This is a genomic window from Chelativorans xinjiangensis (assembly GCF_009812055.1).
Lineage (GTDB): Bacteria > Pseudomonadota > Alphaproteobacteria > Rhizobiales > Rhizobiaceae > Chelativorans > Chelativorans xinjiangense.
On sequence record NZ_WQNH01000031.1, the window covers coordinates 1 to 55,186 of the forward strand.

The 55,186-nt window shown below is 65.4% G+C and carries 57 protein-coding genes (1 of these 57 cut by a window edge); 26 read left to right on the forward strand and 31 right to left on the reverse strand.

Annotated features, from left to right (window positions below; translation table 11 throughout):
* Nucleotides 1-74 precede the first annotated feature (74 nt).
* Nucleotides 75-3,950, forward strand: coding sequence for a hypothetical protein (locus GM910_RS17545; protein ID WP_159589557.1), 3,876 nt, complete (start codon nt 75-77; stop codon nt 3,948-3,950).
* Between the two features lie 173 nt (nt 3,951-4,123).
* Here GM910_RS17545 and GM910_RS17550 read toward each other — a convergent pair whose 3' ends face one another.
* The 4 genes from GM910_RS17550 to GM910_RS17565 form a co-directional block, all read right to left on the reverse strand.
* Nucleotides 4,124-4,849 carry a hypothetical protein gene (locus GM910_RS17550; protein ID WP_246226208.1) on the reverse strand — a complete coding sequence of 242 codons (726 nt, stop codon included), beginning with the start codon at nt 4,847-4,849 and terminating at the stop codon, nt 4,124-4,126.
* 149 nt (nt 4,850-4,998) lie between these two features.
* Entirely contained in the window at nt 4,999-8,100 is a 3,102-nt protein-coding gene (gene ileS, locus GM910_RS17555) for an isoleucine--tRNA ligase (RefSeq protein ID WP_159589559.1), read from the reverse strand.
* Nucleotides 8,101-8,578: 478 nt separating this feature from the next.
* The gene (locus GM910_RS17560) at nt 8,579-9,568 is read right to left on the reverse strand and encodes a bifunctional riboflavin kinase/FAD synthetase (RefSeq protein WP_159589561.1); all 990 of its coding nucleotides are present in this window, start codon (nt 9,566-9,568) and stop codon (nt 8,579-8,581) included.
* Between the two features lie 9 nt (nt 9,569-9,577).
* Nucleotides 9,578-10,438, reverse strand: a complete 861-nt coding sequence (locus GM910_RS17565; protein ID WP_159589563.1) for a TIGR01459 family HAD-type hydrolase — start codon at nt 10,436-10,438, stop codon at nt 9,578-9,580.
* A gap of 254 nt (nt 10,439-10,692) precedes the next feature.
* Here GM910_RS17565 and GM910_RS17570 point away from each other — a divergent pair, with 254 nt between their 5' ends.
* The 4 genes from GM910_RS17570 (at nt 10,693) to hisG (ending at nt 16,576) form a co-directional block, all read left to right on the forward strand.
* Entirely contained in the window at nt 10,693-12,504 is a 1,812-nt protein-coding gene (locus tag GM910_RS17570; protein ID WP_159589565.1) for a TadE/TadG family type IV pilus assembly protein, read from the forward strand.
* Between the two features lie 361 nt (nt 12,505-12,865).
* Nucleotides 12,866-14,524 carry a histidine--tRNA ligase gene (gene hisS, locus GM910_RS17575; protein WP_159589567.1) on the forward strand — a complete coding sequence of 553 codons (1,659 nt, stop codon included), beginning with the start codon at nt 12,866-12,868 and terminating at the stop codon, nt 14,522-14,524.
* Nucleotides 14,525-14,768: 244 nt separating this feature from the next.
* Nucleotides 14,769-15,890 carry an ATP phosphoribosyltransferase regulatory subunit gene (locus GM910_RS17580; protein ID WP_159589569.1) on the forward strand — a complete coding sequence of 374 codons (1,122 nt, stop codon included), beginning with the start codon at nt 14,769-14,771 and terminating at the stop codon, nt 15,888-15,890.
* Nucleotides 15,887-16,576, forward strand: coding sequence for an ATP phosphoribosyltransferase (gene hisG / locus GM910_RS17585; RefSeq protein WP_159589571.1), 690 nt, complete (start codon nt 15,887-15,889; stop codon nt 16,574-16,576). The genes GM910_RS17580 and hisG overlap by 4 nt, the downstream gene beginning before the upstream one ends.
* 36 nt (nt 16,577-16,612) lie before the next feature.
* Here the strand turns inward: hisG and GM910_RS17590 are convergent, their stop codons facing one another.
* Nucleotides 16,613-17,863, reverse strand: a complete 1,251-nt coding sequence (locus tag GM910_RS17590; protein WP_159589573.1) for a DNA recombination protein RmuC — start codon at nt 17,861-17,863, stop codon at nt 16,613-16,615.
* Between the two features lie 112 nt (nt 17,864-17,975).
* On the opposite strand from GM910_RS17590, the gene def reads away from it, so the two are divergent.
* Genes def through truA form a run of 6 tightly spaced genes read left to right on the forward strand, consistent with a single transcriptional unit; the run spans nt 17,976 to nt 21,503 of the window.
* Nucleotides 17,976-18,509 (forward strand): peptide deformylase, encoded by a 534-nt coding sequence (gene def / locus GM910_RS17595; protein WP_159589575.1) that lies wholly within the window; start codon nt 17,976-17,978, stop codon nt 18,507-18,509.
* A 50-nt stretch (nt 18,510-18,559) separates the two neighbouring features.
* Nucleotides 18,560-18,859, forward strand: coding sequence for a FitA-like ribbon-helix-helix domain-containing protein (locus GM910_RS17600; protein ID WP_246226209.1), 300 nt, complete (start codon nt 18,560-18,562; stop codon nt 18,857-18,859).
* Nucleotides 18,856-19,278, forward strand: coding sequence for a type II toxin-antitoxin system VapC family toxin (locus tag GM910_RS17605; RefSeq protein ID WP_159589577.1), 423 nt, complete (start codon nt 18,856-18,858; stop codon nt 19,276-19,278). The genes GM910_RS17600 and GM910_RS17605 overlap by 4 nt, the downstream gene beginning before the upstream one ends.
* A gap of 43 nt (nt 19,279-19,321) precedes the next feature.
* Entirely contained in the window at nt 19,322-20,257 is a 936-nt protein-coding gene (gene fmt, locus GM910_RS17610; protein WP_159589579.1) for a methionyl-tRNA formyltransferase, read from the forward strand.
* Nucleotides 20,254-20,757, forward strand: a complete 504-nt coding sequence (locus GM910_RS17615) for a GNAT family N-acetyltransferase (RefSeq protein ID WP_159589581.1) — start codon at nt 20,254-20,256, stop codon at nt 20,755-20,757. The genes fmt and GM910_RS17615 overlap by 4 nt, the downstream gene beginning before the upstream one ends.
* A gap of 2 nt (nt 20,758-20,759) precedes the next feature.
* Entirely contained in the window at nt 20,760-21,503 is a 744-nt protein-coding gene (gene truA / locus GM910_RS17620; protein ID WP_159589582.1) for a tRNA pseudouridine(38-40) synthase TruA, read from the forward strand.
* Between the two features lie 447 nt (nt 21,504-21,950).
* On the opposite strand, the gene GM910_RS17625 is transcribed toward truA, so the two are convergent.
* A complete protein-coding gene (locus tag GM910_RS17625) occupies nt 21,951-22,481 on the reverse strand; it encodes an Lrp/AsnC family transcriptional regulator (protein WP_159589584.1) in 531 nt (176 codons plus the stop codon).
* 48 nt (nt 22,482-22,529) lie between these two features.
* On the opposite strand from GM910_RS17625, the gene GM910_RS17630 reads away from it, so the two are divergent.
* Nucleotides 22,530-23,726 (forward strand): MFS transporter, encoded by a 1,197-nt coding sequence (locus GM910_RS17630; RefSeq protein WP_159589586.1) that lies wholly within the window; start codon nt 22,530-22,532, stop codon nt 23,724-23,726.
* Here GM910_RS17630 and GM910_RS17635 read toward each other — a convergent pair.
* From GM910_RS17635 to dapD, 5 genes are all read right to left on the reverse strand, one after another.
* On the reverse strand, nt 23,716-24,303 hold the full coding sequence (locus GM910_RS17635; RefSeq protein ID WP_159589588.1) for a transporter: 588 nt from the start codon (nt 24,301-24,303) through the stop codon (nt 23,716-23,718). The genes GM910_RS17630 and GM910_RS17635 overlap by 11 nt on opposite strands.
* Nucleotides 24,303-25,490: a succinyl-diaminopimelate desuccinylase gene (gene dapE / locus GM910_RS17640; RefSeq protein WP_159589590.1), complete on the reverse strand. Its 1,188-nt coding sequence runs from the start codon at nt 25,488-25,490 to the stop codon at nt 24,303-24,305. The genes GM910_RS17635 and dapE overlap by 1 nt, the downstream gene beginning before the upstream one ends.
* A gap of 230 nt (nt 25,491-25,720) precedes the next feature.
* On the reverse strand, nt 25,721-26,347 hold the full coding sequence (locus GM910_RS17645; protein ID WP_159589592.1) for a DJ-1/PfpI family protein: 627 nt from the start codon (nt 26,345-26,347) through the stop codon (nt 25,721-25,723).
* Nucleotides 26,348-26,461: 114 nt separating this feature from the next.
* Complete coding sequence (locus GM910_RS17650) at nt 26,462-26,830, reverse strand: DUF805 domain-containing protein (protein WP_159589593.1); 369 nt, start codon at nt 26,828-26,830, stop codon at nt 26,462-26,464.
* 18 nt (nt 26,831-26,848) lie between these two features.
* Nucleotides 26,849-27,703 (reverse strand): 2,3,4,5-tetrahydropyridine-2,6-dicarboxylate N-succinyltransferase, encoded by an 855-nt coding sequence (gene dapD, locus GM910_RS17655; protein ID WP_159589595.1) that lies wholly within the window; start codon nt 27,701-27,703, stop codon nt 26,849-26,851.
* A gap of 154 nt (nt 27,704-27,857) precedes the next feature.
* Between dapD and GM910_RS17660 the strand changes: the two genes are divergently transcribed.
* Both GM910_RS17660 and GM910_RS17665 read left to right on the forward strand, forming a co-directional pair.
* A complete protein-coding gene (locus tag GM910_RS17660) occupies nt 27,858-28,697 on the forward strand; it encodes an LOG family protein (protein WP_159589597.1) in 840 nt (279 codons plus the stop codon).
* A 180-nt stretch (nt 28,698-28,877) separates the two neighbouring features.
* A complete protein-coding gene (locus GM910_RS17665; protein ID WP_159589599.1) occupies nt 28,878-29,072 on the forward strand; it encodes a hypothetical protein in 195 nt (64 codons plus the stop codon).
* On the opposite strand, the gene GM910_RS17670 is transcribed toward GM910_RS17665, so the two are convergent.
* Nucleotides 29,053-29,751: a pyrimidine 5'-nucleotidase gene (locus tag GM910_RS17670; RefSeq protein WP_159589601.1), complete on the reverse strand. Its 699-nt coding sequence runs from the start codon at nt 29,749-29,751 to the stop codon at nt 29,053-29,055. The two genes, GM910_RS17665 and GM910_RS17670, sit on opposite strands and share 20 nt — an antisense overlap.
* Nucleotides 29,752-29,955: 204 nt before the next feature.
* Here GM910_RS17670 and GM910_RS17675 point away from each other — a divergent pair, with 204 nt between their 5' ends.
* The gene (locus GM910_RS17675; RefSeq protein ID WP_159589603.1) at nt 29,956-30,858 is read left to right on the forward strand and encodes a DMT family transporter; all 903 of its coding nucleotides are present in this window, start codon (nt 29,956-29,958) and stop codon (nt 30,856-30,858) included.
* Here GM910_RS17675 and GM910_RS17680 read toward each other — a convergent pair.
* The 3 genes from GM910_RS17680 to argB form a co-directional block, all read right to left on the reverse strand.
* Nucleotides 30,855-31,265 carry a carboxymuconolactone decarboxylase family protein gene (locus GM910_RS17680; protein WP_159589605.1) on the reverse strand — a complete coding sequence of 137 codons (411 nt, stop codon included), beginning with the start codon at nt 31,263-31,265 and terminating at the stop codon, nt 30,855-30,857. The genes GM910_RS17675 and GM910_RS17680 overlap by 4 nt on opposite strands.
* Before the next feature lie 7 nt (nt 31,266-31,272).
* Nucleotides 31,273-31,674, reverse strand: a complete 402-nt coding sequence (locus GM910_RS17685) for a MerR family transcriptional regulator (RefSeq protein ID WP_159589607.1) — start codon at nt 31,672-31,674, stop codon at nt 31,273-31,275.
* Between the two features lie 94 nt (nt 31,675-31,768).
* On the reverse strand, nt 31,769-32,662 hold the full coding sequence (gene argB, locus GM910_RS17690; RefSeq protein ID WP_159589609.1) for an acetylglutamate kinase: 894 nt from the start codon (nt 32,660-32,662) through the stop codon (nt 31,769-31,771).
* Between the two features lie 144 nt (nt 32,663-32,806).
* On the opposite strand from argB, the gene msrB reads away from it, so the two are divergent.
* Nucleotides 32,807-33,310 carry a peptide-methionine (R)-S-oxide reductase MsrB gene (gene msrB / locus GM910_RS17695; RefSeq protein WP_159589662.1) on the forward strand — a complete coding sequence of 168 codons (504 nt, stop codon included), beginning with the start codon at nt 32,807-32,809 and terminating at the stop codon, nt 33,308-33,310.
* 3 nt (nt 33,311-33,313) lie between these two features.
* Here the strand turns inward: msrB and yihA are convergent, their stop codons facing one another.
* The 4 genes from yihA to GM910_RS17715 all read right to left on the reverse strand — a co-directional run bounded on the left by yihA (nt 33,314) and on the right by GM910_RS17715 (nt 36,121).
* Nucleotides 33,314-33,988 carry a ribosome biogenesis GTP-binding protein YihA/YsxC gene (gene yihA / locus GM910_RS17700; protein WP_246226211.1) on the reverse strand — a complete coding sequence of 225 codons (675 nt, stop codon included), beginning with the start codon at nt 33,986-33,988 and terminating at the stop codon, nt 33,314-33,316.
* Entirely contained in the window at nt 33,985-34,623 is a 639-nt protein-coding gene (locus GM910_RS17705) for a CatB-related O-acetyltransferase (RefSeq protein WP_159589611.1), read from the reverse strand. Before GM910_RS17705 ends, yihA begins: the two co-directional genes overlap by 4 nt.
* Before the next feature lie 119 nt (nt 34,624-34,742).
* Entirely contained in the window at nt 34,743-35,231 is a 489-nt protein-coding gene (locus tag GM910_RS17710) for an anthrone oxygenase family protein (protein WP_159589613.1), read from the reverse strand.
* Between the two features lie 32 nt (nt 35,232-35,263).
* Entirely contained in the window at nt 35,264-36,121 is an 858-nt protein-coding gene (locus tag GM910_RS17715) for a Rossmann-fold NAD(P)-binding domain-containing protein (RefSeq protein WP_159589615.1), read from the reverse strand.
* 103 nt (nt 36,122-36,224) lie between these two features.
* Between GM910_RS17715 and GM910_RS17720 the strand changes: the two genes are divergently transcribed.
* On the forward strand, nt 36,225-36,866 hold the full coding sequence (locus GM910_RS17720; RefSeq protein WP_246226212.1) for a TetR/AcrR family transcriptional regulator: 642 nt from the start codon (nt 36,225-36,227) through the stop codon (nt 36,864-36,866).
* Nucleotides 36,867-37,071: 205 nt separating this feature from the next.
* On the opposite strand, the gene yidC is transcribed toward GM910_RS17720, so the two are convergent.
* From yidC to GM910_RS17750, 6 genes are all read right to left on the reverse strand, one after another.
* Nucleotides 37,072-38,889, reverse strand: a complete 1,818-nt coding sequence (gene yidC, locus GM910_RS17725) for a membrane protein insertase YidC (protein WP_159589617.1) — start codon at nt 38,887-38,889, stop codon at nt 37,072-37,074.
* A gap of 8 nt (nt 38,890-38,897) precedes the next feature.
* The gene (gene rnpA, locus GM910_RS17730) at nt 38,898-39,260 is read right to left on the reverse strand and encodes a ribonuclease P protein component (RefSeq protein WP_159589619.1); all 363 of its coding nucleotides are present in this window, start codon (nt 39,258-39,260) and stop codon (nt 38,898-38,900) included.
* Between the two features lie 23 nt (nt 39,261-39,283).
* Complete coding sequence (gene rpmH, locus GM910_RS17735) at nt 39,284-39,418, reverse strand: 50S ribosomal protein L34 (protein WP_159589621.1); 135 nt, start codon at nt 39,416-39,418, stop codon at nt 39,284-39,286.
* Nucleotides 39,419-39,779: 361 nt separating this feature from the next.
* Nucleotides 39,780-41,153 carry a glutamate--cysteine ligase gene (locus tag GM910_RS17740; RefSeq protein ID WP_159589623.1) on the reverse strand — a complete coding sequence of 458 codons (1,374 nt, stop codon included), beginning with the start codon at nt 41,151-41,153 and terminating at the stop codon, nt 39,780-39,782.
* Between the two features lie 82 nt (nt 41,154-41,235).
* The gene (locus tag GM910_RS17745) at nt 41,236-41,988 is read right to left on the reverse strand and encodes a 16S rRNA (uracil(1498)-N(3))-methyltransferase (RefSeq protein ID WP_159589625.1); all 753 of its coding nucleotides are present in this window, start codon (nt 41,986-41,988) and stop codon (nt 41,236-41,238) included.
* 31 nt (nt 41,989-42,019) lie between these two features.
* On the reverse strand, nt 42,020-42,661 hold the full coding sequence (locus GM910_RS17750; RefSeq protein WP_159589627.1) for a hypothetical protein: 642 nt from the start codon (nt 42,659-42,661) through the stop codon (nt 42,020-42,022).
* 233 nt (nt 42,662-42,894) lie between these two features.
* Between GM910_RS17750 and GM910_RS17755 the strand changes: the two genes are divergently transcribed.
* The gene (locus tag GM910_RS17755) at nt 42,895-43,035 is read left to right on the forward strand and encodes a hypothetical protein (RefSeq protein ID WP_159589629.1); all 141 of its coding nucleotides are present in this window, start codon (nt 42,895-42,897) and stop codon (nt 43,033-43,035) included.
* Here the strand turns inward: GM910_RS17755 and GM910_RS17760 are convergent, their stop codons facing one another.
* Genes GM910_RS17760 through GM910_RS17780 form a run of 5 tightly spaced genes read right to left on the reverse strand, consistent with a single transcriptional unit; the run spans nt 43,036 to nt 47,520 of the window.
* Nucleotides 43,036-43,782: a metallophosphoesterase gene (locus GM910_RS17760; RefSeq protein WP_159589631.1), complete on the reverse strand. Its 747-nt coding sequence runs from the start codon at nt 43,780-43,782 to the stop codon at nt 43,036-43,038.
* A complete protein-coding gene (locus GM910_RS17765) occupies nt 43,772-44,449 on the reverse strand; it encodes a LutC/YkgG family protein (protein ID WP_159589633.1) in 678 nt (225 codons plus the stop codon). Before GM910_RS17765 ends, GM910_RS17760 begins: the two co-directional genes overlap by 11 nt.
* Nucleotides 44,446-45,882: a LutB/LldF family L-lactate oxidation iron-sulfur protein gene (locus GM910_RS17770; RefSeq protein ID WP_159589635.1), complete on the reverse strand. Its 1,437-nt coding sequence runs from the start codon at nt 45,880-45,882 to the stop codon at nt 44,446-44,448. The genes GM910_RS17765 and GM910_RS17770 overlap by 4 nt, the downstream gene beginning before the upstream one ends.
* Entirely contained in the window at nt 45,882-46,655 is a 774-nt protein-coding gene (locus GM910_RS17775) for a (Fe-S)-binding protein (protein ID WP_159589637.1), read from the reverse strand. Before GM910_RS17775 ends, GM910_RS17770 begins: the two co-directional genes overlap by 1 nt.
* Before the next feature lie 46 nt (nt 46,656-46,701).
* Complete coding sequence (locus GM910_RS17780; protein WP_159589639.1) at nt 46,702-47,520, reverse strand: FCD domain-containing protein; 819 nt, start codon at nt 47,518-47,520, stop codon at nt 46,702-46,704.
* 196 nt (nt 47,521-47,716) lie between these two features.
* On the opposite strand from GM910_RS17780, the gene GM910_RS17785 reads away from it, so the two are divergent.
* From GM910_RS17785 to glcF, 5 genes are all read left to right on the forward strand, one after another.
* A complete protein-coding gene (locus tag GM910_RS17785; RefSeq protein WP_159589641.1) occupies nt 47,717-49,213 on the forward strand; it encodes an FAD-linked oxidase C-terminal domain-containing protein in 1,497 nt (498 codons plus the stop codon).
* Nucleotides 49,210-49,653 carry an endonuclease domain-containing protein gene (locus GM910_RS17790; RefSeq protein ID WP_425482701.1) on the forward strand — a complete coding sequence of 148 codons (444 nt, stop codon included), beginning with the start codon at nt 49,210-49,212 and terminating at the stop codon, nt 49,651-49,653. The genes GM910_RS17785 and GM910_RS17790 overlap by 4 nt, the downstream gene beginning before the upstream one ends.
* Before the next feature lie 186 nt (nt 49,654-49,839).
* The gene (gene glcE, locus GM910_RS17795) at nt 49,840-51,048 is read left to right on the forward strand and encodes a glycolate oxidase subunit GlcE (protein ID WP_159589643.1); all 1,209 of its coding nucleotides are present in this window, start codon (nt 49,840-49,842) and stop codon (nt 51,046-51,048) included.
* Between the two features lie 43 nt (nt 51,049-51,091).
* Nucleotides 51,092-51,472, forward strand: a complete 381-nt coding sequence (locus GM910_RS17800; protein ID WP_159589645.1) for a DUF4870 family protein — start codon at nt 51,092-51,094, stop codon at nt 51,470-51,472.
* 6 nt (nt 51,473-51,478) lie between these two features.
* Complete coding sequence (glcF, locus tag GM910_RS17805) at nt 51,479-52,801, forward strand: glycolate oxidase subunit GlcF (protein ID WP_159589646.1); 1,323 nt, start codon at nt 51,479-51,481, stop codon at nt 52,799-52,801.
* Nucleotides 52,802-52,956: 155 nt separating this feature from the next.
* Here glcF and GM910_RS17810 read toward each other — a convergent pair whose 3' ends face one another.
* A complete protein-coding gene (locus GM910_RS17810; RefSeq protein WP_159589648.1) occupies nt 52,957-53,754 on the reverse strand; it encodes a L,D-transpeptidase in 798 nt (265 codons plus the stop codon).
* Between the two features lie 268 nt (nt 53,755-54,022).
* Here GM910_RS17810 and GM910_RS17815 point away from each other — a divergent pair, with 268 nt between their 5' ends.
* The 3 genes in view from GM910_RS17815 to GM910_RS17825 are tightly spaced (at most 51 nt apart) and all read left to right on the forward strand, a layout consistent with a single transcriptional unit that may run on beyond the window.
* Complete coding sequence (locus tag GM910_RS17815) at nt 54,023-54,661, forward strand: DNA-3-methyladenine glycosylase I (RefSeq protein WP_159589650.1); 639 nt, start codon at nt 54,023-54,025, stop codon at nt 54,659-54,661.
* Between the two features lie 29 nt (nt 54,662-54,690).
* The gene (locus tag GM910_RS17820) at nt 54,691-54,870 is read left to right on the forward strand and encodes a DUF4160 domain-containing protein (RefSeq protein WP_201285534.1); all 180 of its coding nucleotides are present in this window, start codon (nt 54,691-54,693) and stop codon (nt 54,868-54,870) included.
* 51 nt (nt 54,871-54,921) lie between these two features.
* A protein-coding gene (locus GM910_RS17825) for a DUF2442 domain-containing protein (protein WP_159589652.1) crosses the window boundary here: on the forward strand, nt 54,922-55,186 show its 5' portion. Its footprint extends 155 nt past the window's final position; the window shows 265 of its 420 coding nt (coding positions 1-265); the start codon lies at nt 54,922-54,924; its stop codon lies beyond the right edge, outside the window.

Consider the following 55,186-nt stretch of genomic DNA (forward strand, 5'->3'; position numbering starts at 1 on the left):
AGCCTGGGTTCTCATCGCCAGCATCCGCATGCTCACGCGGCGGCTCGCAAGACCATGAAATCCAACCGATCTTTATGATTCAGGCACTTACCTACACGCCCGAGACCACATACATTCCGCAAGCGGCGGAAGATCCGCATGTCGAGACCAGTCTTTCCGCGGACGATTCGTTATCGGACGATGCCCTGAGCCGCCTGGATCCTGACCACGACAATCTCCTCAGCGCACAGAGCGGGGCGGCAGGGGACGAGGCCGATGCGGACGCATTCGAGGCCGCCTACGAGGCCGATGCGGAACTCGGCGGAACGCTGCGCGAGGCGTTCCTGTCCTACGGGCGCGAGGAGATGGGCGATGCGCAAGTGAGCCTCAACGAGGTGCTCTCGCATATGGGCACGTTCCCCGGCCCGGAGGACGACGCGTTGTCGCGCCGGCTGGCCAAGGCGGCGGGCCTTTATGGCGGCGAGGAGGGCGAGACCGACGTTTCGCCCGCCCAGACGGAATATCTTCGCGCGCAGCTGTTGCTGGCCCTGACCGACGAAGTGGACTGGGCGACAGAGCTCGGCACGCAGGCCGCCGACGGGCAGGAGGTGACCTCCGACGGTATGGTGCTGCACGGGGCCGGCGCGATGACGGTCGCGCAGGCGGCAAACGCGGCCAGCGACAGGATCGGCGGCGCGCTTATGGAGGAGCTCAATTGGGCCACGCCGCCGGCGGCGGCGATGGCCGACGCGCTGATGCCCGTCCTGATCGGCGACCCAACGCTCTCTTTGCCCGAACCGCCGGAGACGATCCTCTACGGCAGCCTTGAGTGGGCGCAACTGTGGATCGGCATGGAATATGCCGAGGGCGCGGGCCTCGATCCGGCGCAACTGTCGGTCGATGAGCTCGTGGCGCTCGGCCGGGCGGCCACGTCCGTCAATCCGGCGGCGGATAGAGCGGACACGCAGTCGGCGGCGGAAGGGCCCGCGGCGAACGACGGCGCAGAGAAGCGGGATGAAGCGTCAACGGCCGCTTCCTACCGGGCGACCAAGCTGCTCATCCTGATCGCCCGGGCCAGGGGCGTAATCGACGGAGCAAGCATAACCGAGGAGAACCAAGCCGACCTGGAGAAAACGCTCGCCGACGTCGCCCACGACGTCTTCAAGGAGGAATTCGCGATTGCCGAGGCGCTGGAGGTTATCGGCCGGGACGCGCTCTCTTCCCGCAAGGAAATCGCCAGGGAAATCCTGCGGGATAACGGCCTCAACCCGGACCAGGAGGTCGACTATATTCTAGGCGGGGACATGATCGCCGGTGGGCCTGTCACCAAGCGGACAACCCTCGCTGAAGTCTATTTCCAGCACGGGAATCTCAACAACATTCTCGACTTCACGCCTCCATCCGACCTGCCGGATCCAGCGACTGTGTTCGACGAGACGTTTGAGGAGAAGAAGGACAGCTTTTCGGAGGCCATGGCCACCTTCATCGGCCAGTCGGTGGCGCTCTATGCGAAACAGCACAATCTGAATCTGGAGGACGCCACGATCACGATTTCGCGGCCGGTCCTTGAAGTTCCGTATTGGGTGTTGACCGGCTTCAGCTGGGGACTACTTATACTACCCCTATCGAGCAACAATTCGTTCTTCATTGACATCGCCTTCCCCAACTCGAACGACCCCGAGCATTTCGTCTTGCGGCTCGAAGAAGCAGGCAAGGGCCTGCAGAAGATCGAGTCCGCACAGGAATGGGCAAAGGCCAACGCCAACGCGGTCTTCGGTGCGAATACGCTGGAAAAGGCGAACGGCAAACTCGCGCCGGGTTGCGAGCTGAGCTACGCGGCAAAAGAGGTCGCCAGCGGAACCATGGAAGAGGCCAAATCCGCGTTCCTCGGTTTCTACACGCAGGAAGTCGAAAAGTCCCGCGATCAACTGCGTGGCGAGACAACCGGCGAGGCGGTCGGCAATTTCTTTCTCGATCTCATCCCCTTCCGCGCGATGGTCGTGGCCATCCAGAAGGGAGATGTGGCGGGCGCAATCACGAACGGCTTCTTCGACGTCCTGTCCTTCATCCCCTTCGTGGGCGAAGGCCTCCAGGCCGTGAAGGCGGGCGGCCGCATGGTCTCCGCCGGCATATCCGCCTTCGTGAGGAGCACGCTCGAGGACGGCTTGAGCATGGGCCTTTCGGCCGGTCTCCACGCCGCCGACACCTTCGGCCACGCGTTCGGCAAGCAGCTGTTCAAAACCGCCGTGACGGGCCTGGAAAGCGCCATGCCCATCCCGACACCAAGCCTTGCCTCCCATATCACCGTCGCCGGCGTGAAGGACGCCACGCGCGTCGCAGAGCACCTCAGAGCCACGCTTCCCGCATTGGCCGATACGGTGGAGGACGCCGCCAGCCGCTCGCGCCTCATCGACATCGGGGCCGACGGCGAACAGACACTTGCCTCCAGCGCGCGGGTGACGAAGGACGCGGAACGGGTCGAGACCATCGAGGTCATTCCCCACGGCGCCGGCGAGGCAAGCGTCGATCTCGACAAGGTCGAGCTGGCGCTCGGCCGCAACGACGAGAACGAGATCGTTTTCCTCAAGGAGCATTACGACGAGGCCGGAGAGCGCTTCTATACGCTGGCAGACCCGCGAACCGGCGGCTCCTACGGCGCGCGTCTCACCGCCGAGGAGGCGGACAAGCTGATCTCCAGGGAAGGCGGAGACATATCCGCCCAGAGGACCGGAGACAATCTCAGCGGCATCTCGACCGAAGACCCAGCGCGCCTGGATGCGTGGGGGGCGGCAAACTATTCCTACCCTGGCAGGCCGGAGAATATCGAGCCGATCAACGACCAACATTTCTATGCCAGCCTGGACGGCAAGACCAAATACATCACCATGACCGATGCTGACGGCGTCGAGCGCTGGTATGCCATTGAGAAGCCCAACGGAATGGACGAATGGCACCTGCGCATTCCCGGCGAGCCGTCGGTGAGGCAGACCACGCCCGTCGCCCACTTCGAGGACGGGCGGTGGCAAGTCGGACCCGAAGACAGCCTCCCCGGCTCCGGACTTCCTGGTGGTGAAGCAAACAGCGTGCCGATAGAGCTTGAACATCTTGGGGAAGATCCTGGAGCACTCCACCAAGGAGCAGCTCTCAATGGAGGAATGCCCAGGGGGCAATATCGGATGCAGTCCTGGGATCACCAACCAGGGCGCCCCTACATCATCGGCGATACGATCACCTTTAATGAACATGGCGTTCAATGGGACATCCCCGCCCATGGCGCCAGCCTCTATCATGGAGCCAATTCCGACAGTCTTCTGGCCTTCACCGAACATGTTCCCGAAGCGGTTCGCGGAGATCTGTTGTCAGGTCACGAAAGTGCGACTTGGAATGCGGTGCGTATGGAACCGTTGACCCCGAAGACACATGCCGAGCGCTTAATTGAAGCCCGCAAGGTCCAGTACCTCCAGGAGGCGCTTATCGATTCAATCGTAGCGACGAGAAACCACTTAGGATGGTCTCCTCCCCGTGCCCAGCTCGACAGGATCGAAAACGCGCTTTCCCAACTGCAACTTGTTGAGAACCAACCGGCTGTCCAGAGGCAATACCTGGAAGAGTTGGCGGACCAGCAGTTAATAAGGAGGGAAGATTTCGATCAAGCTACGGAGACGCTCACGAAAAGGAGAGAGATGCTTCGGACGCAACTAGACGTATGGGGCAACTTATCCGAGAATGAACAGAGGCTCGTCGATCAACGCTTCCCGGTTATCTACGGCATCGATGCTGACGGTTTACCACTGGAAGAGCCGATCGACTACCGGCTGACGGAAGCTCAAGATTATGTGCAAGCAGACAAAATAAAGGTGATCTACGTTCCGCAGCAACACGTCGACACTGTTCAGGCACTCGTTCAAAGCAGCGTGGGCACAAACCACATCGCTGTGGAAGCCATTGAGCCGATCCGTTTCCAGCCTTAATATCTGCCTTGAATGGACGGCTGCCCGTGCCCGCAAGCGGCAAGATATAGCTGGCGGTCGGCGAAATACTCTAGCGGCCAGTCTCTCCGCCCGGGAGACTGGCCATCGTTAAAGAGTGATATACGAAAGGCGCTCGCACCCGGTGGCCGCATCTGAAGTGCGCCCAGCCGCCCTCAGTTCAACCAAGGAATGAGCCGGCGCAGGCCGCCCGTCTCCTTGGTCGCTGCCCTCTTGGCGGCGCGCTCCTTCTTCCACTCGTCCTCGCCCAGATCGCCGGCCGCCGCGGTTTCGGCCGGCTGGCGCAATTCGGTCGGCGGATCGCTCAGATAGCGCCGCGTGGTCGGGCTGCCCTGGCTGGCCAGCTGCTGGCGGCGCTGGAACTCCAGGCGCTGCTCGTTGCGCATGCGGGCACTTCTTTCCAGGATCTCTGGCTTCACCGAGCCGCTCTCGCTGAGGCGGGCGGCGGTCCCCCCTGCCCCCCGGCTCGCGTTGCCGTTGTCAACGTCGCGGACGATGTTGGGCCGGTAGAACGGATCGTCCTGGTTTGCCGTCGCTTCGGCGCGGACGCGCGCCAGACGCTCCTCGGGCGATTCTGGCCAAGCGGGGTTCTCGGCCGAGGCGAGATCCTGCTGCGGCGGCGGCAGGACCTCCGTCGACGGCGGCTTGACGATGCCCGGACGGGGCGAATAATCGATGGGCGGCTTCTTCTTCGGCGCAAGCGACAGGACGCCCGTCAGGTCCTGCACAAGCTGCGTCTCGGCGGTCGTCCCGGTGCCGTAGGTGGTGCCGGAACAGCCGGAAAGGATGATGACGGATACCGCAAGTGCCGCGCCGACCGCCTTCGGCTTCATGCGCGACCTTCCGCCGCCAATGCGCGCGCCGCTGCCAAGACTGTTCACTTTTCAACTCTCCTCAGCGCCTGCAGGCGGCCGTCCACCGCCCCCGTTACGTGCCTCCTCGCCCCAAAATCCGACGAGATGATGGCGCTCTTCTCCTGTCGGCCTTTTACCGGAGGGACAGGCGCGATGCAACGGCCCCTCCGGCAAGGCTATACCCGGCCCAGCGCCCGCAGTTCGCGCAGGGCCGCCGCGTCGCGCGCCGAGACATCGGGGAATTCCGGATCGGAGCCGACATCGTCGGTGTAGCGCCAGGAGCGGGCGCACTTCCTTCCGTCGGCGCGTTTGAACACCACGGCCACGCCCTTCACGTCGTCCAGCGCGAAAGCATCGGCAGGGGGCGCGTCGTCGCGGATATCGATACCGCTGGTGATGCAGATCTCGGCCATGTCGCGGCCGGCGATGGCCTCGCGCAGTGCCGCATCGGTGACGTGGACGACCGGAGCAGCCTCCAGGGAGGAGCCGATCGTCTTCTCCTTGCGCTCGATCTCCAGTGCACCGGTGACGACGCGGCGCACCTGGCGGATCCTGCGCCACTTGGCCGCCAGCTTGTCGTCGCGCCATTCGACCGGCGCTGCGGGGAACTGCGCCAGATGCACGGATTCTGTGTGTGGATAACGCTCCAGCCATGCCTCCTCCGTGGTGAAGGGCAGCATCGGCGCCATCCAGGTCACCACGCAGTCGAAAAGCTTGCGCACCACCTGGATCGCCGCCTTGCGGCGGATGCTCGAAGGCGCGTCGCAGTAAAGCGCGTCCTTGCGCACGTCGAAATAGAAGGCGGAGAGCTCCACCACCATGAAGTCGAGCAGGGCGCGCATGACACGCTTGAAGTCGAAATTGTCGTAGCCCTTGCGCACGAGCTCATCGAGTTCCGAGAGGCGATGGAGCATGAGGCGCTCCAACTCCGGCATCTCGGCGAAGGGCACCTCCTCGCCTCCGTCATGCGCCAGCGTGCCCAGCATCCAGCGGATGGTGTTCCTGAGCTTGCGGTAGGCGTCGATGTTGGTCTGCATCACATTCTGGCCGAGCCGCTGGTCCTCCCAGTAGTCGGTGGTGACGACCCACAGCCGCAGGATATCCGCACCCGACTTCGCCATCACGTCCTGCGGGACGACCGTGTTGCCGAGCGACTTCGACATCTTGCGGCCTTCCTCGTCCATGGTGAAGCCATGGGTGATGACCGTGTCGTAGGGCGCCCTGCCCCGCGTGCCGCAGGATTCAAGCAGGGAAGAATGGAACCAGCCGCGGTGCTGGTCCGAGCCTTCGAGATAGACATCGGCCGGCCATTTGAGGTCCGGCCGGTCCTCGAGCGTGAAGGCGTGGGTGGAGCCGGAATCGAACCAGACGTCGAGGATGTCCATCACCTGATGCCATGGCTCGTTGGCGCGCGAACCCAGGAAGCGCTCGCGGGCGCCTTCCGCGAACCAGGCGTCGGCACCTTCCTTCTCGAAGGCCTCGAGGATGCGGGCGTTGACGGCCTCGTCCTTGAGGATCTCGCCGTCGTCATCGGCAAAGACGCAGATGGGCACGCCCCAGGCGCGCTGGCGCGACAGCACCCAGTCCGGCCGCTCCTCGATCATGGCGCGCAGCCGCGTCTGGCCGGCGGCGGGCACGAAGCGGGTATCGTCGATGGCTTTCAGCGCACGGGTGCGCAGGGTGGTGCCGTCGCCGAGGTCCTTGTCCATGGAGACGAACCACTGCGGCGTGTTGCGGAAGATGACCGGCTTCTTCGAACGCCAGGAATGCGGATAGGAGTGCTTCAGCCGGCCGCGCGCAAAGAGCATGTTCTTCTCGATCAGCGCCTCGATGACGGCCTTGTTGGCGTCGCCCTTCTTACCCTTGTCGTCGATGACGCGCGCTGCGCCACCCTCGCGGTCGGGGCCGAGGCCGGGGGCGTCGTGGGTGAAGAAGCCGGCGTCGTCGACGGGGAAGGGGATGGCGGTCTCGATACCGCGGGCGGCAAGATCGCGCGCGGCGTCCATCCAGGCGTCGAAGTCCTCCCGGCCGTGGCTCGGGGCGGTGTGGACGAAGCCCGTGCCGGCGTCGTCGGTTACGTGCTCGCCGGGGATGAGGGGGACGGGGAATGAATAGGGCGCGGCGTCTCCACCCCCCTCCCCCTTGAGGGGAGGGGTAAGGGGTGGGGGTGCGCCTGCGCCGTTACCCCCACGCGCTCTGCCTTCGCTTCGCTCGGCATCGCGACCTCCCCTCAAGGGGGAGGTGGGCCAACCGGCTAGCGGGTGAGCGAGCGTCATCGAAGAAAGTACATCCGCCTTTACACCGTGCAGTCGCTTGAATTGCAGCTTGGCCTTGGCGAAGGATTCCTCGGCCAGCGCATCGGCAAAGATCAGCTTTTCGCCGCGCTGAGGACCAAAATCATTCTCAGCCGCAGTGACCTCATAGAGCCCATAGGCGATCCGCGGCGAGAACGAGACAGCACGGTTGCCCGGGATCGTCCAGGGCGTCGTTGTCCAGATGACTACGTACATCTGGTGCTCCGAAGGGATCGGACCAGCGTCGAGATTATGCGCCAGCACGTGGTCCTCACCACCGGTTAGGTCCCGGTGAAAAGTCATCGACGTAACCGGAAACTTCACCCAAACCGTATCACTCTCATGGTCGTGATACTCGACCTCGGCCTCCGCCAGCGCCGTCCTCTCCACCACGCTCCACATCACCGGCTTCGAGCCGCGATAGAGCTGGCCGCTCGTGGCGAACTTCAACAGCTCGCCGGCGATCCGCGCCTCGGCGTGGAAGTTCATGGTCAGATACGGGTTCTCGAAGTCACCTTCGACGCCGAGGCGCTGGAACTCCTCGGTCTGCACATCGATCCAGTGCTGGGCGAAGTCGCGGCATTCCTTGCGGAACTCGTTGATCGGCACCTCGTCCTTGTTCCTGCCCTTGGCGCGGTACTGCTCCTCGATCTTCCATTCGATCGGCAGGCCATGGCAGTCCCAGCCGGGCACGTAGTTGGAATCGTAGCCGCGCATCTGGAAGGAGCGGGTGATGACGTCCTTCAAGACCTTGTTCAGCGCGTGGCCGATATGGATGTTGCCGTTGGCATAGGGCGGCCCGTCGTGGAGCACGAAGAGGGGGCGGCCCTTGGCCTCGGCGCGCAGGCGCTTGTAGAGGCCCATCTTCTGCCAGCGGGCGACAAGCTCCGGCTCCTTCGCCGGCAGGCCCGCGCGCATCGGGAAATCCGTCTGCGGCAGATAGAGGGTTTTGGAATAATCCAGCTTTTCGGTCGTCTGGCTCATTGTCTCGCTGCGGAAAATGCGAAGCCCGGTGGCCTCGCCGATGATCTTCAAAGAGGCGGAATGGCGCGGTGCGAGCGCGCAGGAAAATCCCGGACCTTCCCGCGAGCCTCTAGGCCACGCGGAAGGCCGGGCCAATAATTCGTATGGCAGCCCGCACAAGGCAGGCGAGTATGAAACCGGCACTCATCATCATGGCCCGCGCTTTTAGCCGAGCTGGGCGGAAGAATAAAGGGGCGATTGGTGTTGGGAGGTTATGAAAGGAGACGCCAGCGCTCCTTCGCGCCCCCTCTGTCCTGCCGGACATCGCCCCCGCACGGGGGAGATTGCGCCGGCCGCTTGTTGCGGCACCCGTTCTGCGATTGGCGAAACTCGTGGCGACGGCCGATCTCCCCCCTTGCGGGGGGAGATGTCCGGCAGGACAGAGGGGGGCGCGAAGGGGCGCCAGCCTTCCAGTTCTAACCGCGCACCCAACCCAAGCCTACCCCGCAAAGCCAATCGCCATATCCAGCGCCGACAGCGGCCGCACACCCGAAAGCAGCGCCCTCGCCTCCTCCTCGTCGCGCTTCATCTGGGCGACCAGTGGCTCGAGCCCGTCGAACTTCTCCTCCCCGCGCAGGAAGCCGAAGAAGGAGACGGCGCAGGTCTCGCCGTAAAGGTCGCCGTCGAAATCGAAGAGGAAGGTTTCGAGAAGCGGCGCGCCCGCCTCGTCCACCGTCGGTCGGCGGCCGAAGCTCGCCACGCCATCGTAAAGCCGGCCGTCGGCGCGGCGGAAGCGCACGGCGTAGATGCCGTGGCAGAGCGCCGTCGCCTCCGGCAGCGCCATGTTGGCGGTGGGGAAGCCGAGCGTGCGGCCGAGCTTCTTGCCGTCCGCCACCTCGGCCTCGACCATATAGCGGTAGCCGAGCAGGCCGGCGGCCTGCGCCACCTCGCCCTCGGCCAGGAGCGCGCGGACGCGGCTCGAGGAGACCACTTCGCCGCCCTCGTTGGAGAAGGCGTCGACGACGCTGACGCCGAAGCCGTGGCTTTCCCCCGCCGCCACCAGCGTTCCGGGCGTGCCGCCGCGGTTCTTGCCGTAGTGGAAATCGAAGCCCGTCACCACATGCGCCGCCCCCAGGCCGCCTGCGAGCACGTCGGCCACGAAGCGCTCCGGCGTGAGCGAGGAGAAGTCGCGCGTGAAGGGCTGCTCCACCACCGCGTCGAAGCCCATCGCGGCGAGCACCCGCGCCTTCATGGGCGCCGGGGTCAGGCGGAAGAGCGGCACGTCCGGGCGGAAGACGCTGCGCGGATGCGGCTCGAAGGTCAGGACGATGGCGGGAATGCGCTCCGTTTCGGCAACCTTAAGCGCGCGCGCCAACACCGCCTGATGGCCGCGATGCACGCCGTCGAAATTGCCGATCGCCACGACGCCCCCGCGTAGCGACGCCGGGAAGGCATCGAGGCCGGCACAGCGTTGGAATCCTGTCGCCACGGCCCGTCCCTACCGCAGATGCCTGATCGCCGCCACCGGCCGGTGGCCATGCTTTTCCAGGAAGGCGGCGAGGCGCGCCGGGTCCGGCTTGCCGTTTTCGCTGTACTCGGCGGCGTGGATCCCCTCCGTCACGTAGAGGACGTCGATGCCCATGCCGGCCGCGCCCTTGACGTCGGTCAGAATGCCGTCGCCGATGGCCAGCGTGTCCGATACGCCGACCGGCCGGCCCAGCACCTCGCCGGCGGCGGCCAATGTCGCCTCGTAGATCGGCCCGTATGGCTTGCCGGCGATCAGCGTGCGCCCGCCGAGGAGGCCATATTCGCGCGCCAGTGCCCCGGCGCAGAAGACGAGCCGGTTTCCGCGCTCCACCACGATATCGGGATTGGCGCAGATGAACGGCAGGTCGCGGGCGCGCAGGCGCTGCAAGAGCTCCGCATAGTCTTCCGGCGTCTCCGTCTCGTCGTCGTAGAGGCCGGTGCAGACGACGCCCGCCGCCTCGAACTCCTCGACCAATTCGATGTCGAGGCCGTCGTAGAGCGGCATGTCACGGTCCGGCCCGAGGTGGAAGAGCCGGCGCGGGGCGTTGCGGATCAGTTCGCGCGTCACGTCGCCGGAGGTGACCACCCGGTCCCAGCTCTCGTCGGGCACGCCGAGACGCCGCAACTGCTCCTCCACCGGCCCGCGCGGGCGCGGCGCGTTGGTGACCAGCACCACCGCCTTGCCGGCCTCGCGCATGCGCTTCAGCGCCGCGCAGGCTTCGGCAAAGGCGCCAACGCCGTTGTGCACCACACCCCACACGTCGCACAGGATCAGCGCGTAGGGCGCGGCGAGTGCGTCGAGACTGTCGATCATGTCCGGCGGCTGCGGCATTGATTCTCCCTGGATACGGGGATTCTCCCTGGATACGGGCTCGCGGGGCGGCCAGGAGCGGGCCGTGAAACCCGCGCAGGGATTAGCCGATGAGAGGAAGTCTGTCACCCGCTTTTCGGCGCATGAGCACGGTGGCCGAGGCATTAACCCTTCGTGAACCAGCGCCGCATATGGCCGCCCGACATTAAGGAAATCGTTCAGCATCACGCATCATCCTTGCCGGCACAATCTATCGAGGCAGGGTGGGCAAACCGATGCTGAGGAAATTCCGCCGCGACGAGCGGGGCAACTATGCCATGCTCACGGCGCTGGTGATGGTGCCCGTGATGGGCGCGCTGGCGCTGGCGATCGACTATACGCAGATGAGCCGGCACCGCCAGGCGACGCTGAACGCGCTGGACGCGGCCAACATGGCCACCGCCTGGCGCCTTCTGGAGGGCGAAAGCGAAGAAGACCTGATCGTCTACGCCAACGACTTCTTCGCCGCCAATCTCGGGCCGGTGAAACCGGAAGATACGACGCTTTACGTTACCTTCCCCGACGGCTCCGCCGGCGGCAGCACGCTGAGAATGGAGGCCGACCTCACTTATAAGCCGATCTTCTATCCCGTCTTCCAGGCGCTGAGGGGCGAGAAGAGCAGCGACAGCACCTTCAAGCTCAACGCCAGCAACGAGGTACGGCTGAAGAACACGCTGGAGGTGGCGCTGGTGCTCGATAATTCGGGCTCCATGGACTTCAAGGGCTCGGGCTCCGGCAAGAAGCGCATCGACCTGTTAAAGGCGGCTGCCAAGGAACTGGTCGACACGCTGGCCGGCCAAGGCGCCATGATGCAGCAGGTCGCCAAGCCGGTGCAATTCGGCATCGTGCCCTTCGCGGCGTCGGTGAATGTCGGGCCGGATAACGAAGAGGCGGCTTGGATGGATACGGACGGGGTTTCATCGATCCATCACGAGAATTTCGACTGGGACACGATGGCGGAGATCAGGGGCGGTAAGAAGCGCGTCGAGAAGGTCGACGGCGTCTACCGCAAGCAAGGGGCGCCGTGGAGGGACGAGGAAGGCGACAAGGTCACGCGCTTCACGCTCTATGACGAGATAAAGAAGGTGACCACCTCGGCGCCAATGGCCTCGTGGGCCGGCTGCATGGAGATGCGGCCCGGCTCCTACGGGCTGGACGACACTGTGCCCGACAGGAAGAACCCCGATACGCTATTCGTGCCGATGTTCGCGCCGGACGAGGAGGACCCTAAGAACTGGCGCGAGAACATCCATAACAACTGGTTGGCGGATGCGGGCGGCGGCGACGCGATCAAGCGGCAGGAATATATGCCGAAATACTTCCAGGCAGTGCTCGCTCCCCGGGTTCCCGACGGCGGAGGACCAAATGCGAGCTGCACAACCAAGCCCATCACGCCGCTCACCGACGTAACGGACAAAGACGGGCTCGACGCCATCAAGGACGCCATCGACGGCATGGTCGCCGACGGGGCGACCAACGTGCCCGAAGGCATGGCCTGGGGCTGGAGGGTGGTCTCCGGCAGGGCACCCTTCACGGAGGGCCGCCCCGACGAGCAGAGGGGCAACGACAAGGTCGTGATCGTTTTGACGGACGGGGCGAACACCTACTACACGCCGCAATCGCTCGGCTACAACGATCCCGCCGGCAATAAGTCGATCTACTCCAACTACGGCTATGCCAAGAACGGCCGCATCTTCGAGAACACCACCGTCAATCCTTCCGACTACTCCAACCCCAACTACACCAAGGCAATGAACCAGCAGTTCGCCAAATTGTGCGACAACGCCAAGTACGGCAAGGACGGAAAGGGCGGCAAGGATGAGGACGGCGAGATCATCGTCATGACGGTGGCGCTCGACCTGAGCACGTGGAAGGCCGACGAGAGGGAGCAGATCGAGGCGCTGAAGTCCTGCGCCTCCGAATCCCGTTTCCGCAAGGACGAGAACGGCAATCCCGCCAAGCTGTTCTGGAACGCCACCGGCGCCGATCTCTCGGAAAAGTTCAAGGAAATCGCCGACGAGCTTTCCAACCTGCGCTTCGTGAGCTGAGGGCCCGGACGGCGGCCCACGCCACTGCTACTCCTCGCCCCGCTCGCGTGCAGGGCTATCGCATAGGGAGTCTTTGTTCGGCTGCGCCGGCCCCCCCCACCCCTAACCCCTCCCCACAAGGGGGAGGGGGACGATGTCGCGCTCGACGGGGCTTCCCTCCCCCTTGTGGGGAGGGATTGAGGTGGGGGGTCCGGCGCAGCCGAACAAAGACTCCCTCCATATGCGATAACCCTGCACTGCATGGGAGCGAGGAGTCGCGGCGGTAACGGCGCCGCCCTTGCCGCCCCCACCCTTATCGGCTAGGACAGCCGCGCCCGGAAGAGGGCGCGGCTTTTCTCATCTCGCAAGGACGGATCACGGCATGGCAGGCAAGGCGGACAAGGTGAAGGCACGGCTCCCGCGCGGGCTCGTCGACCGCCACCCGGCCGACATCCGCGCCGTCGACGAGATGGTGACGAAGATCCGCGCCGTCTACGAGCTCTACGGCTTCGAGCCGGTGGAGACGCCGCTCATCGAATACACCGACGCGCTGGGCAAGTTCCTGCCCGATCAGGACCGGCCGAACGAGGGCGTGTTCTCCTTCCAGGACGAGGACGAGCAGTGGCTTTCGCTGCGCTACGACCTGACGGCGCCCCTGGCGCGCTTCGTGGCGGAGAACTTCGAGCGCCTGCCGAAGCCCTATCGCAGCTACCGCGCCGGCTGGGTGTTCCGCAACGAGAAGCCGGGGCCGGGGCGGTTTCGGCAGTTCATGCAGGTGGACGCGGATACGGTCGGGACGCCGGGTGTGGCAGCGGACGCCGAGATGGCGATGATGATGGCGGATGTCATGGAGGCGCTGGGGATTGCGCGCGGAGACTACGTCATCCGGGTGAACAACCGGAAGGTGCTGGATGGGGTGCTGGAGGCGATTGGGCTCGGCGGGGAGGAGAATGCCGGGCGCAGGCTGACGGTGCTTAGGGCGATTGATAAATTGGATAAGTTTCGCGTTGAGGGAGTGAAGCTTCTTCTTGGGCCTGGCCGCTGGGATGGAGGTAAGGAGGGCGAAGGCGACTTCACCAAGGGTGCTAATCTAAATCCCGAACAGATTGATGTCATCGCCTCCTATCTCGCTTCAACAGGAATGTACGGTTTCGCGAGGCTGGAAGACGATCCACACTTGGTTAATGGCGACGAACTAGAGGCGACGCATAGCTTCGGAAACCCATCTGGAGAAAAATACTACTTCTCCAACCTCAACACGATTGTTGGTCTGGGGGCGGTTGTTGGCGAGACGGCAACCGGAAGCGAGGCGGTACGAGAGCTTGAGGATATCTTTAAAATTACCTCGGCTGCTGGATATGGGTCTAACCGCATCCGCATCGACCCCTCCGTCGTCCGTGGCCTCGAATACTACACCGGTCCCGTCTTCGAAGCGGAGCTGACCTTCCCCGTCGTCAACGAGAAGGGCGAAACCGTCCAGTTCGGCTCCGTCGGCGGCGGCGGGCGCTACGACGGCCTCGTCTCCCGCTTTCGTGGCGAGCCGGTGCCGGCCACGGGCTTTTCCATCGGCGTTTCCCGTCTCATGACGGCGCTAAAGAACCTCGGCAAGCTGGAGGTGCGATCAGCCGTAGGCCCCATACTTGTCACTGTGATGGACAGAGATCGGGTGGCAGATTACATGCGGCTGACCAAAATCCTCCGGGACGGACTCAATCCTGTCGATGAGAATGGCAGGCTCCTCGGCCCACCAATCCCTGTTGAGATGTACCAGGGTAATCCCAAGAACTTCGGCAATCAGCTCAAATATGCTGACCGGCGCGGCAGCCCCTGCGTCGTCATCCAGGGCGGCGACGAGCGCGAGAAGGGCGAGGTGCAGATCAAGGACCTCGTGGAGGGCAAGCGGCTTTCCGAAGAGATCGAGGACAACGTGACCTGGCGCGAGGCGCGGCCGGCGCAGTTCTCCGTGCCGGAGGGCGAGTTGGTGGAGGCGGTGAAGCGCGTGCTCCAGGCGCAGGCGGAAGAGCGGGGCGCGGAAAAATGAATCGTTCCGCCTTTTTTGGGGATGCCGGCGCCCCTTGGCGCCCCCCTCTGTCCTGCCGGACATCTCCCCCACGAGGGGGGAGATTGCGCCGGCCGCTTGCTCCACCGTCTGTTTTGCAATGTAGCCGATTGGCGAAAGTCGTCGTGACGGCCAATCTCCCCCCTCGTGGGGGAGATGCCCGGCAGGGCAGAGGGGGGCGCCGTAGGGCGCCGGGCTTGCTGAAAAGCAGCAGAACCCCACGCCCATGACCCCCCGCACCCCCGCCTTCGCAAGCGATATCCTCGCCCTTTTCGCCGAGCGCGAGGCGGCGCTGACAGACATCGCCATCATCCAGCCCGCCGACCCCTTCCTCGACATGGCCGGCGAGGACCTCAGGCGGCGCATCTTCCTCACCGAGAGCGAGACGGGCAGGAGCCTGTGCCTCAGGCCCGAATTCACCATCCCCGTCTGCCTCGACCACATCGAGAGCCGGGCCGCCACGCCGCGCCGCTACGCGTATCTCGGCGAGGTGTTCCGGCAGCGGCGCGAGGGGGGCGCGGAGTTCTTTCAGGCGGGCATCGAGGACCTGGGCGCAAAGGACAGGCCGGAGGCGGACGCGCGCTCGCTGGCGGATGCGCACGCGCTTCTTTCCCGCGTGCTGCCGGACCGCACGCTTTCCATGACGCTGGGCGACCAGGCGGTGTTCGAGGCCGTGCTTTCCGCCCTCGGCCTGCCGCGCGGCTGGCAGAAGCGGCTGGCACGCGCCTTCGGTTCTCCTGCTATGCTGGAGGCGGCGATTGCCGAATTCACCAGCCCGCAAGGGGCTGCCAGCCTGCCGCGCGCGGTGGCGAGCCTGGTGGCGCGCGGCGATGAAGAGGCGCTGACGCGGCATATCGATGAGGCCATGCAGGCGTCCGGCCTGTCGCCCTCCGCCGGGCGCCTTCCTGAAGAGATCGCGCGGCGGCTGATGGAGAAGGCGGAGCTTCGCAGCGTGCGCCTTTCCGACACCGCGCTCGACGCGCTGAAGGCCTTTCTCGCCATCCACGCGCCGCTGGAGGAGGCGGAGGCGCGGCTTGCCGCCTTTGCCAAGGAGGCCGGTATCTTCCTCGACGAGGCGCTGGAAGGGTTCGCCGCGCGCGCAGAGCGCATCGCCGCGCACGGCCTGCCGCTCACTGAGACGCATTACGACGCCGGCTTCGGCCGCCCGCTCGACTATTATACGGGCTTCATCTTCGAGATCGGCACGGAGGGCCTCGGCCAGCCGCTCGCCGGCGGCGGGCGCTACGACCGGCTCCTGACGCTGCTGGGTGCGGAAAACCCCATCCCCGGCGTCGGCTTCTCCATCTGGCTCGACCGCGTGGCGACGCTCAGGGAGGAGAGGCCATGAGCGTCACGCTCGCCCTGCCCTCCAAGGGCCGGCTGAAGGACGAGGCGGTGCGGCGGCTGGAGGCGGCGGGGCTGCCCGTGCGCCTGCCGGAGAACGACCGGCGCTACCGCGCGGCGATCGAGGGTGTGGCGGGGCTGGAGGTGACGTTCCTCTCCGCCTCGGAGATCGCCCGCGAGCTCGACCGCGGCGGGGTCGACCTCGGGATAACCGGTGAGGACCTGGTGCGCGAGACGATCCCCGGCTGGGAGCGCCGTGTGGAGATCGCCGCACGGCTCGGCTTCGGCCGGGCGGACGTGGTGGTGGCCGTGCCGGAGGTGTGGTTCGACGTCTCCACCATGGCCGACCTCGACGACGTGGCCGCCGATTTCCGCCAGCGCCACGGCAGGCGGCTTCGGATCGCCACGAAGTACTGGCGGCTCACCCAGCAGTTCTTCTCGCAAAAGCACGGCATCCAGGTCTACCGCATCGTCGAGAGCCTGGGCGCCACGGAGGGCGCGCCGGCGGCGGGCTCGGCGGATGTGATCGTCGATATCACGTCGACCGGCTCGACGCTGAAGGCCAATCATCTCAAGGTGCTGGATGATGGCGTGATCCTGCGCTCGGAGGCCTGCCTGGTGGCGGGACGGAATGAGCGGGCAGCGGCGGATGAAGAGGTGATCGCGCGGATCGCAGCGGCGCTGGGCTGACGAGGGTTCGGGCAGCCGTGCGCCAACGCCGGGCCCTTACTCCTCCACCACCCGAAGCCGCAGCGAGCCGGAGCCGGGCCCGCCGGCGGCGCGCTTGGCCTCGCCGTCTTCCAGCACTTCCGCCTCCCCGGCCGCGCCCAGCTCCAGCGCCTCGATCCGCGCCCCGCGCTTGGTCACCTTGTCGGCCGAGGTGAGGATCATGTCGATGTCCTTGTTGGCCTGCAGGAAATGGCCCTGCAATTTCCGCACGCGGTCGTCCAGCCGGCTGACGTCCTGCATGAGCTTCATCACCTCGGCCTGGATCAGATGCGCCTGCTCGCGCATGCGGGCGTCCTTGAGGACCGCCTGGATCACCTGGATCGACAGCATCAGGAGCGACGGCGAGACGATGACGACGCGCACGCGGTGCGCACGCTGCACCAGCGCCTCGAAGTTCTCGTGGATCTCGGCGAAGATCGATTCCGAGGGCACGAACATGAAGGCCGTGTCCTGTGTCTCGCCGTTGATCAGGTACTTTTCGGCGATTGCCTTGATGTGCACGTCGACGTCGCGGCGGAAGGCGCTTTCGGCCTGCTTGCGCGCCTCCGCCCCGCCCTCGCCTTCGCTTGCCGCGCGAATGGCGTTCCACGCCTCCAGCGGGAACTTGGCGTCGACCACCAGCGACGGCGCGCCGTTGGGCATCTTCACCACGCAGTCGGGCCGGCTGCCGTTGGAAAGGGTGGCCTGGAACTCGTAAGCGCCATGCGGCAAGCCGTCGGCGACGATCGCCTCCATGCGCGACTGGCCGAAGGCGCCGCGGGTCTGCTTGTTGGAGAGGATCTGCTGCAGCTGCACCACCTGGCCGGCGAGCGACTGGATGTTGTTCTGCGCCGTGTCGATGACGGCCAGCCGCTCCTGCAGCTTGGCAAGGTTCTCGTGCGTCGACTTGGTCTGCTCGGTGATCGACTGGCCGAGGCGCGACGTCATGCCGTCGAGGCGTTCGGAGATCGACTTGGTCAGCTCCGCCTGGCGGGATCCGAACACCTCCGCAATCGTGCCCATGCGGCCGGAAAGCTCGGCCTGCGCCTTCGTCAGCTCGGCCATGCGCGCTTCCGCCTCGCGGGCGCGCCCTGCGGCTTCCGCCTCGGCCTCGGCGCGCGCCTGCCCCGCCCGCCACAGGGCGATGACGAGGAGCGCGAGCATCACAAGGAGCAGTGTGCCGGCGGCAGCCAGCACATGGCCGAGCGAGATCGTGGTCGCGCCAAGCTGGGCGACGGGCATGGAAAGGAGCGAGACGGCTTCGTTCATGCCGGCACCTTAGACGATTCGTGATGCCGCCATAAGACCAAAACGTGAACGAATTGAAGGGCCCGATACGAAGCGTATTGACGGTTTCGGGCCCAGCCATTACCTGACGCCCATGACCATCCGCCCGCTCATTCTTCTTCCCGATCCCAAGCTGCGCCAGGTTTCCAGGCCCGTCGAGCGCGTTGACGACGACGTGCGCAAATTCGCCGACGATATGCTGGAGACCATGTACGACGCGCCGGGCATCGGCCTTGCCGCCATCCAGGTGGGCGAGCCGCAGCGGCTTCTGGTGCTCGACGTGGCGGAGAAGGATGCGCCGCCCGAGCCGCAGGTCTTCATCAACCCCGAGATCGTCGCCCGCTCGGACGAGCGTAGCGTGCACGAGGAAGGCTGCCTTTCCATCCCCGACTACTATGCAGAGGTGGAACGCCCGGCAGCGGTGACGGTGAAATATGTCGATCTCGACGGCAAGGAGCAGGTTGTGGAGGCCCACGGCATCCTCGCCACCTGCCTGCAGCACGAGATCGATCACTTGAACGGCGTGCTCTTCATCGACCACCTGTCGAAGCTCAAGCGCGACATAGTGGTGCGCAAGTTCAAGAAGCTCGCCAAGGACCGCCCGCCGCCGGAGCGCATGGTGGGGTGAGAGCCGGACTCGCCAGGCCGACTCCGATCTGATATCATTGATATCAATGTATGGAGGCGCAGATGGGCGACTTGCTGATCAGGAATATTCCGGATGCGCTGAAGCGCAAACTCGAAATCGCGGCAAAGCGCGATGGGCAGAGCCTTTCCGCAGAGGCAGTCAAGCTCCTGCACGAGAAGCTAGCTGAGGAGGAGGCTGAACCGAAATCCTTCGTCTCGGCATGGGATGTGCTGCGCCCTTTGATGTATTCCGGCGATCCCGAGGAGGCGGAAGAGTTTGCAAGGGCGATGGAAGAGGTCGAAGCGATGCGCAAACACGATTTCGGGCGTCCGGTGCCTGATTTCGAATGATCGTGCTCGACACCAACGTGATCTCCGAATTGCACAGACCCGAGCCAGATGCCGCCGTTGCTGCCTGGCTCGCGTCGGTAGCGGTTCGCGATACCTATCTGTGCGGGCCCGTTGTGATGGAGCAAACCTACGGCGCCGAGCGCTATTTCCTGAAGTCGGGGTCGACCCGCTATCGCGATATCCTGCGAGCGACGTTGCGGCAATTCCAGGATCGGGTACTTGATTTCACCGCAGGCACTCCCGAGATTGCGGGGCGCCTTCGAGCGCAGCGTGAGGCGCACGGTCGCGCCTTGAGCATCATGGACGCCATGATCGCCGCCATCTGTCTCGCCCACGGCGCGGCGCTCGCCACGCGCAACACCCGCGATTTCGAGGGCCTTGACCTCACGCTCGTAAACCCGTTTGAAGCGGGGGCGTGAGCGCGCCGCGCTTACGAAAACGTTTCAAACGCCGGATGGTCGCATGCCCCTACGCCTCGTCTTCATGGGAACGCCGGAATTTTCCGTGCCGACGCTTCAGGCGCTGGCGGCGGCGGGACACGAGATCGCCGCGGTCTATACACAGCCGCCCCGGCCTGCCGGGCGGCGCGGGCTGGAATTGACGAAATCCCCGGTGCATCAGGCGGCCGAAAAGCTCGGCCTGCCGGTGCGCACGCCGCGGTCGCTCAAGGGCGAAGAGGAGCAGCAGGCGTTCCGGGCATTGCAAGCGGATGCGGCGGTGGTGGTGGCCTACGGCCTCCTTCTGCCGAAGCCGATCCTGGAAGGCACGCGGCTCGGCGCCTATAACGGCCATGCATCGCTCTTGCCGCGCTGGCGCGGCGCGGCCCCCATCCAGCGTGCCATCATGGCGGGGGACGGCGAGACCGGCATGATGGTGATGAAGATGGACGAAGGGCTCGACACGGGCCCGGTGGCCATGACCGAGAAGGTCGCCATCGGCCGCGACATGACGGCGGGCGAGCTGCATGACGCCCTGAAGGAGGTCGGCGCGAAGCTGATGGCAAGCGCGATGGAAAGGCTCGAGCGCGGCGATCTGGAACCGACAGCGCAGCCGGACGAAGGCGCGACCTATGCCAGGAAGATCGGCAAGGAGGAGACGCGCGTCGACTGGACCCGTCCGGCGGCCGAGGTGCACAACCACATCCGCGGGCTCTCGCCCTTTCCCGGCGCCTGGTGCGAGATGCCCTTCGCGGGCAAGCCGGAGCGCGTGAAACTGCTGCGCTCGACGCTCGCCACCGCGGGCAGCGGCGCGCCGGGCGAGATCGTCGACGAGTTGGCCGTCGCCTGCGGCGAAGGCGCCGTTTGGCTCCTGGAACTGCAGCGGGCGGGCGGAAAACCGGTGGCGGCGGGCGATTTCCTGCGCGGGGCAAAAGTCGAGAAAGGAGCGCGGCTCCCATGAGCGCCGTTATCATCCGCCCCGAGGAACCGGAAGACCTGGAAGCAATCCGCACCCTCCTCGCCACCGCCTTCGGCGGCGAGGCCGAAGCACGGCTGGTGGACGCGCTGCGCGCGGCAGGAGACGTGGTGCTTTCGCTGGTGGCCGAGCGCGCCGGCGAGGTACGCGGCCATATCCTGTTCTCGCGCCTCTTCGTGCGGAACGGCGAAGAAGCGTTTCCCGCCGTGGCCCTGGCGCCGCTTGCCGTTCATCCCGACCATCAAGGCGAGGGTATCGGCACCGCCCTTATGGACGACGCGCATCTGCGGCTGCAACGGGACGGCGAGCGTCTTTCCGTGGTCCTGGGCGATCCCGCCTATTACGGCCGCTTCGGATACGCGCACCAGCGCGCCGCCGGGTTCGAAAGCGCCTATCGGGGTGACGCTTTGCAGGCACTCGCCTGGGGCGAGGCACCGCACGCCGGCCGGCTCGACTACGCCGCCGCCTTCGCGGATCTCGGCTGATCATGCCCCGCTACCGCATCGACGTGGAGTATGACGGCGGGCCCTATGCGGGCTGGCAGCGCCAGGCCGGCCACCACAGCGTGCAGGAGGCCATCGAGAAGGCCATCGCCGCCTTCTCGGGCGAGGAGGTCACCCTGCGCGGTGCGGGCCGCACGGACGCCGGCGTCCACGCGCTGGGCCAGGTCGCCCACTTCGACCTCGAAGGCGAGTGGACGGCGGATACCGTGCGCAATGCTGCGAACGCGCATCTGACGATGGCCGGCGAGACCGTTTCCATCCTGAGCGCGGCGGCGGTAACGGAGGATTTCGACGCCCGCTTCTCCGCCAGGGCGCGGCACTATCTCTACCGCATCCTCAACCGTCGCGCGCCGCCGGCGCTGGAAAGCGGCAGGGTGTGGCACGTGAGCCGGAAGCTCGATGCGGGGGCGATGCACGAAGCGGCGCAGCGGCTCGTGGGCAGGCACGACTTCACCACCTTCCGATCCGTCCAGTGCCAGGCCAAGAGCCCGGTCAAGACGCTCGACCGGCTCGACGTCTCACGCCTCGGCGAGGAGATCGAGGTCCGCGCCTCGGCCCGCTCCTTCCTGCACAACCAGGTGCGCTCTCTGGTCGGCACGTTGAAGAAGGTGGGCGAAGGCGGCTGGACGGCCGACGATATGGACAAGGCGTTGAAGGCCCGCGACCGCGCCGCCTGCGGCCCGGTCGCGCCGCCTGAGGGGCTTTATCTGGTGCGGGTGGACTATTAGCGGCTCGGCCAAACGGAAAGCCGACACCCCTTCGCGCCCCCCTCTGTCCTGAGCTTGTCGAAGGGCCGGACATCTCCCCACGAGGGCAGGGCTATCGCATATGGATTTTGAGTCCTTGATCGGACCCCCACCCCTCACCCCTCCCCTCAAGGGGGAGGGGAGCGCCGACGCCTCAGAATCCCCCTCCCCCTTGAGGGGAGGGGTGAGGGGTGGGGGTCCCGGCGAAGCCGAACAAAGACTCCATCAATATGCGATAGCCCTGCCCACGAGGGGAGATTGGCCGTCATGAACCGCTTTCGCCAATCTTCTAGCACTGCAGATGAGGCGAAACATCGATGAAGAGATGATCTCCCCCGTGTGGGGGAGATGTCCGGCCCTTCGACAAGCTCAGGACAGAGGGGGGCGCGAAGGGGTGCCGACCTCCCATTGATCGAACGTCGCTCCAGTCTACACGGCCCGCACCCGGGGCGTCGGCCAGACCTCGGTCACGTCCGCCTGCGGCGGCCTTTCGAGATAGGTGGAAAGGGCAACGTAGCTGCGTGTGGCCACCACGCCGGGGGTTGCGTAGAGGCGCGCCAGAAGACCCTCCAGCGCATGGGTGTCCGTCGTCCGCACCTTCAGGAGCATGCAGGTGTCGCCGGCGACCGAGTGGATCTCCTCCACCTCGGGATGCTCCGAGATCGCCATCAGCTCCGGCGTCTTGCCCCAGCCGGTGGTGTCGACATGCACGAAGGCGAGCAGCGTCTTGCCGACGGCGCGCGGGTCGATGAGCGCGGCCATCCTGCGGATGACGCCGGAGCGCTTCAGCCGCTTCACCCGCTCATGCACGGCCGGCGCCGACAGGCCGACGCGCTTGCCGAGATCGGCATAGCTGAGCGTCGCATCCTCGATCAGGGCGCCTAATATCTTTCGGTCCATTCCGTCGACCGAAAGGCCAGCGGTCGGCCGCGCCTGAACATCATCTGTTTTTACTGTCATTCGGTGAAATCCCATTGTTGCCGAATTTCATTCAGGCATTATGGCGCCATGTCTGACACACATCAAGCATCGCAAACACTACCGCCCTCCAGCATCGCGGGGCAGCGCATACCGCCCGCCGTCTTCCTTCTCACCGGCGCCGTGGCTGTGATCGGCTCGAACTCGCTGGTGCTGTCGCCGATCGCGCCGGAGGTGGCGCGGTCGTTCGGTGTTTCGGTGCCCACGGTGATGAGCGGCACCGCCGCCTTCGGGCTCGGCACGGCGGCGAGCGCGCTCCTCCTGGCGCGCCATATCGACCGCATCGGCGCCTGGCGCATGCTGCGGATAGGTTTTGCCCTTTTGGCGGCGAGCCTTCTCGTGAGTGCTGTCGCACCGGTGGCTTTCGTTCTCGTCGCGGCCCAGCTTGGCGCCGGTGTTGCCGCCGGCGTCGCGCTGCCGGCCATCTATGCCAGCGCGGCGGCGATCGCGCCGCCGGGCCGCGAAAGCAAGACGGTGGGCATCGTGCTCACGGGCTGGACGCTGAGCCTGGTCGCCGGAGTCTCGATCTCGGCAGTGCTGGCGGACTGGCTCGACTGGCGCGCTGTCTACGGCGCCGTGTTCCTGCTGGCGACAGGGGGCCTCGCCGTCCTCGTCTTCAATGGACACCGGGACAAGGTCTCGGTGGAGCCGGCAGCCTCGCCGCTGGCGGCGCTCGCCATTGTCGGCGTGCGGCCGCTGCTTTTGGCCTGCGGCGCTTTCATGACCGCCTTTTACGGCGTCTACGCCTATCTTGGTGACCATCTGCACTCAGGTCTCGGCCTGCCCATCAGCGCCAACGGGCTCGTCACCCTCGTCTACGGGCTCGGCTTCGGTGCGGCCGCCTTTCTCGATGGCCTGGAGAAGCGGGTGGCGCCGCGGCTGGGCCTGCCGCTCGCCTTCCTCGCCGTCGCTCTCATCTATCTGCTGATGGCCCTGGAAAGCGGGACATATGGCGCCGTCCTCGCGCTCGCCTTCCTGTGGGGCCTTGCCAACCACCTGGGGCTGAACCTCCTGATCGTGCGGCTGACGGCGCTTGAGCCGGCACGGCGCGGCGCCATCATGGGGCTCAACAGCGCCGTGACGTACCTGGCCGTCTTCGCCGGCCCGCTCGGCTTCGGGTGGCTCTACACCACGGCAGGCTTCGGCGCCCTGGCGGGCCTGGCGGTGGTGCTGATGGCGGTTGCCATCCTCGCCGCCTATGCCGCGCCCTCAAAATCTAAAAGCTGAGGCCGAGCAGGGACTGCAGAGCGACCAGCGAGGCGATGGACGTGACCAGCATGGCGAAGAAGACCGCCGAGCCGATCGCCGGCCCCTTGGCGATGGCGGCCACGGTAAGCCGCCAGGATAGGACGAGCGTGACGAGGAACAACACCAGCGAAACGAGGACCGTCAGGTCTTCCGTGCCGGGCAGGAACAGGCGCAGGAGCGCCGGCGGCAGCATCAGCCAGGCGAACAGCGCCGAAGCCCAGTTGATGACGACGACGTAGTGCACGAAGCGGTCGGCGATACCGGCCGGGCGGGCGGCCACGGCGAGTATGACGAGAGGCAGGATCCAGGCGCCGATATCGGCAAAGAACAACCGCACCAGCAGCGAGAAACGCGTACCGAAGGTCATCATCCCCGCCATGTCGTTGGCGATGCCAACCCAACCGACGACCAGCGCCGGCAGGGCGATGACGATGGCGAAGAACGAATTCCAGAAGCCGTCGGCGGAAAAGTCGAGCAGTTTGAGCCCGTCCGGCCGGCCCATCATGATGCGCAGGATACCGGTCAGGTACTGCTGTATCTCCTGCCCCGACGGCATCAGGCGAACCAGTCCTCGAGGAAACGGAGATAGATCAGGGTCAGTGCCTCCAGGTCGGCGAGCGCCACCCGCTCGTCGACCATGTGCATGGTCTGCCCGACAAGGCCGAACTCCACAACCGGGCAATAGTCCTTGATGAAGCGGGCGTCGGAAGTGCCGCCGGAGGTGGAAAGCGCGGGCTTTGCGCCGGCCACAGCCTCCACCGAGGCCGACAGCGTGTCGATCAGCTTTTCGTCGCGGGTGAGGAAGACGTGGCTTGGCCGATCGCGCCATTCGATCTCGAAATCCACGGGTTCGGCGCGGCCGGGGCGAAGGCGGCTTTCCTTGCTCGCACGGTCGAGCCGGTTGTGAATCTCGGCCTGCAGCGTTTCCACCCCCCACGCGTCGTTGAAGCGCAGGTTGAAGGCGGCGCTGGCGCGGGCGGGGATGACGTTGACGGCAGGGTTGCCGACGTCGATGGAGGTGATCTCCAGATTGGTGGGCTGGAAGTCGGCCGTGCCCTCGTCGAAGGGTGGTGAAAGCAGCGCCTCGGCAAGCATCAAGAGCCCACGCACCGGATTGTCCGCCAGATGTGGGTAGGCGACGTGGCCTTGCCGGCCGGTGACGGTAACGGTGCCCGAAAGGGAGCCGCGCCGGCCGATCTTGATGGTATCGCCCAGCTTTTCACGATTGGTCGGCTCGCCGACGACCGCGGCGTCCCACCTCTCGCCTCGCGCCACCGCCCATTCGAGCAGCTTGACCGTGCCGTTGATGGCCGGGCCTTCCTCGTCGCCGGTAATGAGGAAGGAGACGGAGCCTTTCGGGGCCCCATGCTTTTCGACATAGCGGGCAACGGCGGCGGTGAAGCAGGCGATGCCGCCCTTCATGTCCACCGCGCCGCGACCGAACATCTGGCCGCCGGCGATCTCGGCGGCGAAGGGCGGATGAGTCCAGGCTAATTCGTCGCCCGGCGGCACGACGTCCGTGTGGCCGGCGAACATCAAATGCGGCCCGATGCCGCCGATCCGCGCGTAGAGGTTCTTCACGTCGGGCGTGCCATCCTCGGTGAAAACCAGGCGCTCGGAAACCGCGCCGAGCGGCGCCAGCATGGCTTCGAGCGCGGCGAGCGCGCCACCCTCGCCCGGCGTCACGGAGGGGCAGCGGATCAGGGCGGCAAGGTTGGCGGCGGGATCGATGGGCAGTTTCATACTGCTGGCAATAATCGAAACCCCGCCGGCTGTCACGCCGGTTGGTGACGGGCGGCTAGAGCAATTCCAGGAAAAGTGGAAACCGGTTTTCCGTCCGGAATTGCGAAAAAACAAGGAGTTAGACCAAATCATCGATTCCATGAACGATGAATTGGTCTACACGCGAGGGGTTCTTTCGCCGCGCAGGCTGGGCGCCATGAGGCCCGGCACCCATTCCACGGCAAAACCGCTCACGCGGCGCTCCGCTCGGCACGGTCGGCCATGATTGTTTCGCCGTGGCGGATCTCGGTGCCCAGGACCCTGAGGCATTCGCGCATGAAGGCGGCGAGGCCCGGCCAGCCTTTCGCCGACACGAGATTGCCGTCGACATGGGCGCCGTCCGGCGGGACATCGATATAGGTGCCGCCGGCGAGCGTCACCTCCGGCTCGCAATATTGCAGCGCCGCGACTTCCTTGCCGCGCACCACGCCATCGACGGCGATCAGCACCTGCGCACCGTGGCAGATGGTGAAGATCGGCTTTCCGGCCTCGTGGAAATGGCGCACGATCGCCTGCACGCGGCTGTCGATGCGAATGTATTCGGGGCCGCGGCCGCCCGCCACGTAGACAGCGTCGTATTCCTCGGGCCGGACTTGCGAAAAGGTCTTGTTGAGCCCGTAGTCGTGGCCGAGCTTCTCGGTGTAGGTCTGGTGGCCTTCGAAATCATGCAGCGAGGTCTTGATCACGTCGCCCGCCTTCTTGTCGGGGCAGACGACGTGGACCGTGTGGCCGACCGCATGCATGGCCTGCTCGAAGACGAAGATTTCGTATTCCTCGCTGAACTCGCCGACCAGCATCAATATCTTCTTTCCGGGCATCTTCTCCTCCTTCTCCTCCAAGGCTTTTTTCACCGGCCAAAATAATTCGGCCGATGTTAGCCCCTGCGCCGGTGGAGAAAAAGCAATTTCTGGTCCGACCAGATTCCCCGGAGCTCACTCCGGCGCGTTGGTCAGCTCGCCGTATTCGTTCTTCCCCGAATCGCCCGGATAGACGCACAGGGCGATGAAGGTGAGGATGGAGACGATCGGGATGAAAAGCAGGACGGCGAACATGCCCGGCTTGCCGAAGTCGTGAAGCCGCTTCACTCCGAGCGCCACATAGGACCAGATCGACAGGAAGAAGATCGCCCAGAACGCGATCGCCCAGAACTGGCTGGTGCCGCTTTCCTCCGGCGCGAGCGTGAACTGGTAGAGCGGGAAGGCCTGGAAGATGGCGATGAGCAGGCCCGCCAGAAAATAGGGCGCGCGGCTCAGCCGGCCGGAAAAGCCGAAGAAGAGCCACTTGATCTGGTTGCTGCTCACGCCCCGCCGCCCCTGCCGTCAGTCTCTCAAAAGTTCGTTGATCGAGGTCTTGGAGCGCGTCTTCTCGTCGACACGCTTGACGATGACGGCGCAGTAGAGGCTCGGGCCCCAGTTCTGGCCGGGGACATGCCGGCCCGGCATCGAGCCGGCGACGACCACCGAATAGGGCGGCACCTCGCCGTAGAACACCTCGCCCGTGGTGCGGTCGACGATCTTGGTCGACTTGCCGATGAAGACGCCCATGCCGAGCACGGAGCCCTCGCGCACGATGCAGCCTTCCACCACTTCCGAGCGGGCGCCGATGAAGCAGTGGTCCTCGATGATGGTGGGGCCGGCCTGCATGGGCTCGAGCACGCCGCCGATGCCGACGCCGCCGGACAGGTGCACATTCTCGCCGATCTGTGCACAGGAGCCGACGGTGGCCCAGGTGTCGACCATGGTGCCCTTGCCGACATAGGCGCCGAGATTGACGAAGGAGGGCATCAAGACGGCGCCGGGCGCGATATAGGCGGAGCGGCGCACCACGCAGCCGGGAACGGCGCGGAAGCCCGCGCGTTCGAAATCGACGGCACCCCAGCCGTCGAACTTGGAGGGTACCTTGTCCCACCATACGGCATCGCCCGGCCCGCCCTTGATGACCTGCATCGGGTTGAGCCGGAAGGACAGGAGCACCGCCTTCTTGAGCCACTGGTTCACGTGCCAGTCGCCGTTCTCACGGCGCTCGGCGACGCGCGCCGCGCCGCTGTCGAGAAGCGTCAACGCCTCTTCCACGGCCTCGCGCACCTCGCCGCGCGTATCGGTCGTGACGGCGTCACGCTCCTCGAAAGCCTTCTCCACCGTCTGTTCCAGCGCGGCGATATCCGAATTCCTCATCGACAAATGCTCCGCTACACGGGCTGTTAAGGGCGCGTCCATAGGTTTAACAAAGGACGGAATGACAGCCGGCGCGGAACCTATGCGAAGCGCCGGAGGGGGTCAATCGCGGTGTGCGCGGCGCAGCCGCGCAGAAAGACGGGACTGGGATCGCATGAAGTCGAACGAAACCGGCGGCTGGACGCCGCTACCGCATTCCGACGAAGACCTGAAGCGCGCCCGCAGCGTGCCGGACACGCCGCAGACGCGGTCCGATACCTATCGGCTCGCCTGGGACGACGAAGACTTCATGACCCGCCGCGCGCTCAGGCCGGTGCGCCTGCAGCTCGAGTTGCTGAAGCCGGAGATGGCGCTGGGCGAGCGCGGCATCCGCTCCACCGTCATCCTGTTCGGCGGGGCGCGCATTCCCGAACCGGGCGGCGAGGCCTGGGCGGCCAAGAACAAGGTGCAGAAGAAGAACCTCGAGGCCAACAGCCGCTACTATGATGAGGCGCGCAAGTTCGCCCGGCTGTGCTCGGAGCATTCGGCGAAATCCTACTATCGCGAGTATGTGGTGGTGACGGGCGGCGGGCCGGGCGTGATGGAGGCGGGCAACCGCGGGGCTGCCGATTGCGGCGCGCCGACGATCGGCCTCAACATCGTCTTGCCGCACGAGCAGGCGCCGAACCTCTATGTGACGCCGGAATTGTGCTTCAACTTCCACTACTTCGCCATCCGCAAGATGCATTTCATGATGCGGGCGAAGGCGGTTGCCGTCTTTCCCGGCGGGTTCGGCACGATGGACGAACTGTTCGAGGCGCTCACCCTCATCCAGACCGGCCGCATGGAGCGCATGCCGGTGATCCTGTTCGGCACGGCCTTCTGGGAGCGCGCCATCGACCTTTCCTTCCTGGCCGAACAGGGCACGATCTCGCCCGGAGACGAGGAACTCATCACCTTTACCGACACGGCCGAGGATGCCTGGTCACATATCGCGGCGTTCTATAAGCTGTAGCAGGAAGACGGGGCGGTCCCGCCGCGCGGAACGCAACACCCGGCTCAAGCGTTTTTTAGAGCAATTCCAGGAAAAGTGGGAACCGGTTTTCTGTCCGGAATTGCGACAAAACAAAGAGTTAGACCAGTTCATCGATTCCGTGAAACGGTGAACTGGTCTATGCGGGGAAGGAGACCGGCCATGGCCAGAAGCGTTCCCGACGACGACATGATGGAGAACCAGCAGGCAAAAGATCTCGGCCACGCCACCAAATCGGCGGAGGACGCGAAGAGGCAGGCGGAACAGAGGGAGCGCGAGAGGCGGGAGGCGCTGGAGCGGGCGGCCTATCCCCCGGGAAAGCGGCAGCGGCGCATCATCACGCCACGACCGACGTAAGGAAAGCCGTCAGATCGTCGGTCACGTAGTCGACGTCGTCCTCCTCCCCCAGATCCTGCTCCCAAATCTCCGAAAAGGTCGGCTCGAAATTCTTCGGCACGATGAGCACCGTCGTCATGCCCAGCCGCTTGGGCACCCGCAGGTTGCGCGCCAGGTCCTCGAACATGACGGCGTTGGCCCCGGCGATGGTGTGCAGGGCGACGAAGAGATCGTAGCTTTCGGCCGCCGGCTTGGGCGTCATGCCGGCGGCGACGATGTCGAAGATATCCTCGAAATGGTCGAGGATGCCGAGTTGGCGGGCGGCGCGCTCCGCATGGCTGCGGTTGCCGTTGGTGAAGATGAACTTGCGGCCCGGCAGCGCACGGATGGCGTGGCCAAGCGCCGGGTCGGGCTGGAGCCAGTTGTAATCGATGTCGTGCACCTTCTGCAGGAAGTCGTCCGGTTCGACATGATAGCGCTCCATCAGGCCTTTCAGCGTGGTGCCGTATTCCCGGTAGAGCTCCTTCTGCACCTTGCGGGCTTCCTCCCGCGGCAGGTGCAGGAGCTCCGACACATAGGCCGTCATCTTCACGTCGATCTGCGAGAAGAGGTTGCTGTGGTGCGGATAAAGCGTGTTGTCGAGATCGAAGACCCAGTCGGTGACGTGGGCGAATCGGGTGGGGTCGGGTTGGTTCGTCATGACCGCTTATCGCAGATTTTCCGACACTCTTTCAAACTTTAGCAACGCAGGAAAGGAAGGAGAGAAGCGCAATTTCTTGCACCGGAGCCTGGCGGCGGCTAGTGGTGCAATCCTGACGGATGGCTCCCATCTGTCAGGACAAATCGCCCCGCCAGACCAATAGCTTGTAGTCTTCGCCTCCCGCCCTCCTTCTTCGGACCCTCTATGGAACTGTGGATCCCCATCACCATCGCCGCCGCCTTCCTTCAGAACCTGCGCTCGGCGGCGCAGAAGCACCTGAAGAGCGTGATGGGGACGACCGGCGCCACCTTCGTGCGCTTCGGTTTCGGCCTGCCGTTCGCCGTCCTCTTCGTGCTGGCGCTGCGCTATGGCGCCGGCTTTCCCTACGCTGTTCCCAACGGCCGGTTCATCGGCTGGGTGATGGTCGGCGGGCTGGGGCAGATCGCAGCCACCTTCCTGCTCATCCATCTGTTCTCCTTCCGCAATTTTGCGGTCGGCACCGCCTATTCGCGTACCGAGCCGGCGCAAGCGGCGGTCTTCGGCCTTGTCTTCCTGGGCGAGCTTGCCGGCCCTGCCACACTGATCGCCGTCGCAATTACAGTGATCGGCGTGATGCTCATCTCCGTCGCCCATGTGCCGATGAGCTGGCGCAATATCTTCGCCTCGCTCGTTAGCCGCAACGCGCTGATCGGGCTTGCCTCGGGCACGCTGTTCGGCGTGGCGGCGGTGGCCTACCGCGCCGCTTCGCTCTCGCTGGGCGGGCCGAACTTCATGATGCAGGCGGCGACCACGCTGCTCTTCACGATTTTTTTCCAGACCATCATCATGTTCGCCTGGATGCTCTGGCGTGACCCCAGCGAGATCGCGCGCATCGCGGTCGCCTGGAAGCCTTCGCTGTTCACCGGGCTCGTCGGCGCCTCGGCATCCTTCGGCTGGTTCGCGGCAATGACCCTGCAGCAGGCGGCGGTGGTGAAGGCGCTGGCGCAGGTGGAGATGATCTTCACCTTCGCCTCCACCGTCTGGTTCTTCGGCGAAAAGATCAACCGCACCGAGGTGGCCGGCTGCGCGCTGATCGTGGCGGGGATTCTGGTTCTGCTTCTGGCCTAGGCGTTTTTCCAGGCGGATACCTCACCCGATTTTGCGCGCTCAGCGAACAGTTCCAGCGCCGTGTTGATGCCGTTGATAGCGGCCGGCCATCCGCCATAGGCGGACATTTGCAGGATCACCTCGAGAATCTCCCGCTCGCTGGCGCCCGCGGCCAGGGTGTGCTCGATATTGACCTTAAGTTGCGGCGCCGTCTGCCCGCCGAGCGCGGTCAGCGCGGCCACGGTGGCGATCTGGCGCGTCTTCAGGTCGAGGCCGTCCCGGGCATACAGCCGGCCATAGGCCGATTCGATCAGCGTTTCGGCCAAGCCCGGCAGCGCGTCGTTGTAACGGGAGGCCAGTATTTCCTCCAGTTCGGGATTCAACTTTGCCGCAACAGTACGGCCCTTTTCGAGCGTGGTCGTTTCCATCGTTGCCTCATGTGCCATTGCTGTTCTTTCTGTGTCCGTCGATGTCCGCCAAGGGGCGCTTCTCGATTTCGCGGTAGTTGTCGATCTTGTAATCGAGCGTGTTCAAGCAGGCGGTGAGTTCGGCGATCTTTTCCCGCACGCGCTCCCGCTGGCACTCCAGCATCCGGCGACGCTCGGCGGAGGTCTTCACCCCCTCGCGGCGCAGCCGGGCGTAGGTCTCGATGTCAGCCAAGGGCATGCCGGTGGCCTTCAGCGCCTTGAGGAATTGAATCCAGTTCAGCACGGTCTCATCATAATCGCGGCGGTAGCCGTCGGCACGCCACGGTGGGTCGATCAGGCCGAGCTTCTCGTAATAGCGCAGCGTGTCGACGCTCAAGCCGCTGCGCATGGAAACCTCGCCTATCCGCATGGACTCGTCTCCCGTCGATCATCCGCCCAACAGGCATACGACTTGGAGTCCACTCCAGGTCAAGAACACAAATGACGAATTTGGCGGAGCGCCGCTACGGCACGATCAGCGTCCCCGCGCCATGCTCGGTGAAGAGCTCCAGGAGCACGGCGTGCGCCGTCTTGCCGTTGAGGATGACGACGCCTTCCACGCCGCGCTCGATCGCCTGGATACAGGTCTCGACCTTGGGGATCATGCCGCCGGAGATCGTGCCGTCCTTGATGAGGGCGCGGGCCTCGGCCACCGTCAGTTCGTCGATGAGCTTCATGTTCTTGTCGAGCACGCCCGGAACGTCCGTCAGGAAGAGCAGGCGGCTGGCCTTTACCGCGCCGGCGATGGCGCCGGCGAAGGTGTCGGCGTTGATGTTGTAGGTGTGCCCGTCGCGGCCAGGCGCCACCGGGGCGATGACGGGGATCATCTCGGAGCGGGCGAGGAGGTCGAGAAGTGTGCGGTCGACCTCCACCGGCTCGCCGACGAAGCCGAGATCGAGCACGCGCTCGATGTTGGAGTCCGGATCGGTGACGGTCTTGTGCGCCTTTTCGGCGAACACCATGTTGCCGTCCTTGCCGCACAGGCCGATGGCCCATTCGCCCTCGGCGTTGATCAGCGCCACGATCTCCTTGTTGATGGAGCCGGCCAGCACCATCTCGACGATCTCGACCGTCTTGCGGTCGGTCACGCGCAGGCCGCCCTCGAATTTCGATTCGATGCCCATCTTCTTCAGCATCGCGGCGATCTGCGGCCCGCCGCCGTGGACGACGATAGGGTTGACGCCGGACTGTTTCAGAAGCGCCACGTCGCGGGCGAAAGCCTGGCCGAGCTCGGCATCGCCCATGGCGTGGCCGCCGTATTTCACGACCACCGTCTTGTTCTCGTAGCGCTGCATATAAGGGAGTGCAGCGGAAAGCAGGCGCGCTTGCGCTTCGGCGGTCTCGGCGATGTCCGTCATGTCAGAGCCCTTCCATCGATCGTGCGTCTCATATCGCATTCGCGGGGGTGGGCAAATGCCCGAAGGCCCATATTCCTTCACGGCCCGTTGATTTGCCGGTGACAGGGAGCGTGCCTATTGTCTGCCAAAACGGAGATCGAGATGATGAAACGCCGCAACTTTCTCTATGTCGGCGCCGGCGCCATCGCCGCCCTTGGCGGCGGTGCTTTCATCCTGCGCGACAGGCCGGGCGCCAGCGCCTCCGCGAAGACGTTCGAGATCGCCAGGAGCGATGAGGAGTGGCGGGCGATCCTTTCGCCGCAGCAATATGCCGTCCTGCGCGAAGAGGCGACGGAGCGCGCCTTCACCAGCCCGCTGAACGAGGAAAAGCGCGCCGGGCTCTTCCACTGCGCGGGCTGTGACCTGCCGCTTTATTCGTCCGAGGCGAAATATGATTCGGGCACCGGCTGGCCGAGCTTCTGGGAAGCGCTGCCGGGCGCCATCGGCACGAAGGAAGACAACACCTTCTTCATGACCCGCACCGAATGCCACTGCAGCCGCTGCGGAGGCCATCTCGGCCATATCTTCGACGACGGCCCGCCGCCGACAGGAAAACGCCACTGCATCAACGGCGTGGCGCTGACCTTCCGGCCGAACGAGGCCGCGTAAGGCTCAGAGACCCGCGATGGCGCGGACGATCGCCGCCCGCAACTCGTCCATGCCCGCCCCTTTCTCCGAAGAGGTGGCAACGATTTCGGGGAAGGCGGCCGGGCGCTTTGCCATTTTCTCCCGCGTCTCCTCCATCAGCTTTGCCACGGCGGGCGGTTTGATCTTGTCAGCCTTGGTCAGCACCACCTGGTAGGAGACGGCGGCCGTGTCGAGCAGGTCCATCACCTCCTCGTCGATCTTCTTCACGCCGTGGCGGGCGTCGATCAGGAGATAGACGCGCTTCAGCGTCACGCGGCCGCGCAGATACTCGAAGACGAGCCTCGTCCAGGCATCGACCTGCGTCTTCGGCGCCTTGGCGAAGCCGTAGCCCGGCATGTCGACCAGCGCCATGGGCGGCAGGTCTCCGGCTTCTCCGCTGTAACCTTCGGGCACAAAGTAATTGAGCTCCTGCGTGCGGCCGGGCGTGTTGGAGGTGCGGGCAAGACCCTTCCGGCCGACCAGAGCGTTTATGAGCGAGGACTTTCCCACGTTGGAACGGCCGGCGAAGGCGACCTCCGGCGGCCCCTCGGGCGGCAGGAACTTCATCGCCGGCACACCGCGGATGAAGACCCACGGCCGCGCGAAGAGCTTGTCCCTACCGCCGTCCTTCGCCGGGCGGGCCACGGCTGCGCGGCTCACGCCGCCGCCTCCAGCTTCGCCAGATTGTTGCTGCGGATGGCGTTGAGATTGCGGGTGATCTTGTCGGCCGGCCAGTTCCACCAGGCGATGTCGAGCAGGCGGCGTACAGTCAATTCATCGAAGCGCATCTTCACCACCTGAGCCGCGTTGCCGGCTGCCACCGCGTAGGGCGGCACGTCATGGGTTACGACCGAACGCCCGGCGATGATAGCACCGTCGCCGATCTTCACACCGGGCATGATGACGGCCTCCATGCCGATCCACACATCGTTGCCGACCACCGTATCGCCGCGCACCTCGCGGCGCCAGCTCTCGATATCGAAGCCTTCCTCCCAACCCTGGCCGAAGATGTTGAAGGGGTAGGTCGAAAAACCCGACAGCACGTGGTTTGCACCGTTCATGATGAAGCGGGCGCCCTCGGCGATGGCGCAGAAGCGGCCGATGATGAGCTTGTCGCCGATGAATTCATAGTGGTGCAGCACGCATTTCTCGGCGAAGAGGTCCGGCCCGTCGGGGTCGTCGTAGTACGTGTATTCGCCGATCTCGATGTTGGGCTTGTCGACGAGAGGTTTGAGGAAACCGACGCGCGGGTGCAGGAAAATCGGGTGTTTGATCTCGGGCTTGGGTCCGTGCATGAGGGTCTCCACGATCGGTGACAAACGGAACGACTGTCGCGGGCGGCCTCCTCAACAGAACAGTTTCTATATACCGCACGGACCGCGGCGGACAAAGTGTCCGCCGCGATATCCCCCGGTCAGGCCTTGAGGCTCAAGGCGGCGATGAAGCAGGCGAGCGCAGCCAGGGAAGCGGCCGTGCGCACGTGGTTCCACGCGGTCCAGCGGGCGAGATATTGCCGCCAGTAGTCGGCGCCGGCTCCGCTCGCCGGATCGAGGGACGCCAGCGTATCGTTCATCGGCACGTTGAAGACGACGGTGACGAGAAACGTGCCGACGACATAGAGGACGGCGCCGGCGAGCATGAAGGCCGAGCTTGCGCCGTTCCAGCCGGCGACAGCGAGGACGCCGAGCACCAGCCCGAGCAGCGGCGTGCCGAAGAAGACCACGAAGAACAACGGGTTCTGTATGGTCACGTTGATTTCCTGCATGGCGCGGATGCCGGCGTCCGCCGGAATCCGACCAAGCGCCTGCATGGCGAAAGTGGAGAAGGTGAAGAAGAGGCCGGCCATGAGGCCGGCGCCGATGGCGGCGAAAAAGGTGAGGATGAAGGCGATGCGTTCGGACATGATGGCGGTTCCTCTCTTGCAGGCTCCAGCGACTATGAAGCGGCAGGCGCCTGCGCGTCCCACACGCCGCTTGCCGCCGTGCGCCGCACATAATCGGCGAAGTCGCGCGGCGCGCGGCCGAGCGCCCGCTGGACGCCGTCGGCCAGACGTTCGTTGCGCCCGTCTAGCACCTGGGTGAAGAGTTCGATCATCAGATCGATGAAGGGCTGAGGCACCTGCTGTTCGTGCAGGGCGGCGACGAACTTGTCGATGGCGACGCGCCTGAAGCGGATGTCGCGCCCGGTGGCAGTGGCGATCTCGCCGACGGCTTCGGCGAAGGTCAGAAGGCGCGGGCCGGTCAATTCGTAGAGCGTGCCGATGTGGCCGGGCTCGGTGAAGCAGGCAAAGGCGATGTCGGCGATATCGTCGGCATCGATGAAGGGCTCCCCGACGTCGCCCACCGGCAAGGCCAGTTCCCCTTCCAGAATGCCGTCGATCATGTAGTTCTCGCTGAAATTCTGCGCGAACCAGGCGGCGCGCAGCACCGTCCAGTCGGCGCCCGTGGCCTCGAAAAGCTTCTCGGCCTTCTCGGCGCCCTCCTCGCCGCGCCCGGACAGGAGCACGAGGCGCCTCACCCCCTTCTCCAGCGCCCTAAGGGCGAAGGCTTCGACGGTTTCGGCCGCCCCCGGCAGTGCGAGGTCCGGATAGTAGGAAAGATAGGCCGCGCTCACACCGTCGAGTGCGCCGTCCCAGGTCGTCCGGTCTTCCCAGTCAAAAGGAATGTCGGCGCTGCGCGAGCCGATGCGCACGGGCACGCCGTGGCTCGTCAGGCGCTCGGCAAGGCGACGTCCGGTCTTTCCGGTGCCGCCGGTGATGAGAATGGTGTCTGCGCTGGTTCGGTCGTTGGACATTTCCGTACTCCTCTCCTTGTTAAATATGTGAGCAACTCTCACATTTGCTAATGTGATAAATCCTCATATTATGAATGTCAACAACGAATCATGAGGGCGCGAGATGGAGACTGAACCGATGACCGGCGGAGCAGCGGCCGCAAAGGCCGGGCGCAGCCCGAGCCAGAAGCGCAGCCGCGAGCGCGTCGAGCGCATATTGGCGGTGGCAGCGGGTCTGATCGAGGAAGCCGGCAGCGACGCCATGAAGATGAGCGAGGTGGCGGGGCGCGCCGGCATATCCATCGGCTCGCTCTACCAGTACTTTCCGGACAAGGCGGCGATCGTCCGCACGCTGGCGGAGCGCTACAACGAGGGGAACCGGCACTGCATTGCCGAGGCACTCGAAGGGGTGCGCACGGTCGACAACCTGCTCGGCGCCTTCAGTAGCCTGATCGATACGTACTACGCGCTTTTCCTCGCCGAGCCCGTCATGCGCGACATCTGGTCGGGCATCCAGGCCGACAAGGCCTTGAGCGACATGGAGCTGCGCGAGGCGCGGGTGATCGGCGCGATGCTGGCGGCGGCGATGCTGCGCGCGAGGCCGGACAAGCGTGCAAAAGACGTGGAGGTGAGCGCTTTCCTTATCATGCACCTGGGAGAAGCCGCCATGCGGCTTGCCATTACGCTCGACAGAGAGGAAGGGCAGGCCGTGGTGGAGGCATATAAGGCGATGGCGCTGCGCGAGATCGCCGAGGCGCTCGGCTAAAGTCGAAAGAGTTTAGACGGGAATAGGGACGCCCCGGCATCCCGCCCTCGTGGTTCGACAAGCTCACCATGAGGGCTGTGTTGTGCCCACTCGCCTACGTTGAAACTCACAGCGACGTCGGCTTGCCTTCACCCTCACCCTGAGCTTGTCGAAGGGCGAGGGTGAAGGCACGCACGCCATTTCCGCGCGACAACCCGCCGGCGCGCTACTCCGCCGGATTGGGGTTCTTCTTCCTCTTGAACAAGGCGATCAGATTGTCCCACAGCTCGATCTTGGCGCCCTGACGCTTCATGATCACGCCCTGCTGGACGATGGACAGGAAGTTGTTCCAGGCCCAGTAGATGACGAGGCCGGCCGGGAAGGTCGCCAGCATGAAGGTGAAGACCACCGGCATCCAGGTAAAGATCATCGCCTGGGTCGGGTCGGGCGGCGTCGGGTTCATGCGCATCTGCAGGAACATCGTGATGCCCATGATGAGCGGCCACACGCCGATCATCAGGAAAGAGGGCACGTCGTAGGGCAGAAGACCGAACAGGTTGAAGAGCGACGTCGGATCGGGCGCCGAAAGGTCCTGGATCCAGCCGAAGAAGGGCGCATGGCGCATCTCGATGGTGACGTAGAGCACCTTGTAGAGTGCGAAGAAGACCGGGATCTGCAAAAGGATCGGCCAGCAGCCGGCGATCGGATTGATCTTCTCCTTCTTGTAGAGCTCCATCATCGCCTGCTGCTGCTTCATCTTGTCGTCCGCGTATTTCTCGCGGATTTCCAGCATGGCGGGCTGCATCTTCTTCATGTTCGCCATGGACTTGTAGGACTTGTTGGCGAGCGGGAAGAAGACGAGCTTGACGGCGACGGTGGTGGCGAGGATCGACAGGCCGAAATTTCCGAGCAGCTTGAAGAACCAGTCGATGAGATAGAACATCGGCTTGGTGATGAAGTAGAACCAGCCCCAATCGATCAGAAGCTCGAACTGGCGGATGTCGCGCTCGGTCTCGTAGGCGTCGACGACACCGACCTCCTTGGCGCCGGCGAAGACCAGCGTCTCGGTATTGACGGTGGCGCCGTCGGCGACGGTCAGCTCGTCGGAGAGAAAGTCGGCCTGGTAGCGCGGGCCGTTGTCCTCGGAATAATAAAAGCGCGGCTGGAATGCGGTGCCGGCGCGCGGCACCATCGTCACCGCCCAGTACTTGTCGGTAATGCCGAGCCAGCCATCGGAGGATTTTCCGGGCCTGATGTTCTCCTCCTCGACATCGGAATAATCGATCTCCTGGAGACCCTCCTCACCCGTCACGCCGATCAGGCCTTCATGAAGGATATAGATTCCGGTGGTCTCGGGCTTGCCGATGCGCGTGGTACGACCGTAGCTGCGCAGCGCGACCGGTGCCCCCGACGCGTTCTCCACCGTGTCGGAGACGGTGAACATGTAGTTCTCGTCCACCTCGATGATACGCGTAAAGGTCAGACCCCTGTCGTTGGTGTAGGTCAGCGTCACCGGGCTTTCCGGGGTCAGCACCTCGCCCTCTGCGACGCGCCAGACCGTATCCGGCCCCGGCAGGTCGCCGGCCCCGGCATTGCTCACATACCCGGTCTCGACATAGTAGCCGTTGGGGCCGCCCGATGGGTTGAGGAGCTCGATGTTGGGAGAATCCCGCTTCACCGTGACGCGGTAGTCCTTCAGAAGGAGATCGTCGAGGCGGGCGCCGGTGAGGTTGATGGAGCCCGACAGACGCGGCGTGTCGATGCGCACGCGCTCGCTCGCGGCAACGGCGGCCTCGCGTGAGGCGGGGCTGCCGGTCTGCACGGAGGTACCGGGTATGGACGTCGCATCGCCGGTCGAAGGGATGTCCGCCGGCGCGCCGCCGGCACCCGGCGCAGGCGCTTCCTCCCCCGTTCGCTGCTCGGCCTCGATGCGCGCGGTCTCACGCTGCTCTTCGATGCGCGGGTTCATGTAGAACACCTGCCACACGGTCAGGATGACCACCGACAGCGCGATCGTGATGAGGAGGTTGCGGTTGTTGTCCATGGGTGTCCTTAGCCCGCGTGCACGGGTTTTTTGCCACGAATGCGGCGGGAAAGCTCTTCCTTCAGCGCCACGAAGGGCGCATCCAGTATCTCGCGCCTTCCCACGATCACATAGTCGGTGCCCGGCGCCATTTCATCGGCGGCGTGGATGCGGACCGCCTCGCGCAGGCGACGGCGAATGCGGTTGCGCTCCACGGCATTGCCGGCCTTCTTCGTCACGGTGATGCCGAGACGCGCCGGCTGGTCGTCGCCACGCTCCAGAACCTCGAGCAGGAAAAGAGGGCCGCGCCGCTTCGTCCCGCGACGGACCGCCAGGAACTCGGCGCGCTTTTTGAGGCGCGCGGGATACCCGCTCCGCGCCTGGCCGGACAATGCCGAGGCCCTGAACCCGCCACTTACGCCGAAAGCCGCTTGCGGCCACGGTTGCGGCGCGCGGCGATGACGCGACGGCCGCCCTTGGTGGACATGCGGGCGCGGAAACCGTGCCGGCGCTTGCGGACGAGTTTGGAGGGCTGGTAGGTGCGCTTCATTTATTTAATACCGCGGGGTGCGGCCCTTCTTCATTCTGTCTCGATGAACAGGAGCGTTTGCGGACCGCCGGGCGCACAAGAGCGTCCGCCGGACGGTCAGCCCGAACGTGCCGGGCTTATAAGAAGCGCGTTTCGGAAAGTCAATGAACGCGCGGCCTGCGGTGCGAATTGTCGCAAGGTTGCCTCCGCTCGTCATCCCGGAAGCCGGAGCGAAGCGGAGGATGTCCGGGACCCATTCTCGCCTCGCTGAAGCTCCGGCGAAGCGGGCCGGAATGTGGAAGAGTCACGGAATGGGTCCCGGACAAGCCCTCGGCTTTCCGGGATGACGAGCGTGCGCAGAGAGTGCATGGCCACATCGGCCCTAATACGCGTGCTCCAGGAAAACCGGCTCGATGGAGCCGCCCCAGCGTGTGTGATAGGCCGTCACCATCTCCTGCGCGCTGGTGGTGCCGCGGGCGACCACCTCGTCGAGCGGGTTCAGGAAATCGGTCTCGTCATAGCCTTCGCGGTTTCTTCGGGCGCGGTGCTTCAGGCCCATGCGGGAGATTGCGAGCACCTCGCGTGCGGTCTCGCGCAGCTCGTGGTTGCGGAACCGGTTCGCCAGTCCCTCCACGGGCACGGCGTCGCGCATCGCCACGACTTCCTCGAAGCTCCAGCCCTTGGTGAGGTCTTCGGCCGCGTCGAGCGCGGCATCGTCGTAGAGAAGCCCGACCCAGAACGCCGGCAAGGCGCAGATGCGGCGCCACGGGCCGCCGTCGGCGCCGCGCATCTCCAGGAAGCGCTTGAGCCGCACGTCGGGAAAGAGGGTCGACAGGTGGTTTGCCCAGTCGCCCATGGTGGGCATGCCGTCGGACACGGTCTTGCGCAGCGCGCCATCCATGAACTGGCGGAAGGTGACGTGGGTGCAGTCGTGGTAGCGGCCCTCGCGGATGACGAAATACATGGGCACGTCGAGCGCCCACTCCACATAGTCGGCAAAGCCGAAATCCTGGTTGAAAACGAAAGGCAGAAGGCCGGAGCGCTGGTTGTCGGTGTCGCGCCAGATCTCGGCGCGCCAGGACTGGAAGCCGTTCAGCCCGCCATCGGTGAAGGGGGAGTTGGCAAAGAGTGCGGTAGAAAGCGGCTGCAGCCGGGTCGACACCTGCATCTTGCGGCGCATGTCGGCTTCCGAGGCAAAGTCGAGATTCACCTGGATCGTGCAGGTGCGGTACATCATGTCGAGGCCGTGGCTACCCACCTTGGGCATATAGGCGGTCATGATGTCGTAGCGCGATTTCGGCATCTTCGGCGTATCGGAAAGCCGCCACTTGGGGCTGGCGCCAAGGCCGAGGAAGCGGATGCCCAGCGGCTCGGCGATCTCGCGCAGCTGCGCCAGGTGGGCGTTGCCCTCACGGCAGGTCTGGTGAAGGGTCTCGAGCGCTGCACCGGAAAGCTCGAACTGGCCGCCGGGTTCCAGCGAGATGGCGCCCTGCCCCGTCGGCTCGACGAGGCCGATGATGCGGCCGGCATCCTCGATCGGATCCCAGCCGAGCGTTCTCTGCATGCCCTCGAGCAGCGCGCGGATGCCGCGCGGGCCCTCATAGGGCACGGGCTGGTTGCCATCGACGTAGAAAGGGAACTTCTCGTGCTCGGTGCCGATGCGCCAGGCGTCCTTCGGCTTCGAGCCGGCGGCGAGATAGCCGACCAGTTCTTCGATTGCTTCGATCGGCCGGTTATCGGTCGTGTCGCGCGCCATTTTCTCCTCCGGCCTTTTCAGAAGCACAGCCTGATTGACGAAGTCGCAAGCGGCAAGCAAGCAAAAAGTTCTGAAGACCTCCTCAAGCGGTCACCATGTCGCGCCAATCGCCCGCGGCCGCCTGGATGAGGGCGAGTGCCGCCACCGCCGCGGTATCGGCGCGCAGGATGCGGGGTCCAAGCGGAATCGGCACCACGAACGGCAGCGCGCGCAGCGTCCTGCGCTCCGCCTCGGAGAAGCCGCCTTCGGGGCCGACGAGCAGGCCGAGCCTGGCATTCTGCAGCGCCGTGAGCGCCGTGAGCGGGTCGTTGGTGGGGGCGTCCTCGTCGCAAAAGACAAGGCGCCTCTCCTCCTCCCAGTCGGCGAGAAGGCGGTCGAGCTTGATCGGCTCGTGCACGATAGGAATCGAGAGGACGCCGCATTGCTCGGCGGCCTCGATCACGTTCGCTTGAAGGCGTGGCAGGCCGAGCTTGGGCACCTGCGTGTGCTGGGTGACAACGGGCTGGAGGTGGCCTGCGCCCATCTCCACCGCCTTCTGCACCAGATAGTCGAGGCGGCCCTGCTTCAAGGGGGCGAAGCAGTAGAAGAGATCGGGCTTCGGCGTCTGCGGGCGTGTCTGCTCGCGTATGGCAAGGTGCGCCGACTTTTTCGACAAGGCGGCGATCTCAGCCAGCCATTCGCCATCGCAGCCGTTGAAGACAAGCACGTGGTCGCCCTCGCGCATGCGCAGGACATGGGCCAGGTAATGCGCCTGCTCGCGCGTCGTCTCGACCTTTGTCCCTTGCGAAAGGCCGTCGGCCAGGTAAAGCCGCTGCATCTTGTAGTTCGCTCGCATGGGCGCTTGATGCGCTGCGGCGCTGGCTCGGTCAAGACCGCGCCGTATCGTGCCAGACGGGACGATAGCCGCTGGCGAGCGCGGCAACGGTGGACGGCGGGGTGATGAGCGTGAAGGGGCCGGGCGAACGGTCCGTCCCGCCGGGCGCGCCATAGCCGGTGAAGGCCCAGGGCAGAAGCCGCCCGCCGCGCAGCGCATAGGCACGGCCTGCTGATTCGACCATGGTTCCCTCCGGCAAAGCCGGCAATTGCACCGGTTCCAAAGGAATGACCGCGCCACCGGATGCGCGGCGCTCCTTGTGCAGCCGGGCATCCATCTCGGGCGCCGCGGCCCGCCTTCCCTTGCCGCCGGCAAAGCAGCGGGCGAAGCTCAACGCCCGTTCGCGCCGGCAATAGAAGCATGGCCGGTGACCGGCGGCGAGCGCCGTCACCTCGTCGAGGAAGAAGAGTTCGGTCCAGCCGGCGCCGCCGCTGCGGCTGTTCTTCCCCATCACCTCGCGCCGCTGGTTGCCGAAGGCGCATTCGCAGACGATCCAGGCCCTGGTGGTCCATCGGCGGGAAAGCAGCGTCCTGGTCGCCGGATCGTGGATGACGCCGCGATTGCCGGTGAAAAGGCCGCGGTCGGGCACCGCATGGATTGCGCCGAAGGGGTCGACACGGTTTTGCAGCGGCATCGGGCGCCCGCCGTTCAACGTTTCGTCGGAAGGACGAAACTGTTGCCTGAGGGCGACAGCATCCGTGCAAAGCAGTGAATCATCTCCCCTCGCACCTTGCGTTTTTCCGCACGCCCGATAATTGGCCTATCACCAACGAAACGGACTTCCTTCATCAATTCTGCAAGCCGAATCTTCGGGAACCGAATGGTAACCGGTGGAACCTTATGCTCGAACGCGGAACGGAAAAAGAGATGAGCCTGATGCGCGCCACTGTCCTCTCCCTTTTGTTGATCACCGCCGTGGCGGTAAGCGGCGCTGGCATCTATGCGGCAACGGCCTCCGGCACCCACGGGACGACGGACGGCTACGGCATCAGCACCTTCAGCAGATAGCTACCCCGTTACCTCCATCAGACGCTTGCGCCTGCCCTCGAACATCATCGCCGTCAGCCGGCCGGTGTAGAAGGCGCCGGTGTCGAGGTTCACCCGGTTGGGCATGATCTCGGGCGCCGGGGCCGGCGTATGGCCGTGCACGATGAGCTTCGGATGGAGGCCGGTATGGCTGTGGAAGCGCCCGCGAATCCACACCAGATCCTCCGGCGACTGGTCCTTAAGCGGCACGCCCGGCATGATGCCGGCATGGCAGAAGAAGAAGTCGCCGAAGGTGGCGGAGAGCTTCAGGCCGCGCAGGAAGATGAGATGCTCATCCGGGATCGCGTCCCGCAACGCCGCGTGGCCGCGCAGGAGCGCGTCACGCGTGTAAAAATCCAGCTCCACACCGTAGGAGCGCGCCGTCGCCTCGCCGCCATTGTTGGCGAAAAGGCCATCCGCCGAGGGCTGCGCGAGGAAATCCAGAAGGCCGATGTCGTGGTTTCCGGCAAGCGTGATAATGCGCGGGTCCATCCGGACGGCATGGGAGAGGAAGTCCAGCACCTGGCGCGTCGCGGGGCCGCGGTCGACATAGTCGCCCAGGTAGACGATGCGCCAATCGGACGGCTGGTCCCGCATGATCTCGGCCATGATGTGGCGGTGCATTTCCGACATCAGGTCGTGGCGGCCGTGAATGTCGCCCACCGCGTAAAGCCGCATGCCCTCCGGCGCGGCCGCCTCCTCGAAATGGATGCCTGCCTCACCCACCATCGACGATGACGAGATGCAGCGCGCGCGGACCGTGGGCGCCGAGAAGCAGCGTCTGCTGGATGTCGGCGGAGCGCGACGGGCCGGTGATGAGGTTCAGCGTGCGCGGCATCTTCCCCTTGCCGAATTTCTGCCGGAGGCTGGAGAACACCGTCTCCAGATCGCCGGCGATATCCTTGGCTTCGACCACCACAATGTGGTGTTCCGGGAGGAAATTGACAGTGGTCGGATTGTCGACGCCGGAATGAAGGGCGATTGTACCGCTCTCGGCGACGCCGGCAAGCGCGTGGCTGACGCCCACCTCGTCCTCCGGACCGGCCGGTCCGGACTTCACCTCAAGCGACTTCACGCCGCTCCACGGCATCTCCCGAAGGCGCTCGTCCGCACCCATGCGCACGGAGGCCGGCAGGTTCTTGGAACGCAGATAGGCGGAGACGGCCTTGGGCACGTCGGCGCGCTTCTTCACCCGGTCTATCGTCGCGGACACCTTCTCGGCCATCTCGCAAAACAGCGCGACACGCTCCTTGTCCGCCAGTTGTCCGCGCGCCGGCACCACGCCCGCCGGCGCATCGGCAAGCCGCTTCGCCACCACCTCGGCACGCGCCGCATCGCCGGGTGCCGTGCCGAGCGAAGAGCGGACCTTGTTCAGTATCGCCTCGCGCGCGCTCATGTGCGTGCCTCCTGCTTGCCCGCTTCCCGGTCCCGCCATTGCTGCAGGAAGGTGCGGCTTTCGGGTGCCGGCAGGTCGCGATGCTTGGTCCAGCCCCCGGCGAAGGGCAGATAGCGGAAACGCCGCTGCGCCCCGCCGAACGCCGAGAGTGCGGGAATGGCGAAGGAGGCGGCCAGGTGGTAGAGCCGCGGGCGGCGGGCGAAGAAGGCCCAGGCCTTCAGGCCGTAACGCTGCGCCGCCGGGTTGAGGCCGCGGGCGAACTCGCGCTCGCGCCAGTGGCGCATCATCTTCGGCAGCGGGATATGCATCGGGCAGACCGCCTCGCAGCGGCCGCAAAAGGTGGATGCGTTCGGCAGATGCCCGGACTTGTCGACGCCGATGAGCGAAGGCGTGAGCACCGCCCCCATCGGGCCGGGATAGACCCAGCCGTACGCGTGGCCGCCGACGGCGTGATAGACGGGGCAATGGTTCATGCAGGCGCCGCAGCGGATGCAGCGGAGCATGTCCTGGAACTCGGTGCCCAGCATGGACGAGCGGCCGTTGTCGAGGAGGACGACATGGTACTCCTCCGGCCCGTCGGGATCTTCCGCCCGGCGCGGGCCGGTGGAGACGGTGGTATAGACGCTCATGTCCTGGCCCGTGGCCGAGCGGGCGAGCACCCGCAGGATCTGGCTCGTGTCGGCAAGCGTCGGCACGATCTTCTCGATCGAGGCGACGACAATGTGGACGCGCGGCAGGATCTGCGTGAGGTCGCCGTTGCCCTCGTTGGTGACGATGACGGAACTGCCGGTCTCGGCCACCAGGAAATTGGCGCCGGTGATGCCGACGTCGGCGGCGAAATATTCCGCGCGCAGCACTTCCCGCGCCTCGCTGAGCAGCGAAGCCGGTTCGGAAAGGTCGCGCGTGGGCGGCAGGTGGTGGTGGGCGCGGCGGAAATCGGCCTCCACCTGGTTCTTGGTCAGGTGCACGGCCGGGGCGATGATGTGGCTCGGATGCTCGCCGCGCAACTGGATGATGTATTCGCCGAGATCGGTCTCGACCGGGCGGATGCCCTCCTTCTCGAGGAATTCGTTGAGGCCGATCTCCTCGGTGATCATGGACTTGCCCTTGGTCACCGTGCGGGCACCGGCGGCGCGGCAGATGTCGAGGATGAGAGAGCGGGCGTCGGCCGCCGTCTCGGCCCAGTGCACACGGCCGCCGGCGGCCTTCACCTTCTCCTCGTAAGCTTCGAGATAGAGATCGAGGTGGGCAAGCGTGTGATCCTTGATGGCACGGGCGGAATCGCGCAGCGCGTCGAACTCCGGCAAGGCGTCGACCGCCTTCTGGCGCTTGTCGATGAAGCCCGAGCGCACATGGCCGAGCGCCTCCTGCAGGTGCGGGTCGGCGAGCGCGCCGCGCGCGTTCGCCTTGAAGGCGGGGGATGTGATCTGCATCAGCGCCCTCCCCCACCGATGGCCGGGCCATCGTCCATGCCGGCCAGCACCTCCGCCACGTGGCGCACCTTTATGTCGGCGCCCTGGCGCTGCAGCTTGCCGGCCATGTTCATCAGACAGCCGAGGTCGCCGGCGAGCAGCGTCTCGGCACCGGACGCCTTGATGTTGACCGCCTTCTCCTCGACGATCTTGTTGGAGATGTCGGGATACTTGACGCAGAAGGTGCCGCCGAAGCCGCAGCACACGTCCGCATCCTTCAGTTCCTTGAGTTTGAGCCCCGAGACCGATCCAAGCAGGCGGCGCGGCTGTTCGCGGATATTGAGCTCGCGCAGGCCCGAACAGGAATCGTGGTAGGTGACGCTGCCCTCGTGCGCCGCGCTCACCGCCTCCATGCCCATGACGTCGACGAGAAAGCTCATCAGTTCGTGCACCTTGGCCGAGAAGGCGGCGGCGCGCTCCTCCCACGGATCGCCCTTGAAGAGCGTCGGATAATGCTTCTTCAGCATGCCGGCGCAGGAACCGGAGGGGGCGACGATGTAGTCGAACTCCTCGAAGGTCTCGATGGTGTTCCTGGCGATGGCGATGGCGTCCTCGCGGTCGCCGGAGTTGTAGGCCGGCTGGCCGCAGCAGGTCTGCGCCATGGGCACCTCGACCTCGCAGCCGGCCTCCTCTAAGAGCTTCACGGAGGCGAAGCCGACGGTGGGGCGGAAGAGGTCGACCAGGCAGGTCACGAAGAGGCCGACGCGCGGCCGTTTCAGCGTTTCTTGTCTCAATGCGCTTTCCTGTTCAATGAGCCGGCCTGTTCATGAGCCGGCCAGTTCATGAGCCGGCCGCTGCGGGCCGTCGGGTTTGCCTGCGCCCAGCGCGCTCCGTGGAGCGCTGGTGCAGGCGAAGCTTGGCAATGCGCTCCCATTCGCCGGTGCGCTCGGCTTCCGCGCTTGCCTTTTCGACATAGGCGATGTGGGCAATCGCCGCCGTGCGCGCGGCGGCGGGCTCGCCGTCGCGGATGGCGAGGAAGATCGCCCGGTGCTGGGAAAGCAGTTCCTCGCGCGCGCCGGGCAGATCGTAGATGCGGGCGCGGCTGTGGAAGACGCCGTCGGCCAGGAGCCGATAGCAGGAGCGCAGCGTGTGGAGGAGCACGAAATTGTGCGCGCATTCGCCGACGGCATTGTGGAACTCGACGTCGATCTCCACCTCCGTCTCGAAATCGGCGGTCGCGTGCGCATGCTCCATGCGGTCGATGATGCCGGCGAGCAGCGCCTTGTCGGCCTCGGTCGCCCTCCGGGCGGCCATCTCGGCGGCGACGGCCTCGATCTCGCGGCGGTATTCCAGATAGTCGGCGGTGGCCTTGGGATGGGTGGCGATCAATTCGCGCATGGGTTTGGCGAAGACCTCGCCGACGATGTTGGCCACATGCGTGCCGCCGCCCTGTCGGGTGACGAGAAGGCCCCTTGCCTCCAGCGCCTTCAGCGCATCGCGCAGGATGGGGCGGGAGACGTCCATCTCAGCCGCCAGCTCGCGCTCGCCCGGCAGCCGGTCCCCGTCGCGCAGCACACCCTCGAGGACCAACCCCTCGATCTGGCGCACAACGGCATCGGCCGTTCGGGCATGCTCTATCCTGGAATAGATGGTGTTCACGGGCGAAACCGGCCTTTTGGCTGCTCGGCGCAATCTAGCGGCCGCAATCTAGCGGCATTGACGAAGATTGGTCAAATGTTTTAACCAGTTTCCAACAAGGTCGCGCGGAAAGCAGCGGCTTCCGTCTGCCGGCAGTGCAGCATTTGTGCATATAGCTGAAGACCGGTAGATTTATTTTACCACAAGGACGCGTCCCATGTCCGGACCGCATATGCCCGAGCCCGATGCGGCAACCCTGAAGAAGCGCGACGAGATCGTCGCCGACATGGCGCTAATCGTGCCCGGCGAAGGCGTGGTGGCGGCCGACCGCGAAATGCGCGCCTTCGAGAGCGACGGGCTGACGGCCTATCGCCAGGTGCCCTTGGTCGTGGTGCTGCCGGAGAACGTGCGACAGGTCTCGCGCATCCTGAAATATTGCCACGAGCGCAACATCCGCGTGGTGCCGCGCGGCTCCGGCACGTCGCTGTCGGGCGGGGCGCTGCCGCTTCAAGATGCCGTGCTGCTCGTCATGAGCCGCTTCAACCGCATCCTCGACATCGATTTTCCCAACCGCGCGGTGGTGGCGCAGCCCGGCGTCACCAATCTCGGCATCACGCAGGCGGTCGAACATGCCGGCTTCTACTACGCGCCCGACCCCTCCTCGCAGATCGCCTGCTCCATCGGCGGCAACGTGGCGGAGAACTCGGGCGGCGTGCACTGCCTGAAATACGGGCTGACGGCCAACAACATCCTCGGCATCGAGATGGTGCTGATGAATGGCGAGGTGATCCGCCTCGGCGGCAAGCACCTCGACGCGGAAGGCTACGACCTCCTGGGCCTGATGACGGGTTCAGAGGGCCTTTTGGGCGTCGTCACCGAGGTGACGGTGCGCATCCTGCAGAAGCCGGAGACGGCGCGGGCCATGCTCATCGGCTTCCCATCGAGCGAAGAGGCCGGGCAATGCGTGGCCGACATCATCGGCGCCGGCATCATCCCCGGCGGAATGGAGATGATGGACAAGCCGGCGATCCACGCGGCGGAGGACTTCGTCCATGCCGGATACCCGCTCGACGTGGAAGCGCTCCTGATCGTCGAGCTCGACGGCCCGCAGGCCGAGGTGGATCACCTGATCGAACGGGTGGAGGACATCGCCGCGAAGAATGGCTGCACGACGAGCCGCGTCTCCCACTCCGACGAGGAGCGGCTGACCTTCTGGGCCGGCCGCAAGGCAGCCTTCCCGGCTGTCGGGCGCATCTCGCCCGACTATTACTGCATGGACGGCACCATCCCCCGCAAGGAGCTGCCGCGCGTGCTTTCCGGCATGCGGGAACTCTCGGAGAAATATGGCTTGAGGGTCGCCAACGTCTTCCACGCCGGCGACGGCAACCTGCACCCGCTCATCCTCTACGACGCCAACAAGCCGGGCGAACTGGAAAGGGCGGAAGACTTCGGCGCCGACATCCTGCGCCTGTGTGTCGCGGTAGGCGGGGTGCTTACCGGCGAGCATGGGGTGGGCGTGGAAAAGCGCGACCTGATGCCGGAGATGTTCACCGAGGACGACCTCAACCAGCAAATCCGCGTCAAATGCGCCTTCGACCCGAACCACCTGCTCAATCCCGGCAAGATGTTCCCGCAACTGCATCGCTGCGCCGAGCTCGGCAGGATGCATATACACCGGGGGCAGATGCCGTTTCCGGAGCTGGAGAGGTTTTGAGGGTGGCGCTGGAGAACCGCGGTAGGCGGCTGCCCAAAGCCACGGCGAGAGCGCGCGCCCTTCGCAAAGGCGACAATCTCGCAGAAGGGCGGCTGTGGAGCCTGCTGAAGGATCGGCAGTTGAACGGCCACAAGTTCGTTCGGCAGTTTCCGGTCGGTCCCTATTTCGCGGATTTTCTCTGCCGCCGGAAGCGGCTGGTGGTGGAGGTCGACGGCAGCCAGCATTTCGGCAGCGCGCATGACCGGCGGCGGGACGAATATATGCGCCGGGAGGGCTATTCGGTGCTGCGGTTCTGGAATGTGGATGTGCTGAAGGAGACGGAAAGCGTTTTGGAGACGATCGTGGCGGCACTGGAGGGGCGGCTAGCGGAGGAGGTCCATGCGCGGGATTTGCGGTTCGTATTTTCCGGGTCGAGGGATGATGCAAGCGGCGATGTCTGAGCCGAATACCCCCTCACCGACCCGCTTCGCGGGCCACCTCTCCCCCACAATGTGGGGGCGAGGAGTGGTGCCGAGCGTCGCCGCCGCGACTCCTCTCCCCCGCCCAGCGGGGGAGAGGTGGCCCGCGAAGCGGGTCGGTGAGGGGGATATTGAGCGGCTGGCGGCAAGTACAAAGGCCCTCCAGCGATGACGACCTTCACCCCCACCACCCCGGCCCACACCCTCGAAACCGTCCAATGGGCCGTCTCGGAAGAAACGCCCTTGGAAATCCTCGGCCACGGCTCCAAGCGCGGCATCGGCCGCCCCGTGCAGACGGAGCACGTCCTCGACCTGTCGAGGCTTACCGGTATCACGCTCTACGAGCCGGAAGAGCTGGTGCTTTCGGCCAAGGCGGGAACGCCGCTGGCCGAGATCGAAGCGCTGCTGGCGAACCACAACCAGCAGCTCGCTTTCGAGCCGATGGACTACGGCCCGCTGCTCGGGCTTGAGCCCGGGCGCGGCACCATCGGCGGGGCGCTTGCCGCGAACCTCTCCGGCCCGCGCCGCATCAAGGCGGGCGCGGCGCGCGACCACGTGCTTGGGGTGCTCGCGGTCTCGGGGCGGGGGGAAGTCTTCAAGTCCGGCGGGCGCGTGGTGAAGAATGTTACCGGCTACGACCTTTCCAAGGGGCTTGCCGGCTCCTGGGGCACGCTGGCAGTGGTGACGGACGTCACCTTCAAGGTGCTGCCGGCGGCGGAGACCGAGAAGACGCTGGCCGTCACCGGCCTCGACGACGCCGAAGCAGCCGCCGCCATGGCCGGGGCAATGGGATCGAGCGCCGAGGTCTCGGGTGCCGCGCACCTGCCGGAGGGCGTTGTCGGGCGGTTCCTGAAAGGCGGGCTTTCGGGCGGCGCGAAAACCGTCCTGCGCGTCGAGGGCGTCGGCCCGTCCGTCGCCTATCGCATCGACCTTCTGACGCGGCTCATGAAGCCGCATGGGGCGGTTGAGGTGATCGAGGAGAAGCGATCGCGGACCCTGTGGCGGGAGATCCGCGACTGCCTGCCCTTTGCCGACGGGACGGAGGCGCCGGTGTGGCGCGTTTCCATGGCGCCGACGCAAGGCCACAGGATGGTCGACGCCTTCCGCCGGGCGGCCGGCGCCAATGCCTTCTACGACTGGCAGGGCGGGCTCATATGGCTGCGCATGGAGGCGGATCCGGAGGCGGAGGTCCTGCGTGGGCTGATCGGCCATTTCGGCGGCGGGCATGCGACGCTTGTGCGCGCCGCGCCTGCCGTCAGAGCCGCCCTTGCTGTCTTCCAGCCGCAGCCGGCCGCACTCGCCGCGCTTGCCGCGCGGCTCAAGGAACAGTTCGACCCGAAGGGCATCCTCAATCCGGGCCGGATGGCGGTCGCGTGAGCGCGTGATAGAGTGGCCGCGCCATTCAAGTTGGGAGACGACAATGAGCGAGCCAAACCCGCAGCAAACCCCGCCTCGTAAAGCCGAAGGATGGCTGGACCCGGGAGCGACCAACATTCAGGTGATCTACATTCTCTATCTGGTCGGTTTCGTCATCGGCATTTCAGCGCTGGTGGGCATCGTGATCGCCTATATGAATCGCGGCAAGTCGGATGAATGGATCGAGACCCACTACACCTGGGCCATCCGCACCTTCTGGATCGGGCTTCTGTTCGGCCTCGTCTCGGCGATCCTCATGGTGGTCGGCATCGGCTTCCTGCTCCTGCTGGCAACCGCCATCTGGGTCATCATACGCATCATCATCGGCCTGCAGGCGGTGGGCCGCGGCGAACCGATCAGGAATCCCGAAAGCTGGATTTTGTAGCGACACATGCAGACAAACTTCACGCCCGAGCAGCTGGCCGAACCGCAGGTCGCCCATTCGGAGACGATCCTGCGCAAATGCGTGCATTGCGGCTTCTGCCTGGCCACCTGCCCGACCTATGTCGAGCTCGGCAACGAGCTCGACAGCCCGCGCGGGCGCATCTACCTCATCAAGGAGATGCTGGAGAACGGGCGGCCGGCGGACCGCGAGACGGTGACGCATATCGACCGCTGCCTGTCGTGCCTTTCCTGCATGACAACGTGCCCTTCCGGCGTGAACTACATGCATCTGGTCGACCATGCGCGGGCGCATATCGAAAAGACATACCGCCGGCCGCTCCTCGACCGGCTGACGCGGGCGGCGCTTGCGCGCGTGCTCCCCTATCCCGGCCGCTTCCGTCTGGCGCTGAGGCTCGCCAGGCTTGGGCGCCCCTTCGCACCGCTTCTGCGCGCGCTGCCGGGGTTGAAGCCGGTGGCTGCCATGCTGGCCTTGGCACCGGACACCGTGCCACCGGCCGCCGCCGCGCCGGCAGCCCTGCCGGATGGGGCGCCGCGCGGGCGCGTGGCGCTTTTGGCGGGCTGCGCTCAATCCGTGCTGGATCCGGGCATAAACGCGGCAACGGTCCGGCTGCTCACGCGGCTCGGCATCGAGGTGGTGGCACCCGGGGGAGAAGGCTGTTGCGGCGCTCTGGTGCACCATATGGGGCGCGAGGAAGAGGCGCTCGATTTCGCGCGCAAGAATGTCGATGCCTGGACGCGCACCGTCGAGGAGGGCGGGCTCGACGCCATCCTCATCACGGCGTCGGGCTGCGGCACGACCATCAAGGACTACGGCCACATGCTGCGGCTCGACCCCGGCTATGCGGAGAAAGCAGCGCGGGTCTCGGCCCTTGCCAAGGACATCACCGAATATCTGGCCGAGCTCGACCTGCCGGAGCCCGATATCCGGCCAGGGCTGGACATCGCCTACCATTCCGCCTGCTCCATGCAGCACGGGCAGAAGATCACGCGCCAGCCGAGGGCACTGCTCACGCGGGCCGGCTTCATCGTCAGGGAGCCGCGCGAGGGGCATCTTTGCTGCGGCTCGGCCGGAACCTACAACATCCTGCAGCCCGAGATCGCCCGGCGCCTGCGCGACCGCAAGGTGAGGAATATCGAGGCCACGGGCGCCGAGGCGGTCGCCACCGGAAACATCGGCTGCATCACGCAGATCGCCTCGGGCTCATATCTGCCCGTCGTGCACACGGTAGAGCTCATCGACTGGGCCTATGGCGGGCCGAAGCCCGCGGGCATCCCCGAAGCAAGGCCGATGGCCGTCGCCGCGGAGTAGAGCAATTCCAGGAAAAGTGGAAACCGGTTTTCCGTCCGCAATTGCGACAAAACAAAGAGTCCAGGCACAAAAGGAAAAGGCGGCGCCTCCCTCAAGGCGCCGCCTTCCCCGACGTTCCGGCACGGTCCGGCCGGCCCGTCCCCCGTTCGATAGAATCAGATTACCACGACCTTTGCCCCTACGGGAACACGCCCATAGAGTTCGATCACATCTTCGTTGCGCATGCGGATGCAGCCCGACGATACGGCCTGGCCGATGGTCCATGGCGCGTTGGTGCCGTGGATGCGGTAAAGCGTGGAGCCGAGATAGAGGGCGCGCGCGCCCAGCGGGTTCCGCTCGCCGCCTTTCATGTGGACGGGCAGGATGCGGCCCTTCTCCTTCTCGCGCGCGATCATCTCGGCCGGCGGGCGCCAGTCCGGCCACTCACGCTTCTGCGTGACCTTCTGCGTGCCCTTCCATGCGAAGCCTTCCTTGCCGACACCGACGCCGTAGCGGCGCGCCTTGCCGCCTTCCAGCACGTGATAGAGGAAGCGCTCGCGGGTATCGATGACGAGGGTGCCGGGCCCGTGCGGGCCCTCATAGGCCACTTCCTGCGGCAGGAACTTCGGATCGAGGTTGAGATCGGACAACGGCCGCGGCTTCGGCGCGATGGCCGCCGTTCGCACCGACGGCTCGGCGCGCGGCGACTGGCGCTGCGCGTTTCTGTATTGGGCAACCGGCCGCCGCTCGGCCGGGCGTTCTGCCACGCGCCACGCCTCGCGGTTCGGGCGGGCCTGCACAGCCTGCCGCTGTCGCTGGACAGGCTGTCCCTGGCGCAGTTGCAGCACCCAGGGGGCGGAAAGGTCGGGGCTGACGAGAACCGGCGGCGGCTCCACGTAGCGGTTCTGCGCCTCAGCGCCGAGGGGAAAAAGCAGCAAGACGATCGCGCCGGCTGCGCTTGAAAAGGACTTCATCGACTACACTCTCTGTTGCTGGCCATTTGCACATTCAGACCTGGCGGCTACCGGCTCTGACGGGAACGGGCGGCTCCCGCAAAAAGCGGCTTCACACGCCCCGTCTGTCAGGATGCTGCATCAGACGGCCGAGCAAATGGTGAATCGGACTTCCTAAAATGCGATATTTCGGCAAAACCATCCCGTATGGTTACCGCCGGGTTCAGAAGGTTGGTGAACGGCTTGTTAAAACCGGTGGTTGTATTCTTAACCAATGGGAAGCGATAGCATGAGCGAAGAAAGAACAGGCCTGATCGAAGGGGCGGACGGCAAGACGCGCTGCTTCTGGCACGCCAACCTGCCGGACTACCTGGTCTATCACGACAACGAGTGGGGCCGGCCCGTGGCCGACGACAAGCGGCTTTTCGAGAAGCTGTGCCTTGAGGGGTTCCAGTCCGGCCTGTCGTGGCTGACGATCCTGCGCAAGCGGGAGAACTTCCGCGAAGCCTTTTCCGGCTTCGACTTCGAAAAGGTGGCGCGCTTTACCGAAGAGGATGTGGAGCGGCTTCTCACCAATGCCGGCATCGTCCGCCATGGCGGCAAGATCCGCTCCACCATCAACAATGCGCGCCGCGCCATCGAATTGTGCGAGCAGGAAGGCTCGCTGGCGCGCTATTTCTGGCGCCATGAGCCGGGGCTGGAAGAGCGGCCGGAAAAGCTCGACTACGCAACGCTCCGCACGCTCGGCAAGACCGAGATCTCGACGCGCGTCTCCAAAGACCTGAAGAAGCGCGGCTGGACCTTCGTCGGCCCGACCACCGTCTACGCCTTCATGCAGGCCATGGGCCTCGTCAACGACCATATCGAGGGGTGCGCAATGCGGGCGGAAGTGGAGAAGGAGCGTCAGCGCTTCCGGCGGCCGGCTTGAAAAACCCAACTGATGGGTTTATCTAGAGCATGGTTGTCGTCCACCGTGCCCTCGGCTTCCGGTTCGTCATCTACACGCTGGACCATGAACCGGCGCATATCCACGTTACCGGAGCGGGGCAGGCAAAGATCAACCTGCTTGGTCCCGATGGCAGGCCGGAGCTTGTCTACAGCATCGGTATCAAGCGTTCGGATATGCGTCGCTCTTAGCCGAAGTGGTCGAGCATCGTGATACATTCTTGAAGGAGTGGGAGCGTATCCATGGCCACCATGACTGATGCTGATTTCGAAGCTGCCGAGGTGCGCGGCAAAAAAATGCTCGAAACCGAGCCGCGGGCATCCGCCGCGCGCTACGACCGGACCACCGGCCGTGTCGTGGTCGATCTGGTCAACGGCTGCACCTATGCCTTCCCGGCGCGCTTCGTGCAGGATCTGCAGGGCGCAAGCGACGGCGATCTTGCCGGCGTGGAGGTGGACGGCCTCGGCTTCAACCTGCACTGGCCGGCGTTGGACGTCGATCTCTACG

Bases quoted from the DNA above. Each gene is read 5' to 3' on its own strand.
- GM910_RS17545 (WP_159589557.1), top strand. From the start codon at position 75: ATGATTCAGGCACTTACCTACACGCCCGAGACCACATACATTCCGCAA.
- ileS (WP_159589559.1), bottom strand. From the start codon at position 8,100: ATGAGCCAGACGACCGAAAAGCTGGATTATTCCAAAACCCTCTATCTG.
- GM910_RS17565 (WP_159589563.1), bottom strand. From the start codon at position 10,438: ATGCCGCAGCCGCCGGACATGATCGACAGTCTCGACGCACTCGCCGCG.
- GM910_RS17570 (WP_159589565.1), top strand. From the start codon at position 10,693: ATGCTGAGGAAATTCCGCCGCGACGAGCGGGGCAACTATGCCATGCTC.
- hisS (WP_159589567.1), top strand. From the start codon at position 12,866: ATGGCAGGCAAGGCGGACAAGGTGAAGGCACGGCTCCCGCGCGGGCTC.
- GM910_RS17580 (WP_159589569.1), top strand. From the start codon at position 14,769: ATGACCCCCCGCACCCCCGCCTTCGCAAGCGATATCCTCGCCCTTTTC.
- hisG (WP_159589571.1), top strand. From the start codon at position 15,887: ATGAGCGTCACGCTCGCCCTGCCCTCCAAGGGCCGGCTGAAGGACGAG.
- GM910_RS17590 (WP_159589573.1), bottom strand. From the start codon at position 17,863: ATGAACGAAGCCGTCTCGCTCCTTTCCATGCCCGTCGCCCAGCTTGGC.
- def (WP_159589575.1), top strand. From the start codon at position 17,976: ATGACCATCCGCCCGCTCATTCTTCTTCCCGATCCCAAGCTGCGCCAG.
- GM910_RS17600 (WP_246226209.1), top strand. From the start codon at position 18,560: ATGGAGGCGCAGATGGGCGACTTGCTGATCAGGAATATTCCGGATGCG.
- GM910_RS17605 (WP_159589577.1), top strand. From the start codon at position 18,856: ATGATCGTGCTCGACACCAACGTGATCTCCGAATTGCACAGACCCGAG.
- fmt (WP_159589579.1), top strand. From the start codon at position 19,322: ATGCCCCTACGCCTCGTCTTCATGGGAACGCCGGAATTTTCCGTGCCG.
- GM910_RS17615 (WP_159589581.1), top strand. From the start codon at position 20,254: ATGAGCGCCGTTATCATCCGCCCCGAGGAACCGGAAGACCTGGAAGCA.
- truA (WP_159589582.1), top strand. From the start codon at position 20,760: ATGCCCCGCTACCGCATCGACGTGGAGTATGACGGCGGGCCCTATGCG.
- GM910_RS17625 (WP_159589584.1), bottom strand. From the start codon at position 22,481: ATGACAGTAAAAACAGATGATGTTCAGGCGCGGCCGACCGCTGGCCTT.
- GM910_RS17630 (WP_159589586.1), top strand. From the start codon at position 22,530: ATGTCTGACACACATCAAGCATCGCAAACACTACCGCCCTCCAGCATC.
- GM910_RS17635 (WP_159589588.1), bottom strand. From the start codon at position 24,303: ATGCCGTCGGGGCAGGAGATACAGCAGTACCTGACCGGTATCCTGCGC.
- dapE (WP_159589590.1), bottom strand. From the start codon at position 25,490: ATGAAACTGCCCATCGATCCCGCCGCCAACCTTGCCGCCCTGATCCGC.
- GM910_RS17645 (WP_159589592.1), bottom strand. From the start codon at position 26,347: ATGCCCGGAAAGAAGATATTGATGCTGGTCGGCGAGTTCAGCGAGGAA.
- dapD (WP_159589595.1), bottom strand. From the start codon at position 27,703: ATGAGGAATTCGGATATCGCCGCGCTGGAACAGACGGTGGAGAAGGCT.
- GM910_RS17660 (WP_159589597.1), top strand. From the start codon at position 27,858: ATGAAGTCGAACGAAACCGGCGGCTGGACGCCGCTACCGCATTCCGAC.
- GM910_RS17665 (WP_159589599.1), top strand. From the start codon at position 28,878: ATGGCCAGAAGCGTTCCCGACGACGACATGATGGAGAACCAGCAGGCA.
- GM910_RS17670 (WP_159589601.1), bottom strand. From the start codon at position 29,751: ATGACGAACCAACCCGACCCCACCCGATTCGCCCACGTCACCGACTGG.
- GM910_RS17675 (WP_159589603.1), top strand. From the start codon at position 29,956: ATGGAACTGTGGATCCCCATCACCATCGCCGCCGCCTTCCTTCAGAAC.
- GM910_RS17680 (WP_159589605.1), bottom strand. From the start codon at position 31,265: ATGGAAACGACCACGCTCGAAAAGGGCCGTACTGTTGCGGCAAAGTTG.
- GM910_RS17685 (WP_159589607.1), bottom strand. From the start codon at position 31,674: ATGCGGATAGGCGAGGTTTCCATGCGCAGCGGCTTGAGCGTCGACACG.
- argB (WP_159589609.1), bottom strand. From the start codon at position 32,662: ATGACGGACATCGCCGAGACCGCCGAAGCGCAAGCGCGCCTGCTTTCC.
- msrB (WP_159589662.1), top strand. From the start codon at position 32,807: ATGAAACGCCGCAACTTTCTCTATGTCGGCGCCGGCGCCATCGCCGCC.
- GM910_RS17705 (WP_159589611.1), bottom strand. From the start codon at position 34,623: ATGCACGGACCCAAGCCCGAGATCAAACACCCGATTTTCCTGCACCCG.
- GM910_RS17710 (WP_159589613.1), bottom strand. From the start codon at position 35,231: ATGTCCGAACGCATCGCCTTCATCCTCACCTTTTTCGCCGCCATCGGC.
- GM910_RS17715 (WP_159589615.1), bottom strand. From the start codon at position 36,121: ATGTCCAACGACCGAACCAGCGCAGACACCATTCTCATCACCGGCGGC.
- GM910_RS17720 (WP_246226212.1), top strand. From the start codon at position 36,225: ATGGAGACTGAACCGATGACCGGCGGAGCAGCGGCCGCAAAGGCCGGG.
- yidC (WP_159589617.1), bottom strand. From the start codon at position 38,889: ATGGACAACAACCGCAACCTCCTCATCACGATCGCGCTGTCGGTGGTC.
- rpmH (WP_159589621.1), bottom strand. From the start codon at position 39,418: ATGAAGCGCACCTACCAGCCCTCCAAACTCGTCCGCAAGCGCCGGCAC.
- GM910_RS17740 (WP_159589623.1), bottom strand. From the start codon at position 41,153: ATGGCGCGCGACACGACCGATAACCGGCCGATCGAAGCAATCGAAGAA.
- GM910_RS17745 (WP_159589625.1), bottom strand. From the start codon at position 41,988: ATGCGAGCGAACTACAAGATGCAGCGGCTTTACCTGGCCGACGGCCTT.
- GM910_RS17750 (WP_159589627.1), bottom strand. From the start codon at position 42,661: ATGCCGCTGCAAAACCGTGTCGACCCCTTCGGCGCAATCCATGCGGTG.
- GM910_RS17755 (WP_159589629.1), top strand. From the start codon at position 42,895: ATGAGCCTGATGCGCGCCACTGTCCTCTCCCTTTTGTTGATCACCGCC.
- GM910_RS17760 (WP_159589631.1), bottom strand. From the start codon at position 43,782: ATGGTGGGTGAGGCAGGCATCCATTTCGAGGAGGCGGCCGCGCCGGAG.
- GM910_RS17765 (WP_159589633.1), bottom strand. From the start codon at position 44,449: ATGAGCGCGCGCGAGGCGATACTGAACAAGGTCCGCTCTTCGCTCGGC.
- GM910_RS17770 (WP_159589635.1), bottom strand. From the start codon at position 45,882: ATGCAGATCACATCCCCCGCCTTCAAGGCGAACGCGCGCGGCGCGCTC.
- GM910_RS17785 (WP_159589641.1), top strand. From the start codon at position 47,717: ATGTCCGGACCGCATATGCCCGAGCCCGATGCGGCAACCCTGAAGAAG.
- glcE (WP_159589643.1), top strand. From the start codon at position 49,840: ATGACGACCTTCACCCCCACCACCCCGGCCCACACCCTCGAAACCGTC.
- GM910_RS17800 (WP_159589645.1), top strand. From the start codon at position 51,092: ATGAGCGAGCCAAACCCGCAGCAAACCCCGCCTCGTAAAGCCGAAGGA.
- glcF (WP_159589646.1), top strand. From the start codon at position 51,479: ATGCAGACAAACTTCACGCCCGAGCAGCTGGCCGAACCGCAGGTCGCC.
- GM910_RS17810 (WP_159589648.1), bottom strand. From the start codon at position 53,754: ATGAAGTCCTTTTCAAGCGCAGCCGGCGCGATCGTCTTGCTGCTTTTT.
- GM910_RS17815 (WP_159589650.1), top strand. From the start codon at position 54,023: ATGAGCGAAGAAAGAACAGGCCTGATCGAAGGGGCGGACGGCAAGACG.
- GM910_RS17820 (WP_201285534.1), top strand. From the start codon at position 54,691: ATGGTTGTCGTCCACCGTGCCCTCGGCTTCCGGTTCGTCATCTACACG.